The following is a 57,671-nucleotide window of genomic DNA, read 5'->3' as shown; positions in this document are numbered from 1 at the left end:
TAAAGACTGCACGAGCGTTTTCGGAAATCCAGATGGTACTGCCGTCTTTGCGGTAGACCTGCGATTCAAACTCCTCTACGGTGCCGTTGGTTTGCATCAGGCGGACAAACTCGTCGCGTCGATTGCTCTCTACATAAAGCTGCTGTCGAATGTCACTTAAATGCGTGATGAGGTCAGCGGGCGAGTCGTAGCCATGTAGCTTTGCCAGGGCTGGATTGGCGCTGAGATACCGTCCGTCTAGCGTGGTCTGAAAAATACCTTCGATCGCATTCTCAAAGATGCTGCGATATTTTGCTTCGGCTTGCTGCAAGGCTGTCTCTGCCTGCCGCCGTTCAGCAATCTCGGCTTGCAGGGCGGCATTTGCCAGTGCCAGTTCAGCAGTGCGTGCGGCTACGTCTGCTTCTAGCTGTTCGTGCGCGGTTTTGAGCGCTGCCTCTGTTTGTTTATGCTGGGTAAGGTCGCTACTTGTTTCCAGAATCGCCAGTGGACGACCGTTTTCATCGCGTTGTAGTACCCAATGGCTTGCTACAACGCTTGTGGTGCCGTTGCGATGGGTATGCATAATCTCGCCATCCCAACGTCCCTCTTGCAGCAACTGCGCCTTAATCTGCTTGAGCGATCGAGGAAATTGAGTTTGCAGGAGAGTGTGAACATTCTGCCCTAGCGCTTCGATGGTTGTCCAACCATAGCGCTCACGTGCGCCTCGGTTCCAGAACGAAATCGCGCCATTCAGGCTAAACGTCATCATCGCGTCGTTGGTTAGATCCAACAACTGCATCTGTGCGTGTAGCGTTTCTGCCTGCATTTCTAGCAGTGCTTGTGCCTGTTTGCGTTCCGTAATGTCGATCGCGATCCCCACAAACCCGCTCGGCTGTCCGTCAGCACCATGCAGTAAAGCATTAATGACTTCTGCCCAAAACTGGCTCCCATCTTGGCGCTGCAACAACAGCTCACCTCGCCACGGGATTGCCTTTGTTGTGCGCGTCAGCAGTTTACGGGCGACTTTTTGACCGTTTTTGCCAACGAGCAAGGTGTAAATGTTTTGCCCGCTAACCGTAGCGGCTTGCCACTGGAACAGTACTTCAGCATACCGATTCCAGTAAATAATGTGCCCCTTGCGATCGGTTGCAATCACCACATGGCAAACCTGATCAAGCAGCGATGCCTGAAACAGAACTTGTTGTGAATGCTCATGGTTTTGGCGCTGTGATGATTCCAGTCGCGTTTCGAGTTGCTGCTGGTAGGTTTCGAGGTCGCAAAGAGACTGTTGCAACGCTTCAAAAGTGGCATCATCTCGACAGTATTTACGCAGACTCTTAAAGCGTTCTGCTTTCATACACGGTATTGCAATATGTTCATCTAACCGTAGCAAAATACTTAGACTCTTTTGTAACATTAATTAGCTTCTGCCATCGAGCCAGAGCTTGATGCAAAAGCGCTTTAGGATCTCCTAGCGACCCCGCCGATCTTTGGTAATGGACAGAAGATAAACAGGCTGTAGAAATAGAGTGCCCTCTGCTCTAACGTTTGCTTCATGCAGACACACCGTTCGTCTCGGAAATTGTTTGTTAGGAAAAAAGTACTTTTTAACGCTCGACCAAAGACGTTGCCGTTGCCTTATTCTTCTGTGCTAAACGTAGGAACATTGCGGTTCCGTCGCGTTGAATCTTTGTTGCTATAGTGCTCTCATCTACAACACATCTGCAACAACGGTTGTCCAGAATGCCTCAAGTCTCACTGTCTACGCTGGTTGCTCAGGTTCGCTCTGGCGAGTCGCTGGTCAGTTTCCCGACGGATACTGTGCCTGCACTTGGCGTCCGCCCCGATCGCGCCGATCTGGTGTTTGCTGCTAAGCAGCGCAACCTCGATAAGCCATTGATTCTGATGGCAGCTACGATCGCTGAACTGTGGTTGTATGTCACTGGTAGTCCTGCAGAACGTCAGCACTGGCAGCAAATTGCCGAGCAGTACTTGCCAGGAGCCTTAACGCTGGTGTTGCCCGCTAGCGATCGCGTTCCGCCAACCATGAACCCAACGCAACCAACGACGATCGGCGTGAGAGTGCCTCATCATCCTGTTGCGATCGCCATTCTTGCTCAAACGGGTGCCCTCGCCACCACTAGCGCTAATCGCTCTGGTCAACCCGCGTTGCAAACAATGGCTGAAATTGCTGTTGCCTTTCCGCAGGTGTTCACCCTTCTGCCCTCAGAAGAGGAGGCTTTGGTGCCAACCGATCGCGCTCCCCAGCCCTCTGGTGTAGCTTCAACGGTCATCCGCTGGACGGGCAAAGATTGGGAAATTTTGCGACAGGGCGCAGTGCGATTGGAGCGTGAGGGCTAAGGACTGAAGGCTAAAGGCTAAAGGCGATTCAAAACTCAAAACTCCTCTCACCCTGTCACCTGTGCGTTTCCCCTCACTTTTTACCTAAATTGAGGCACTCTAAAGTACAGGAGTGTGCTTTGCTGAGACGATACTCTGCATTCACTTTCACTGTAAAGTCATGGACTGGACGGCTCTGATATGGCTGGGATTGGGTTTAGGGATGGGTTTAAGTATCCGTTGGCGATCGCCGCGATTGTCAGTGGTTGAATCGGCTGCGCTTCCTGACTGCCCAATGGAGCCAGACCAGCCAGAGTTGCAATCGCTGCAAGTGGCTTATCAGTTAGCGACCGAAATAAGTCAGTTTAAGGGTGGCTTTCTGGCGCGTATCTCCCACGAGTTGCGATCACCGCTCAATGGCCTGATTGGCATGCAGCAACTTATTCTAGAAGACTTGTGCGATGACCCTGAAGAGGAGCGGGCATTTATCGCACAGGCAAATCAGTCAGCGCTGAAAATGATCAAAGTTTTAGACACCGTGCTGGATGTTGCAAGGCTAGAGCATGGCAGGCTGAACATGGAAATACAGCCGCTCCAGCTAGCAGAACTGCTGCAAACAATACACGACCTAACGTATCTTCAGGCAGTCGATCGCAGTCTCCAACTCCAGGTGATACTGCCTGAGGCGGATCTGTACGTTCTTGCCGATCCCCATCGCTTGCAGCGGGTGTTGCTGCATCTGGTTGATGGGACGCTCGCCCAAATGCAAGAAGGCAGCGTTCAGATCTCTGTTTCTGTAGCGCCAGATTCTATATCATCCGATTCTATGTCGTCAGAAATGGGATACGCCCACATTTGGATTGATAGCGATCTGCCACCTGCGCTTAGTGAACCCATTGATCTACTACAAACTCCTGCTGACACCACAACGCCTGTCCCTTCACCAGGGCTAAATTTGCTCACTAGCCAAATGCTAGTTTCGCTGATGCAGGGAACGCTGACAGTGTTAGCGTTGCCTACAGGTGCTGAAACGCCTGCTCACGAGGTAGCACCTCAACGCCTGCGGATGCAGTGTTCGCTCCCTCTGGTAGAGGCTGATGAAGAGTGAAGAGGTGGGGGCAGAAGGCAGGAGGCAGAAGGCAGGAGGCAGAAGGCAGGAGGCAGAACTAATAAGCAAAACTTCCTCTGCTTCCTCTGCTCCCCCAGCCTCCCTACTCCTCACTCCCTCTACATTTTCCGATAAACGGTTTCAGCAACGCGCTTAAGACGACGTAGCTGTGCTTGCATATCGTCACGAGTCCAGGTGGCGGCGAAGGTATTGAACCCGAAGCGGATGAGTGGATTGGGGATCGCAAATTCAAAGCGGTTGAGGAGGCGAGTGCCTTGCAGTTCGGGGTTACATTCCCAGCGATCGCGTCCTTTAAAGAAGCCGTTGAACTCCCACACAATCAAGCCGGGTTCGCGTTGTACGACCACGCTGTTGAGTGCAGGCTGCACAACGGGGACTTGGATCACAAAGCGACTACGCCCACCCAGTTCGGTTGACCATTCATCGATCGGTTCGCAGCGCAAAGCAGGATTAAGCCACTGATGCATTAAAGCGCGATCGGTCAGGCATCGTTCTACGGTGGTGGCGCTGGCATCAATTTGAATGGAATGTTCAAAGACCTGCGGCTCAGGCATATTTTTTCTCTTCGAGGCTTTCATACTCATCAAGCTTATTCATCAAGACAGATGAAATAAACAGGCATATCGTGAAAGACTGCCTCTAACTTAAGTGATAGTTCTAGCTTCACTGCGTTATTTGTTACCACTGGATCTTTGATTGCTTTCAGTTTGATTAGCCCTTGCGCTACAACTGCGATCGCAAATTAGCCTTCAGATGTTAACGATTATGGGGTATACATCTAGTCAGTTACCTTAACCCAAAGGTTATCTTTGTACGTTTTCTGCCGAATTTGAGAGTGATGTAGGCAACCATGAACGAAATTTTGCAGCAACTTGGGTATGTATCCGGGATACAGACGCTAATATTTTCAGGTGCTTTAGTGGCGCAGACCCCGTCGGCTGCACCCGTAGAAACAAATCCTGTTACCCCCTTTTTAGCAGGACTTGGCTTGGGGTCGTTAGGTCCCACCTTGCTAAATCTGCTTGGGGCGATTCTTATTCTTGTCGTCGGTTTGCTCGTTGCTTTGATTCTAAGCAAGGTAGTCGGTGGTCTGCTTAAGAAAACCGATATAGACAACCGGATTGCGGCTTCAATCATGGGGCAGCGCCCTGGCAGTGAACCGTTTCCCATTGAGAAAGTGCTTGCCAGCGTTGTTTTTTGGATCGTTGCGGTTGTAGCAGCCGTCGCCTTTTTAGATGCGCTGAATCTAACAACGGTCTCTCAACCGCTGAATAACTTCCTGAATCAGATTTTTTCCTATCTACCGAAGCTTGGTTCGGCTGCCATTTTGGTGGCGATCGCCTGGTTACTGGCAACGCTAGCAAAAACGCTGGTGACTCGGGTTGCACAGGGCTTTGGGTTGGACGAGCGGCTTTCGCAAACAGCTCCGCCACCGCCGCCTGCAACGCCAGCGCCAACATATGGAGCGCCAAACTACGGAGAGCCAGCGTACGGCACGACAGCTCCTGCGCCTACAGAAACGCAGTTCTCGCTGAGTGAAACGCTGGGCACTGCCCTTTATTGGCTCATTTTTCTCTTCTTTCTACCGCTAATTTTGGGCGTATTGGATTTGCAAGGTCCACTTCAGCCTGTCCAAAACTTGCTGAATGAGATCTTGGCAGCGCTGCCAAAAATCTTGAAAGCAGTGCTGATTGGTGTGGTCGGCTGGGTCATTGCCCGTATTGTGCGCGGTATTGTCACAAACCTGCTGACGGCAGCAGGAGCCGATCGCCTGGGTGCACGCTTTGGCTTGAGCCGTAGCAGTGGCGGACAATCGCTTTCCTGGATTATCGGCACGATCGTCTATGTGCTGATTCTCATTCCAACGGCGACAGCAGCACTGGATGCGCTCCAGATTCCCTCGATTTCTGGTCCAGCGACAGCCATGCTGAACCAAATTCTCAATGCGCTGCCTCAGATCTTTACGGCGGTGCTGATTCTGGTTGCAGCCTACGTGATTGGCAAGTTTGTAGCGGAGTTAGTCACGAACATTTTGACCGGCATTGGGTTTAACAACGTTTTTAACTGGTTAGGTCTTCAATCAACGCCTTCTACTCCTGGCTTCCGTTCTTCGGCACCTAGCCCCTCGCTGGGAGACCCGACAACGCTCCAAGACCCAACGTCCCCACGCTTACCCACAACCACACGCACACCGTCAGAAATTGTTGGTGTCGTTGTGCTAGTTGGCATTGTGCTGTTTGCAGCGGTGGCAGCGATCGACGTGTTGAACTTCCCCGGCTTGAAAACCATCGTGGTGGGACTACTCGCCGTGTTTGGTCAAATTCTTGCAGGGCTAATTGTGTTTGCGATCGGGCTTTACCTGGCAAACCTAGCGTTCAGCATTATCAGTAGCTCCAATACACCCCAGTCAAGAATTTTGGGGCAAACGGCACGGGTAGCGATCATTGCGCTGGTTTCGGCAATGGCGCTTCAGCAGATGGGCATTGCACCTAACATTGTCAATCTTGCGTTTGGGTTGCTGTTGGGAGCGGTGGCAGTAGCGATCGCGATCGCCTTCGGTTTAGGTGGTCGTGATGCGGCTGGCGAACAAGTGCGAGAGTGGCTCGCCTCGTTTAAGCAAAACCGTTAACGTTGCGCGAACGCACGCTCTAGATCCCCAACTTCTTTAAGAAGTCGGGGATCTAATATTTATGCTCCCCGAATTTCCTCAAGCCTTGTTTTTACCGCCTGAATGTCTTGCCACATCAGCCATTTTGGTTGCCCCCTTTCGCGCGATTGGTTACGCAATAGGTACGCTGGGTGAAAAATCGGCATATACAGGCGATCGTCCTGTTCAATCCATTGCCCTCGCACCTTAGTAATACCTTGCTTGATGCCCAGCAGCCCCTTCAACGCTGTAGCACCGGTTAGCAAAATAATCTTTGGATTGACAAGGCGGATCTGTTCCATTAAGTAGCCTTTGCACGCTTCCGCTTCATCCGTTGTCGGCGTACGATTTTCTGGTGGACGGCACTTCACCACATTGCAAATAAATACATCCTGTTCAGCACTGAGGTTAACCGATGCCAGAATCTTGTCAAGCAACTGCCCTGATTTGCCAACAAACGGCTTGCCCTGCTCGTCCTCGTTTTGCCCTGGTCCTTCGCCCACAATCATAATGGGAGCCTGCATACTGCCTCGCGACACAACGGCATTGGTGCGGCTCTGCCCTAACGCACAACGAAAGCAGCGATTGCAATGCGCCTGCATCTGCTCCATCGTCTCATAGGTGCCAGCAGGAATGGGTACTCTGGCAGCCGTAGGAATTTGCTCTGGGTCAAAGTCTGGGGGCGGCGGAGCGCTGCTACTGGTAGGAAGGTTAAACAGGCTGATCTGGTCTTCAGTTGCCATGAATCTGCAAAAAAAAAGCGTAGAGCGGTGGGTAGATGCTCGTTAGGAGTCTGATTCCCCTTGACAGGGGTCGTTTTCCTGAGTCCTCTAAATTCTAGGGTAATCGCTTAGGGTTCGACCAGGCTGAGGAGAATTTGGGATCAGGAGAGAAGAAGGGTAAAGAGGTGAAGGGGTGGAAAGGTAAAGAGAAGAAGGGTGAAGGTAGACAATTAAATGAGTGGGGTTGTAACTGAGAGCAATCAATAACCTCGATGGCGGTGAGAACCCTTTGTTCCTTCACTTCTTCACCCCTTGTCTCAATAGCAGTAAGAACCCTTTGTTCTTTAAGGGGTATTGCATTCGCCTGAGTCTTGCTAGGTGCCTTGCAGATATGCAGCGGCTTCTGCCATCGTCACTTGAGGAAAGGCTTTGTAGAAGCGGCTGACGCTGTAAAAGGGATGAGGCGTTGCCAGGATAATGACACGATCGCCGTAAGTATGTAAGAACGGCATGAGTTCAGCAGGTGCTACAGGCGCACAGATCCAAAGTTGGGCAGGCTGTTGTGCTCGCACGGCTTCGATCGCGGCTGCCATTGTCATACCTGTCGCAATACCATCGTCTACTAAAAGGGCAATCGCGCCGTGTGCGCTGAATCGAGGGCTATTGGGCGAAAGTTCCTCTAGCTGCGCGTGGGCATGGGCATGAGCCTCCTGTAACGCCACGTCGTCCTGGTGTGCTGACGTTAGCGATCCGATCGTTTCTTGCTGGTTCTTTAGCGTGTCGCTGTAATTGGGTACGGCTGCATTGCTATGGCGTTGGGTATCCCAAACAACGTAGCCATCGGCTGTTACAGCGCCGATCGCTAGTTCGGGATTATCAGGACGGGTAATTTTTTTCGCCACAATTACATCTAGCGGGCAACCTAACCGTTGCGCGATCGGTTGCGCGATCGGCAGCCCCCCCTTTGGCAGTGCATAAACGACAAACTTTGCTGTCAGTTCAAGCTGTGTTACTTCCTGTAAAACAGCCTGCGCCAGTTTTTCGCCTGCTTCATGGCGATCGGCAAAGCGCAGAGCCGAGCTAGCGTTTTGAAATGGTAGAAGTGACATCACACCCCCTTCAATCCATTGCAGAATCTACTTTTATGATGACTGATTTTCCCTAGACGGCTATGTCAACACTGTTTTTGTTCAAACGTTAGCGCGGTGTTTCTGCACCCAGTTTCCTTTAACACGGGTTGAAGCAGAGGACGCTTCTGCCAATCGTCCTTAGTAAAATGGTAGGAGTCCAGTAGTAGTCCAGTCTCCGGAATCGCCTCCAAGCACAGCGTATTTGCTTACTATCACAAACATGGCGAGTTCTCCTAACCGCGACACATAAAGCCAATAGTCTGTGTTTCCTGTTTCTTTGGCACCTCTACTCCTATGTGGCAACAACCTCAAGCACGTCGCTGGCTTCCCTCTCTGACATTGGTATTTTTAGCTGCGTGTTCGCAGGCTCCGCCTCCTATGCAGTTGTCCGAAGTGCCCAGCCCGATCGCGACCCCATCTGAAAGCTTCCCTACGCCATCACCGCTACCGTCTGCTACTTCTCCAGTTCGCTCACTGCCTGAGACAGAACCTGTGGGTCAAGCGCCTGCGATCGACCCTGCGCCTGTTAGCGAACCAGTCAACGAGCCAGCCGTTAAACCGCAAGCGCCGATCGCGACTCAGCCAGCAGCCAAGCCTCGGCTAGCAGTCGTACCCACTTTTCAGGCAACCCCTCGCATGGCGGGTTTTTCGACGGATGGCAACTATTTCATCTATCTAGAAAGCTCACGGGATACGGGTGCTGGCATCCCCAAAGCCGCGCTACAGCTTGTGAATGTTGCCTCTAACCGCTGTGTGGAAAATGGCTGCATCGAAACACGTTATGGCGAAGAAGAGGCAGCAACAGAGATCGTCGAAGCCGAAACCGCGTTGTTGAAGCAAACCTGGAAAGTACGGCAAGACTTAAACCTTACGCCACCCGTCGCAGGGGTGGATTTGCCGATTCTGTCACGCGCACGTGCCGCTGATGGCACCGAAACTGTGACGGTGAAACCCACTGATACTAGCCCACGGCTACAACTGCGGCTGCGCCAAACCAGTGCCCAGGACAAAGCCGCGATGCAGCTTGAGGTAAGCTACGACGGACAGCAGCGATCGCTCGATTCCCTTAGCAATTTCCGCACCAATATCATGGACTATGCCATTCGTAAGGTGACACTCTCACCCGATGGCAAACGAGTGGCTGTGCTCATTACCACAACAAAACCGACCTTTGAAGGCACCCTGGGAACAACTCTCATCCAGGGTTTTGCGCTTTAGCAGTAAGAGGTGAGGAGGAAAGGATAAGGGCTAAAGGATGAAATCTAAAAAATTAGCCTTTAGCCTTATCTCTTCTGCATCAATCAGACCTTGATTGATCCTGCTTCACAGTTGCGTAGCCACGATCGAATTGCGTCTGCTGTAACACTCTGGCTGCTTTCGCGGGGAGGCGTGACGGGTTGGCGATCAACAGGATAACCGCCAATTTGGGAGAACAACAGTGCTAGCCGCCAGCCGCCATTAGTGCGTGCTAAAAACAGCCAGTGAAACTGCTGAAACTCTGCGACACCCTTGCCTACATACTGCCGCTCCAGCACAGTGAAGAAAATTTGATGCAGGTTGTCATCAGGCAGGCTCTGGTCTTCGCTGGCATTGGTCGGTAACGGCGTAAAATCTGGCTGGCTGGCAATAATTGCATAGGTTGGTGCGGTTTTTCGCGGCACTAACCGAACCGTGGAGCGGTTAATGTAGCCGGGTAAATCCCGCAGCATTGCAGTTGTTAGTGGTTCCAGCGTGGCGGGACACGTGAATTTCTGGGCGAGGTAGGGAGTAGGGAGTGGAGAGTGGGGAGTGGGGAGTGGGGTGCGATCGCTCATTGTTGCTCCTGCTGGTGCTGCCAAAAGTGCAGCGCTGCCAAGCCCGATCGCGATCGTCCTGAACGTTCGATTCTGCTTCACTACTGTTACCCAATCGACAGCCACCTACACCTTACACTCCATTACCTTGAGGCTCTATCCCTTCTCTACTACCGTTGCCAGTTCCTCACAGATGCGCTCGAACGCTGCCACGGGATCTGCTGCTGCTGTAATGGGTCGACCAATCACCAGATAATCTGCACCAGCTTTTAAGGCTGCGGCTGGTGTAACGGTGCGCCGCTGATCTTTTGCCTCTGCCCATGTGGGTCGCACACCAGGGCAGATCAGCAGAAAATCATTGCCGCAGATCTGTCGTAGTGACGCAGCTTCTTGTGGTGAGCAGACGGCTCCTGCCAACCCATTCTCCTGTGCTAGGAGTGCCATGTGCAGCACATACTCTGGTAGTTCCAGAGGCACCTTAAGGTCAAAGGCAAGCGATCGCGCTGACAAACTGGTCAGCAGCGTAATTGCCAACAGCTTCGGGGGATCGATCCCTGTCTCTGCTGCGCCTGCCTCTGCTGCCATCTGAGCGGCTTGCAATGCCTCTTTGCCATTGGTCGCGTGTAGCGTTACCAAATCGACCCCATGACGCGCTGCTGCACGGCAGGCACCTGCCACGGTGTTAGGAATATCGTGAAACTTTAGATCGAGAAAGATCCGTTTCTGCCGCGCTTTCAGTGCCGTTAAAATATTGGGTCCGCTGCTGACAAAGAGTTCTAAGCCAACTTTCCAAAAGGTAACTTGCGGTAACTGTTCAACCAGCGCGATCGCCTCACGCTCACTCGACACATCCAGCGGTACAATCACGCGCTCTGCAACAGACACAGTGGCTCAACTCATTCAACGAGTCCAGTTTACAGCTAGCGGTCAGCGATCAGCAGTCAGAGATCAACGGTTAGGGACGCAAGAGAAACACTGATTACTGTTCTAAGGTACGTCGTTGCTTAAAGAACTCTACGAAGCGGCTCATCTTTCTCACCGTTGCTGAGAGGAGCATTTACTTTTCTTCATATAATGGAAGAGGGAACTGTTATTCTCACAAAACTGCTTCGTTGAGACTTGCTCTATGACCTCCCGTATTGACCAGGACACTTTGAAAGATACTCCGCCTTTAGATGCTGCACCGTCCTGGCAAATCAAGCTGCTCTACGATGGCGAGTGTCCGCTATGCCTGCGAGAAGTTAACTTTCTACAGAAGCGAGATGCCGGTCGTGGGCTAGTTGCCTTTGTGGATATTGCTGACGATCGCTACAATCCAGCCGCGCATGGCGGCGTTGACTTTGAAACTGCTATGGGACGCATCCATGCTGTCTTGCCCGATGGCGCAGTGATTCAGAATGTCGAAGTGTTTCGCCGCGTCTATGAGGTGCTGGGCATGGGTTGGGTCTATGCCGCAACGAAACTACCGCTGATTGGGGCGATCGTCGATTTTGCATATGGTGTTTGGGCGGATTGGCGATTGCCGTTGACCGGACGCGCTAATCTGGCGACTGTTGTAGCGGCACGTCAGCAGCGTCTTGCATGTAACTCGCCCGATCGTTGCCGCCTCTAAACCCAATTTGCTTCAAAAAGATTCCTGGTTGCTCCGAAAATACTGGGGATCGATCACAGATTTGGCACAGATAAGTGTACTGTGACTTGTGAAGCAGCACTGTCTACCGATCTAGCGACTAAAATCTTCACCCGGAGGGGCGCTCGTTCGTAGTGTAGATAACAGTCTGTGGCGAAAAAGGTAGGTTAGTTGTGAAGAAGCAGTGGCTAGTTGGGGTTGGGATCGCAGCTTTGGCACTTGTGCCAACAGCACCCGCACAGGCAGGGAAGATTGAGATGCAGGTGTATCGATCGATTGATCGCCAAGAGCCTCAAACGGTTCGTTGTCCTGAGAAAGTAACTTTGCTGGAACAGGCGCAGCCTTACCGCGAGGGCAGCTATGCGATCAACGGCAGTGCCAATCTGAGCCAGTTAGCTGATCGGTTTGCTATTGCCGCCGCTGATGACTTTAGCGTGACCTGGGTTGGCACTCTTAAGCCTGCCTACCAAAAGTGTAAAGCTACTGCCCGCATTGTAAAGAATGATGGCGAAGCGTATCTGACTCACTCTTACCTGCGTCTTAGATTCAATGGTGGCAAAGTGTATCTCATCCTCGACATGACGGGCATGAGTGATGCCAACCAGCTTACAACCGCTATCCTCCGCAAGGGCGTTCGTAACGGCAACCCCTTTTGGAGCTGGAGCGGCACCGATTAGTCACACTGCAACGATTTCAGTCACAGTTCGTCACGGTCGCTCGCAGTCATACCTCTATAGTCACCTTCCAGTAGTTACCTTTAAGCGCACCCGTTTTTTTAGTGCGAGCCGTCATGTTTTATTTGTCTCAGAAGCTCATTTGGTGCAGTTTGCTCGCTTTGACTAGCGGTGGTGTTGGGCTGGCAGTGACAGCGCAGTCGAATACGAAAGTGCCGCCTGTGTCAAATACTAAAGCGCCACCAGCAGGTGCGATCGCGATCGCAGCGCAGCCCGTCGCAGACGTTCCCTTTAAAGTGTGCGGCGAGGCGCAAACGTGGGCACGTCCGACCCAGGCAGATCAAACGAAGAAACTTCAGAGTTTGCCTCGTTACGAGGGTAACAGGGCTAGCCCACAGCTTAAGGCTCTGTCTCAGCGCTTTTGGCAGCAAGAGATCTTCTCGTTTACACAATATGGTCTAAGCCTGCGGATGGAACCCATCTACTTGTCAGGGCTGTGGACGGTGGAAGAAACGCTCTGGAAGTGCTATGACTCGACGGATGTCACTCAGATTAACACTGGCAAAATAGCGGAAGTATGGGTGCTATCCCATCGCGTTACTCGTGTGCAATGGACGGGTAAGCAATACGTGATGGTTGTGCAGCCTGCTCAATCAGGAGTGCAGTTCATCCAGTTTCCGCGTCGTGAGTCGCAATCAACCCTACCGCTCAAGGTTATTACCGAGAAGGGCACCAAGCTTAATGTCGTTGCTGGCAACTAACTGCAAGGCTTAAGACTGATTAAAAAGCACGCTTACATTTAGTGTCTAAGGCTTAACCGCTAGTTCATCCTTAAAGTTTCTGTTTAGGGCAACGTAGTTGAAAAATCAATGTGAGTTCAATGGTGTCGAGCGTTAGCTTGAAGCGATCGCAATATAGGTATCTCTAAACTCATTCCATCAACCAGCTAAATAACCTTTCTACCGTAAGGTTAAAGTCAGTAGCAAAGGTTGGCACTGGTAAGCGTGCCCCCGGTTCATCATAAACAGTAGTCGGTTGATCCGGTCGGTAAACAAACACAGATTGCTCATCTGGATCAATCAGCCATCCCATCTGAGTGCCATGCTTGAGGCAATGCAGAATATTCTTGGTTACTTTAGTCTGGCTCTGATCAGGTGAAAGAATTTCGATCGTCCAATCGGGCGCAAGGGGAAAAACGTTGGCGACTCCACCACTTTCCTTGCGTGGAATTCTATCCCACAGAAATACAGCAAGATCTGGTACGGTGGAGCGTCCACCAAAAGTACAGCGTAATTCTATAAAAGCCCGTGCGATATGGTTGGGCTTGACGACCAGGTTAATTGCAGGTGCTAATTCAGTCTGAATTGCACTGTGCTCCCCTTGTGGCATTGGTTTCTGGATGATAAGCCCATCAAGGTACTCGCTAGCGGGTTCAGTCTCCGGCAACTGTAAAAACTCTTCTAGCGTCAGGTTTTTAGTAGGAGTTTGTACCATTTTAAGACTCCCCTAAGAGGAGTACGTTAGCGCTACTCTACTTTTTATTTTACAAATGTCTTGGGTTGCTGTCGTAATTAAACACTGCGCTGGTACAGACTTAGAGTTTATTGATATGGCAGTCGAAGAGAACGTTAGGACAGACTAAACCTTGAAACTTCCTTTGAGCAAGGATTTCGATTCATCCTACCGCAGAGTGGAAGCAAACTACATCTTTTATCCTTCATCCTTTTGCTATGAGAGTGCGAGTTGCTGACCGTTGCAAAACTTTGTCGGTAGACTACCATACCGAATTTTGATTACTCTGGATGAAGACGAGCAACGGCTCGGCACCGTCTTCGATATACTGCAACCATCGACTGCCAGCTAAGGATGATTCTCGATGAAGCGCCAACACCCAGAAGTTCTCGCTTTCTTGTCCCAAAGTGGGATCACGCTCTCGGTCTTGTTGCTCTCGCTGGGTGCCACGGTGCAACCTGTGCGATCGTCCCCCTCTGAACGATCTCTGAGTCAAACACTGCCACTGGCGCAGCTACAAACAGACACACCGTCAGCACCATCGCAGAGTAGCAGCGATCGTTCCCTGGCGCGCATGACAACCCTGTTCAATGTGTTGCTGGGCATTTTGATTGTGCTGTTGGCAGCGACGATCGCGGCGCTATGGTTGTTGCGTCGTGCGGTAATTCAAGAGATTGCTACCCGTGCCAAAGAGCAGCTAGAGGGTTTGCAAGAACTTGAAAGCCAGATCACCAAAACCAGGGAGAATGCGAAGACCATTCTGGAGGAAGTCGAAACGATCGCAGATGATGTTGCCGAGGAAGCCGAGCAGTTTCAGCAAGACGTAGCGAAGGAGCGTGATACACTGTCGAGCTTGATCGTTGACTTGGCGCAGTCTAAAACCAAAATGCTGGCTGATCTGGCAACGCAGCTTGTCACATCTAAGCAAGCACTAGAGGACTTGGGCATCACTCTTGCAGCACAGCTTACGAGTTTGCAGTCAGACATTGAGCAGCAGCAGACTACCGCACTCGAACAACTGGCAGCGTCAGAACAGGAGTTTGCCGCCCACCTTGCCAAACTTCAGGCAGCGGCTGTTGCCCAGCAAACGCTTATGATTGGGCACCTAGAGCAGCTCAAAACAGATGTGAAGCCGCATCTAGACGCAGTACAGTCTGATGTGCAGCAGCAAAAAGAGTACACACTGCAAGCCTTAGCGGCATCAGAACGAGCATTTGCCGAGCAATTGGCTGAGTTGCAGTTGACCGTCAAGCAACAGCGCGATCGCAGCCTCGAAGGGCTAGAAACGCTGACGGCTGACTTTGCACCGCAATTGTCTCAACTGCAAGCAGAGGCACAAGAGCGACAGCAGGCGATTCTGCAAAAGCTAACAGGAGCCGAACGCGACTTTGGGAATCAATTGCTTGATCTGCAACTGTCTGCAAGGCAGCAGCGCGATCGCATTCTAGAACAGTTAGAACAAGAAAAAGCTGGTTTTTCGCCACGGTTGGAGCAACTTCAGTCTGAGGCTCAACAACGGCAAAGTGGCGTCTTGGAACGATTGGAGGTTTCGGAACGCGAGTTTGCTACCCAGTTAGTCGAGCTGCAGGCGATTGCTAATCAACAAAAAGATCGCATTCTCGAAAACCTGGAGCAGCTTCAAGCTGATGTGACACCGCAACTGTCTAATTTTCGTCTGGATGTGCAAGAGAGGCAGGAGCAAGTGCTTCAGCGATTGGAAGCATCGGAACGGGAATTTACGGCGCAACTGGTTGATTTGCAAGCGATCGCCCAGCAGCAAAAAGATCGCATTCTCGAACATCTAGAACAACTGCAAGCTGACTTTTCGCCGCAGCTTTCAGCCTTAACGACCGATGTTGAACAACAGCGCGATCGCCTCATGCAAAAGCTGGAAGCGGTTGATCGAGAATTCACAGAGACCCTAACAACGCTGCAAACGGACGCTCAGAATCAAAAGCAAACGATCTTGAGTGATTTAGAACAGATTAAGACTGAACTCGCACCCCAAATTGCAGGTTTTCAGTTAGATGCTCAACAGCAAACGCAACAAAAACGCGATCGTATTCTGGCAGAACTTGAAACGTTAGAAGCCGAATTTACGGCTCAAATTTCTGAACTTAAAGCAACCGTTTCAGAACAAAAAGATGACGGGTTGCAAACGATCGAAACATTGCAGTCTGAACTCACAACCCAACTTACGGCACTCCAGACAGAAGCTCAAACTCAGAAAGATGATATCCTCAAGCAGCTAGCAGAAGCCTCACCCGTTTCTGAAGAAGCGGTTGCTACGCTGCAACAAAAACTGCAAGACTTGGTAGGACAACTTGAACTATTGAAAGCAAACCGTCCTGAGCTTTTTATTGATGTGAATAAGTACATCAGTCAAGGGCACGAACTCTTTGCTGAAGGAAATCATGAAGCCGCTATTTTGCGCTATGACAAAGTTGTGGAACTCCAGCCAGACAATGCCGATATCTGGTATCAACGGGGGCTAGTGCTGCAAAAAATCCAGCGCCACGAACCTGCGATTGAATCGTTTGATCACATGCTCAAACTCAAGCCTAAAGAAGATAAAGCCTGGTTTAGCCGAGGCATTAGCCTAGCGCGGCTCAAGCGCTATGAACACGCGATCGCTTCCTACGACAGTGCATTAGATAATAAGCCTGACTATCACGAAGCTCTGGTAAACAAAGGGGTGGCATTGGGCATTTTACGACGGCATGAAGATGCCTTTAATGTATTCGATCGTGCCGTGCAGTTTAAACCAGATGATGCTGTTGCGTGGATGAATCGTGGACTAGCATTGGAAACGTTGGGACGGTATAAAGATGCGATCGCGTCGTTTGATGAGGTCATTCACTTCAATCCCGATTCATACAAAGCGCTGGATAAACGCGGTTATGCCCTGGCTCAACTAGGTCGCCATAAAGATGCGATTGCTAGTTTCAACAAGGCACTTGATTTGAAACCAGACTATGCCAGCGCTTACTACAACCGTGCCGTTAGCCATGCGTTTCTTGGTGAAGCTGATTTTGCGTTAGAAAGCCTGGAAAAAGCGATCGAATTTAATCGCAGCTACCGCAAGGAGGCAAGGGAAGATGTTGCGTTCGATGAACTCTTGAACGACGATTGGTTCCAGAAATTAGTTGGTAGTTAGAAAGCAAGCGTTTTAGCAATTGATGCAAGGATACGATCGATTGAATGACTGTCTACTAGCTAGGCTGACTCACGGTTTCGTCAAAGGGTAAACCATAGGCTAGAAGATACACCATTGTAGACTGGTCAATTTTTGCCGTGCTTTTGACAAAGATGCTTTGGGGGTGTTGGCAAAGGATTGTATTGCTGGCACTGCTGGCAGCAGCGCTCGCCATTAACGCTACTGCCTAGCTGCAAGCTCGCAGTATGACGCAGTTGGTCGTCAGTGAACACTCAGAATCTCTAGTGACCAGTCATAGCAAACGTATTGAGCGCCGACTATCACAAGCTTTGAGCGCTTGAGGCTCTGATTCATCCGTAAATTGATTGATTTCTCGCTTTTTAGTTACTGAAATCAAGAAACACAAACACAAAATCAATAAACCTGAACCCGAAATCAAGAAATGCTTACTTGAATTAAGTAAAACTTATGCAAATTCAAGAAACGTGAACCTAAAATCAATGAATGCTTATGCAAATTCAACGAATGCAAACCCAAAATCAATAAATGCTTGTCGAAAATCAAGAAACGGGTACACGTTGCAAGATTTTTAACTCGCGATCGCTTAAATTCATTGCCGAAGCGACTAGCAGGCTTGCAAACATAAAATGAATACGAGCTTTAGTAAATGTATCTCTTTAATAAAAGTAATCTAAGCTACTAAATTTTCTCTCTCAAAACTAATCTCTAGATAGGTCTAGTCTTAATCGCCTAAATTGATTGTTTTGACCATAAGGATTTGTCTAAGGACCCTAACTAGAATAGATAGACGAATGAAGCACATCTAATCATTGCTTAGATAGGCTTCAGTTTTGGTTGCAGTGTTAAAAGTTATCTGTTCAAGTTCACCAATTTATTAAACTTTCTATACATAAAAGTTTATTTAACAGTGCCTTGAATATAATGCAAGCGAAGATTTTCTGGCTAGGCTTCAACTAATGATGAATCTTTTAGGAAAGACGATTGATTTGAAAATTTCTTTCGTCCCAGTGTGGGGTACGTTATGCTCCACTCTAACAATTCTCTGCTCGGCTGTTCCTGTTATAGCTTTGCCCCTTCAGGAAGGAATGTATCGCATTGGCTCCAGATACATTCAAATTGCAGCTAGTGGCGATCGCGTCTGCTATCAAGGATTCTCGGCAACAGCCAGCACCACTGCTTCGATCTCGCCCCATACCTTACCTGATTTTTTTGTTGTTAATTTCAAGACTGCGGACACAAAAGAAACGCTTGTTTTGCACCAACCAACGCTCGGAAATTTGCTTTATGGTACGTTACATAATCTTAATTCCTGGGAAGTTGATAATAAATTTTCCGAGTCAAAAAGTGATTCTATGCAGCGGTGTCTAAAGAGCCAAACTGCTTTCTTAGAGGAGAGTAAATCATCGCGATAATCCCGGTCTCAGATAGTTTTTGAATTAAGTAGCAAGTAGAATATTCGCGATCGTGCTTAGATTTACGCTCAGTCTGTACGATCGTGCATCTAAACAAGAACGGCGATCGTAGCCATCGTTGCTCAGTAGGGCAATTGCTGATGCTCTGTCTCAGTTAGCTTCTGAGGCAGCTAGACACTGGAGATAAACAGACACAGTAGTTTTTGCAAACTCAGCAACGATAAGATGGAGCTTGATGCTTATCAGGTTCGTTGGTTCAATGCTCTCCCTTTCTCCTACCCTCAAAGCACGGCTTGCCACACCACTGAAGATTGGACACTTTGAGGTCAACAGTCGCGTATTGCAGTCGCCGTTGTCGGGCGTTACCGACCTAGTGTTTCGACGATTGGTGCGTCGTCATGCGCCAGAGTCGATGATGTATACCGAGATGGTTAACGCAACAGGGCTGCATTATGTAAAAGAGCTGCCCATCATCATGGAGGTCGATCCCAACGAACGCCCGATTAGCATTCAGTTGTTTGATTGTCGTCCCGACTTTCTTGCCGAAGCGGCACAAATGGCAGTTGCAGAAGGAGCTGACACTGTAGACATCAACATGGGTTGTCCGGTGAACAAGATTACCAAAAATGGTGGTGGTTCCTCGCTCTTGCGCGATCCAGAAACGGCAGAGGCGATCGTTCGTTCCGTTACCAAAGCCGTTGATGTGCCTGTCACCGTCAAAACCCGCATTGGTTGGACAGATAAAGAAATCACGATCCTGGATTTTGCCAAACGAATGGAAGCTGCAGGCGCACAGATGATTACTGTTCACGGACGCACGCGATCGCAGGGCTACAACGGCAATGCTAAGTGGGAATGGATTGCCAAAGTGAAGGAAATTTTGTCGATTCCTGTAATCGCAAACGGTGACATTTTCTCGGTGGAAGCCGCAGTAAACTGCCTGGAGCAAACGGGTGCCGATGGCGTGATGTGTTCGCGCGGAACGATGGGCTACCCGTTTCTAGTAGGCGAAGTCGATCAGTTTTTGAAGACTGGCATCCTGAAGCCAACGCCAACGCCTGTAGAACGCCTCCAGTGTGCCCGTGAGCATCTATATATGCTGTGGGAATATAAGGGCGATCGCGGGGTACGTCAGGCACGCAAACACATGACCTGGTACTCCAAAGGCTTTGCTGGAGCGGCTGACCTACGGGGACAGTTGAGCACGATCGAGAACGTGCAGCAAGGCTTGGATCTCATTGATCGAGCGATCGAACGGTTAGCGGAGGATGTCGAGGTGGAACAAGCGGAACTGGCGATCGCCTAGTCTTTTGTCAGTTCTCCACTCAACACACCATAAATTGCCCAAATTGCTGTCGCCCGCAGGTAGTGGCAGGCGCGAAACGTACCACTGGCAGTAATTGCCTCGGGTGTGCGGAACTGCAAGCCATTGTCATAAATTTGATGCACCACCGCTTCGGTAATTTGCATCGCTTCATCCGTCATGTCCATCTGCGCGAGAAACGCTGCTAGCCCAAAGTTGATGCCCGTCCAGACTTCTAGAGGATGGGTCGCGTTGGGGGTTTCGGGAGCACCATTGGGACGAACACCATTAGCAGCACCGATCGATTGGGGAATGGGGAGTGGGGAGTGGGGCGTGGGGGAAGAATTTTGAGTTTCTCCCTCTGCTTCCCCTGCTTCCTCCGCCCTTACACCTCTCTCCTCAGCCGCTCTTGCTTCCTGCACAGATGTAAATGTTTGGGCACTCAGCGCACCAGATGCAAGATATTCGTTGAACTTGACGAAGCAGGCATCGTAGACCTTTTGCAATGCCGTTCTGGCGCATTCGTCTGGCACCACATCCGGTAGACCTAGCAGCCGAGCGTAAAACTGACCGCAGAGTTGGTCTGCCATGACGACATCAGAGCCGCTGTTGCTATCAATGCGGTAATACTGACCGTTCCAGAGCTTTTCTTGATAGACGGAGCGGGATTGGTCGAGCCAGGATTGGCATTGAGGGATGAAGGATGAAGGATGAAGGCTAAAGGATGAAGGATGAACCTCCCCCTGCTCCCTCTGCCCTTCTGCCTCCTGCCCTCTGCCTTCTACCTCCTCCAAGATTTGCCCGATCGCGATCGTTGCCTCCAACGCCGCAATCCACAGCCCACCACAGTAAGCGCTCACGCCTTGCAGCTTCCAGTCATCAAAGGTTTGATCGGGTGCACCAGAGTTTTCAGGAATGCCATCACCGTCTAAGTCGAAGGTTTTGAGGTAGGTGAGAGTTTGGACGATCGCCTCCCAGCATTCGGCGAGAAACTCCACATCGGTTGCGCCTGTGAGTAAGTAATCGCGGTAAACTTGCAGGACAAAATCGCTGGGCAGGTCTTTCCAGAGGTTGCAGTCCTGATAGCTGGTGTAATTGGTTTTCTCCCAGACATGTTCGTTGGGTGCGCCCAAATCATGGGGGGTTGCGCCTGGAATTTTGCGGATTGCTGCTGGGCTTTCAGAGCCGATCGTCGTGTAGTAGCCAATGACTCGCGTGCGATCGTCGCTGGCAGGAATGGCTCTCGCAAACGCACGGATCACCGCTTTTTCGAGCTTGGGGAACAGCATCAACAGCGCAAAGGAGCCGTAGAGTCGTACATCCAGGCTTTCGTACCAGCGATAGTCGATGCATTCCAGTACAGCAAATTGACCAACGGGATCGCGCTCATCGGCAGCACTCCACAGCGTCCCGCCATCGGTCAGGTTATATAGCTCGTTGAACAGCGCTAGTTTGAACCAGTCGGGCAGATCACCTCGCTCTAAAATCGGCTGTTGCCATGCCTGAATTTTTTCGTGCCAGGTTTGATGATGCTTGAGAGCAGTCCGAGCGATCGCCCACGCATTCTGTCCACTGCGTCCAAAGAAATCGGTGTAGCGCCGAAAATACTCAATGCCCTGAGCAAACTCCGTTACTGGAAGATCCCACGTCAGCACAAAGGGAATGTGGCGCGTTTGCCCCGGTTGTAGAGTAAAGCGAACGGCGATCGCTGCTCCAATTTGTTCTTTCTCCCCCGCACAATCATCTTTATCGATATCAGGTAGAGAGCCATTTTGGCTAAAGGTTTGCCAGAGGTCAGAACCATCTCCAGCAGGGTTCCAACGTGTGTGATAGAAAACTTCGCAGAGGTTGGGGTTGAGATGAGTAGCAATTGCCCACTGACCATCGCCCTCTGAAAGTTGAAGGCTAGAGTCTAAGGGATAAGTTTCTACGTTTTTATCCTTTAGACTTTCGCCTTTATCCTTTCCCATCACTACCCCGAGCCGCTGCTCATCACCCGTCAGCCGATTGAAGTTTCCTGCACTGTCTCCCAAACGTGGCTGATAGTCATAAAACGGACTACCATCGTCCCGCAACTGTACTTCTGGCGACTTCAGCGCATTGGTAAACCAGCCCACCATGTTTTGCCAGGTCAGCATAATGCTCAAGGTGATGGGTTTATCAGTGGGATTATGCGCCCGCCACTGAAACACTGCCACCGGATAGCTGCTTTCCTGGTAGCTATGCGCCCAAATTGGCGAAAACTGCTCACACGTTAGCTCTGCCTGAAAGACATTCTCGTAAACAAACCAACTGCGTGGGTAGAGGGCATGGTAAGTGCCAGTATGAGGTGGGAGTTTTGAGTTTTGAGTAGCGCTTCGCGCCGCGTTGCTAGAAAGTTTTGAGTTTTGATCTTCCCCTACACCCCTTGCCTCTCCTGCTTCCTCTGCCTTCTGCCTTCTGCCTTCTGCTTCCCCACTCGCTGGATACCATTGCCATGCTCCTAATGTTCCATCCTCCGGCGGCTCTGTGCAAAGGGCATACGCCTGAGTGTGATCGCCCACTTGCTCGAAAACGCTAAATTGGCAGGCTGGCATCGGCTTGAAGATATGCTCACCACCGTCGATGTGCCAGAGGTTGAAGTCGCCACGGTGCGATCGCCCAATGCAGCCTGCACCAAAACCACCTAGCGGCATTCCATGCCAGGGACCATCATCCAGATTGCTGATATAGCGGACGGTATACGGCTTTTCCCAACCTAAGCCAATGGGACGGCTCCAGGCACAGGCAGGAATTTCGACGGACGATCGCGGTTTTTGCATTTCCTGATTTTAAGGCGCGATGGGAGAGTGCGATCGCCTTTTGTAAGTTGGTTACTGATACACCTCACTCGGATGAGCAATGAATAGCACCGTAAGGCGTTGCTGTGTCTCATCAACTCGATACACTACGCGCCAATCACCAATCCGGTAGTACAACCAACCAACTAAGGAGCCTTTGAGTCGCTTCATGTTCGGATGACTGTAGGGATTTTCTTGCAGTTGATCAAAGCAGCTTAAGCCAACATTTATTTAAAGAGTCGCAGGCTTCGACGGGGATGGTTTGCTGTTTGTACTACGGGCTTTTGCTTTACCAGCAGTGGCAGCACCGAGAGCAGCGTCAGCATACCCAGCGCTAGAAAGAAGGGCACACGATCACCCCCGCTCAATGCCTCTTTACCAGCTACCCCCAACCAGGTATGAGCGATCGTTAGGGGAATAATGCCAAAGAAGGTGCTGATTGCATAAGTCTTGAGATCAACAGGCGTTAAGCCAAACAGAAAGTTGACGAGGCTAAAGGGCGACAAGGGCGAGAAACGCACTGCCAGAATAAAATTGACGGGTCGGTGGGCGATCGCGCGGTTAAGCCGCTGCAACAATGGCTTTTGACCAAAGCGACGCATTGCCCAATCGTGGACAAAGAAGCGCGCCAGCAAAAAGGCACCGATGGCTCCTAGCGTGGCACCAATTAAGGACCACAGCGTGCCCCAAAACAGCCCAAATACAGCACCCCCCGCGATCGTTGAGAGATTGCCAGGGAAGCCGAGGGTAGTAATGATTGCAAACCCCACTACAAAGAAGAACGCCGCATTAGCACCCAGGTGGTTAAGTTCCGCCACCAAAGCCGCTTGATTAGACAGAAAAGCAATTGGAATGTAAAGGCATACTGCTCCGATGACGGCAGCAAGGGCGATCCATAAAGCAGTTTTGTACGATCGGATCGGCATTGGCTTTTGCATAGGAGTGATCTAATTTATCGCCTAATTAGGTGCGCTGCGTAAGGCATGACGTAAAAATACTGCACTTTGCTCCAGACGAAGAGAATCTTTAAGTAGTTCTAAGCATTGCCGAGAGAGGCTAAGCGCGATCGTCTGCTGGATCTCGATCAGTGTGCTTTTAGCTACCTGTGACCGTTGTACGATTGTTGCCCCAGCCTCTGGCATACCGTGCTTTCTATAAAACCTAGCTATTAGGGATTTTGTAGACTGATAGTGCAATGTAAGCGGATGGCAATCCAAATTTCAATACTGAGCGTATACGGTGATGCAAGCGTTAAGGCTGGCAAATTGCGATCATCCTTTGTTGATGTCACGTACGTAATCGCACTTGCTGCCTATGTAGATCCTCTATGTACTCTAAGTAATGTGTCACACTGAAAGAACGACTACTGCTGTCAAGCAATTGCAATAGTTTGTAACTCTTCCTTTGTGTTTCCCATCCTAACTACCATGGAACTCGTTAAACCTAAGCTTTTGCCAACGTTGCTCTGTCTTACTGTTGTGGGTTTATTTGCAGCAACGCTCCCCTATCCCACGTTAGTCAATGATTTAACCGTCTTGGGTGTAGACGGCTCCCCACAACAATGACTTTATGCTTGTGCTCCTGCTAAGGCTAGAGGGCATGAGCAAGCTCACTCGCTAGGCTAAGAAACGTAGATCTCTAAACGAAGCGAGATGAAAAATCCCCTCTGGACATTATTCCTGCTCGTAGCGCTACTGATGGTCGTCATTGCACCATTCTCAGCACTGGCGATGCTAATGCTTTTCATGGTTGCTTCTGTTTTTGTCTGGGCGTTCTGGACATTTATCCAAACCTTGTTTTCTAACGATGCAACGTGAGGTGATGAATGTTACGCCGTGTAGGGTTAATGGTTGCGATCGCACTGCTGACGTTACTGCTCTGGCAGGGACGCACTGCTGCTCAGTCGGCAGCAAATCTGCAAGCCGATATTTTCCAGTTGCGATCGCAGCTTAGTCAACTTCGTGCACAGGTAAATCAACTGAGTCGGCAGAATCCTTCCAGCGTCCGTGGTGCACCGCCTAGCCGAACTCCACGCAGTCCAACTGATCCCACTGATCCCCAAATTATTGATCGTCTGGCAACGCTGGCGATCGAAGCTAAGGATCGGCTCAGTGCGCTAGAGAACCGTGTCTCTAAACTAGAACAGACAACACGGGGAACCCGTTAAGCTTGTGCTGTAAAAGGAAATTGGTATTGCCTTGAAAAGCTGACTGCTGATAGCTAATCGCTGACTGCTACCTTGCTCCCCGTGCTGATTCGCGCCACAATAAAGGAATGTAACGAAGCCTCAGTCTCTTTATGACGTTTCTTTAAGATGACGCTTGAGCAATTAGACACGATCGCGCCTTCTAGCACCTCTCACCGAACAGTCACCCCTTCAACTGAGTCACAAGCATCAATTCCTAGTGCATCCCCTGCTCCTGTCACTACGTTGGATGAGGATGCTAAGAAACGGATTGATTACGATGTTGTGATTGTGGGCGGCGGTTTGGTCGGTCTGACGCTAGCCTGTGCGTTGCAAGAGTCTGGTTTGCAAATTGCGCTGCTGGAGGCAAAAGCCGAATCTGCTGCGATCGCCAGAGGGCAGGCTTATCACATTAACCTTCTGTCCAGCCGTATTTTCGACGGCATTGGTGTCTGGGATCAGATGCGTGCTGACGTGAACCCGATCGACCAGATTCAACTTTCTGATGCCGCCAATTCCATAGTTGTACAGTGCTTGCCAAAGGATCTGGGTACGGAGGTCTTAGGGTATGTGGCAGAGCATCGTGTACTGCTAGAGGCGCTACAAAAGGCTGCAAATGCTAGCTCTAATGTGACATATCTCTGCCCTGCCACACTCGTTAAGACGATCGTGCAGGATGATGGTGTGACGCTAGACGTGATGCAGGACGGCACAACCCAGCAATGGCGGACTCGTCTGCTAGTTGCGGCAGATGGCACACGATCACCCCTACGGCAGCAGGCAGGCATTCGCACTCATGGCTGGCAGTACTGGCAGGCGTGCATCGTTGCCTTTATCAAGCCTGAGCAGCCGCACAACAATATTGCTTACGAGCGTTTCCAGCTAGATGGTCCCTTTGCCATTCTGCCCTTGCCTAACAATCTCTGTCGCATCGTCTGGACGACTCCTAAAGCTGAAGCTGCCGCGATCGCGGCATTGGATGATGATGCCTTTCTTGCAGCGTTGCAACAGCGCTATGGCGATCAAATGGGTTCTCTGTCACTTGTGGGCGATCGCTATGTGTTTCCCGTTCAGCTTATGCAGAGCGATCGCTACGTGCTGCCCCGGTTAGCGTTAATTGGTGATGCGGCTCATTGCTGTCATCCCGTTGGTGGGCAGGGCGTGAACCTTGGCATTCGTGATGCCGCAGCACTGGCGCAAATTATCCAGGCAGCGCATCAGCAGGGCAAAGATATTGGTGCAGCGCAGGTATTAAAAACCTACGAACGTTGGCGCAAGTTAGAAAACGTAGTGATTTTGGGCTTTACGGATATTCTCAATCGCGTTTTTTCAAACAATATTCTGCCGCTTGTTGTACTGCGTGGCTTGGGTTTGCGGCTTTTGCGTACTAGTCAGTCAGCTAGACGCATTGCTCTGGCACTTATGACTGGATTAATGGGTCGGGTTCCAGCGCTAGCTCAACGTGCGAAGACGTAACCACATAGGATAGGGTTTGGACTTTCCTGTAAGCATTCAGCCGGACGGTGTAGGGTGTAGGGTGTAGCAGAAACTAGCGCTGACCCTATGCGAACCATTGCCGAAATTAATGACAAAATCAGCCAGCAGCGTGCCGTTGTGTGGACGGTGGAGGAGCTAAAAGCACGTGTCGCTGAGGTAGGTGTCACTCAGGCGGCGAAGGCGGTGGATGTCATTACCACTGGCACCTTTGAGCCGATGGAGTCGTCTGGGGCAATGATCAACCTGGGACACACTGATCCGCCAATCAAAATTCGTCAATGCTGGTTGGACAGTGTGCCTGCCTATTCGGGCTTTGGTGCGGTCGATCTTTACCTGGGCGCAACGCAGGTGGGGGAGGCGATCGATGGCGAAGAAATCCGCGAGAAGGGCGGCGGCTATGTGATTGAGGACTTAATTGCAGGGAAGCCAGTACACCTGCGGGCGCTCGGACAGGTGACAGACTGCTACCCGCGTGGCTCATTTGAAACCACCATTACACGAGAGACCATTAATCAGTTTTATCTCTTCAATCCACGCAATCTCTATCAAAACTTTATCGTAGGGGTGAATGGGGGCGATCGCCCCCTAGCGACCTATCTTGGACCACTTCAGCCTCGTCTGGGTAATGCCGTTTATTCAAACCCTGGTGCGCTCGCGCCGTTGCTAAACGATCCCGATCTTCAACTTGTAGGCATTGGCACACGCATTTTTTTAGGTGGCGGCATTGGCTATGTTGCTTGGGAAGGCACTCAACATTTTCCGTTGCAGCGACGGCTACCTAACCGCACACCGATCGGACCTGCTGCGACGCTGGCGCTGATTGGTGATGCCAAACAAATGGATGCCCGCTGGGTACGGGGTTGCTATTTCAAGAATTATGGTCCATCGCTGATGCTGGGTGTGGGTGTACCGTTTCCTGTTTTGCAAGAAGAAGTGGTCGCGCATTGTGCCGTTCAGGATCAAGACCTGGTGGCACCTGTGGTTGATTTCTCAATTCCACGACGAGTCCGCCCCACGTTTGGGCTGGTTAGCTATGCCCAACTCAAGTCAGGACGGCTGACGATCGACGGCAAAAACGTACGGGTCGCGCCGCTTGCCAGCCTGTTCCGCTCCCGCCAGGTCGCGATGGAGTTAAAGCAGTGGATTGAAGCCGGAACCTTTACGCTGACAGAGTTTGTCGCGCCGATACCAGCCGACCAAACATTTCGACCACAGGATGCCTGGGGTTCACAAATTGCGATCGACTAAGTTGGTTCTATTAGCCTTCGCTGGCTGGTTCAGCACGCTTGACTGGTTTTGGCAATGGCTCCCGACGCGGTGCGCCAGCCGGTGCAGCACTTTTGGCGCCGACAGGGCGTGTTTTGCGTTGTGGCGGACGACGATCGCCTGCACGTTTGAATCCGGCACTGGCAGTCTTTTTCTTCGGTGGCACCAACCCGATCGGAGTGCCACTTGTGACCACTAGAGCAGCACCACGCCGTTCGACCTGAAGATCCCAAAAATAACCAAGTGCTTTAGGGCTGCTTAAAACACCGTCTAAGCGTAGTTTGAAGGCTTTTTCACGATCGGCTGTCTTGCGGGGAGCTTGCTGGATTTTCACCACAATCTGCTGCTCTTCAGCAGAGTAAAACACTACTTCACCCCGAATCGAGAAGTAGTTTTCGTCAAACCCTGAGTCTTCAGGGGTACTGCTAGCGGGTGCTGCTTGAGGCGAGGTTTCTAGCTCAGACGCATCTTCACCCTCTTTATTTAGCTTCTCTGGTTCCCAAACGCCGACAATTTGTACGTGTAAGTCCTGCCGCATTTCACGAGTGCGGGGATAAACGACCCAGAGATGCTGTTGTTCTAAATCTAGATGGTTTCGCACCAGGCTCATCACACGTCCCAGTAGCACCGCTTCCACTTCTGTGCCATCACTCGTCAGCATTGCACCACGAGTAAACTGCTCGTCAGTCGGAGTGTACCGACCCCGCACTAGCCCGATCGCACGATATTGCTTCGGTTCGCTAGGTGGTGGAATAGGCTGCTGTCGAATCAAGGCATCTCCAGCAAGCGCTTCGGGCGCTGCCGCAGGGCTACTCTCAACTACTGGTGGCACCTCAGGCTTGGATGGCACAGCCGTAACCTCTACAGGCTTTTGAGCAACGGGTGGTGTTGCTGGTGGCTGTGGACGGCTCACGGGACGCATTAACGGTCGCTTGGGTACTAACGGCGATGTGTCAGATGCAGCCGTGGCAGATGCCTCATCAGACCCTGAGGTAGAGGTGCGATCAATGCTGGCTTCGTTAGACCTAGAGGCAGCCGCTGATGTCGGATCAGCAGCAGAGGGCTGTTCTGGAGTGGGAGTAGTTTCGTCAGGCAAGGGAGGCTTGGAGGATTGGGGGAAACGGTCAGGCGAAGGACTCATAGGCTTTAACTCAGTCTGAGCGCTCCATGGCATCGGTCAGCATATTGTACTGAATGCATCGAAGCGGTGGACTAATCCGAAAGGTTTGGGCAATGTTTACAAAAAAAGCATCGAATGGACAGTTCTTTCGGTTCTTTCTAAAGAGTGCTCAAGTCAAACGCTTCCAGGACGGACGCGTTGGACATAGAGAACTCAGTCTTAACATGGGCGATCGACTAGCAGCAAGATGAATAGATTTCATCATACTCAAAAGTAAGGCGTTGCAATCTATCTAAAGATGCTGAAACCTCTAACAGAAGGGGGTTACAACCAACCGTCTGCAGTACCTGACAATATCAATACAACGGTCTTCACTTGTCGTTACATCAGGGTCCTATAGGAAGCAGCGTGACCTTTGGTGATCGCTGCGGCATTCTAAAACGTGCCAGTTATTTCTAACTGTTCAGTAATGACTGAACTTAATGTGTTAGCTTGTGGCTATGAGTGCAGCATCCTTGCCAAACACTGACCCAAGCCTGATGAAACCTGAGCCACTGCTTGAACCTCTGCCGTTTGAGTTTCCGCCCTTTGAGCAGCAGCAGTTCATTGAAACGGTTGGGCTTTCGTTTGAGCTAGTCGGTTTGCCACGCATGGCAGGGCGCATTCTAGGCTGGTTGCTCATTTCTAACCCGCCACACCAATCGCCGGGTGAATTAGCCACTGTTTTGCAAGCGAGCAAAGGCTCAATTAGCACCATGACACGTCTACTTACGCAACTGGGGTTAATTGAACGCACCAGTCTGCCTGGCAAGCGGCGAGATTATTTTCGCATTAAGCCCAATGCCTGGGCTGAGTTGACGAAGCAACGCATCACGCAGATCAAAACGTTTCGTCAAATTGCTGAACAGGGGTTGAAGTTGATTGATGACAGCGCACCGCCATTGCGCCAACGTCTTGAAGAAATGCACGCGGTTCATGCCTTTCTAGAGCAAGAACTGCCGCTCATGATGGAGCGATGGGAGCAGCAGCATACGTCTCAGGTGATGCCAACAGCAACAGATAGCCCTACCCAGGTTGGTTAGCGCCCGAACTTTATGTGCCCCGCTGCTTCAATAGACAACGGCTTTATTTTTGATTCTCTCATTGCTCTGTTCACGCTCTATCTACAGATTCTCTTTCCCTATGCAACTTCCTCTTGTTGGTAAAGCCAAAAGCACTCCCTGGCTAATAGGACTGGTAGTAGCGGGTGTTGTTGGCGTTTCTGCGGTAGCTGTGCCACTGGCACGCAATGCCGCTCCTAAGCAGTCCATCAGCCAACTGACTGTACCTGTACAAGCAAAAGATATTACGGCGCGCATTACTGCCAGCGGTGAAGTGCAGGCAGTGAAAGAACTGAACTTGAACCCGAAAACGGCGGGGCGGCTAGAAGCGTTGCTGGTGCAGCGGGGCGATCGCGTTAGAAAAGGGCAGGTTATAGCACGAATGGAAACAAGAGAACTACAAGCCGATCGTGCTCAGGCGCAGGCAGAACTTGCCAAAGCACAAGCAAATCTCTCCTTGTTACGTGCAGGTAGCCGCCCCGAAGCGATCAGCCAGGCAGAAGCAAGCGCTACCCAGGCAAGGGCGCAAATTGCCGCTGCCCAAACACGGCTAGATCTGGCTTTGCAGCGATCGCAGCGCAACCAGGCACTTTCAGCCGAAGGCGCGATTAGTCGTGATCGACTTGATGAAGTGCTGAACGAAGAACGGAGCGCCAGAGCAAATGTGGAGCAGGCTCAAGCGGGCTACAACAACCTCGTGCAGCAACTTAATCAGCAACGAAACGGTTCTCGCATTCAAGAAGTTCAGCAAGCAGCAGCGCAAGTGGCAGCCGCTCAGGCGAGTCTCGATCGGATTGGTGTTCAGCTAGAGGATGCGGTGATTGTGGCTCCGTTTGATGGTGTCATCACACAGACGGGCGCAGAAGTGGGTGCGTTTGTTGCACCGACTAGCTTTGCCTCTAGCACGTCTTCAGCGACCTACGTCGCCAACCTTGCCAGTGACCTGGAGATCAAAGCTAAGGTGCCTGAAGTGGACATTGCTCAGATTCGGCTGGGGCAAACGGTTGAAATTCGGGCAGGGGCATATCCTGACCAATCGTTTAAGGGCACTGTACAGCGGATTTCTCCCAAAGCTGAAGAAGACGCTTCGCAACGAGGTGTTGTGACGTTTGCTGTCTGGGTCGGGCTAAATTCTGGTAAAGACTTACTGCGATCGGGCATGAAGGATATTGACCTTACCTTCTTTGGCAAGCCTATCCCGCAAGCACTAATTGTACCTACCGTGGCGATCGTCACAGATAAAGGACAAACAGGTGTACTTGTCCCTGATGCCCAAAACAAGCCCAGGTTCCAATTGGTGACAGTTGGTTCCACGATCGGTAACGAAACCCAAATCCTTAGCGGCATTCAGGCTGGCAATCAGGTTTTTGTCGAACTACCCGAAGGTCAGAAGCTGGAAAACATTACGAAGGGTGTGAACCAGAAGAATTAGGGCGCGGGGAGGCAGGTGAGCAGGGGAAGCAGAGGAAGTTTTGCTTATTAGTTCTGCCTTCTGCCCTCTGCCTTCTGCCTTCTACCCCCTCCCTCTTTCCTCCTCACTCCTCTCTCCTCACCCCTTCATTCGTTCTTCCAATGGACTTACTCGAAAGCGGCAAAATGGCAGTCAAAACGCTGACTGCAAATAAGTTACGTAGTACGTTGACGATGCTGGGCATCATTATTGGCAATGCGTCGGTGATTGCGATGGTCGGCATTGGGCAGGGTGCCCAAAAGCTGGCATCAGAACAGTTTGAATCGCTGGGACCCAACGTCTTGTTTGTTACACCGGGTAGCGGCGAAGCCAGGAATCGAAGCTATGATATGCCGCGCACGTTGGTTTGGGAGGATGCAAAGGCGATCGCGGCTCAAGTACCTTCTGTGGCAGAAGTGGCTGCTCAACGCCAGAGCCAGTTGCCAGTGGTCTATCGTAATCTCAACAGCAATTCCTTGGTCGTGGGTACGACACCAGAGTTTCTGGTAGTGCGGAGCTTTGACATGGCAAAAGGACGCTTTTTGACGCAGCAAGATGTGGATGGTAGCAAGCAGGTCGTGGCGCTAGGAGCTGATATGGCTACTCGTTTCTTTGGCAACAAAGACCCGATCGGACAGCAGCTTCGCATTGGCGGCATCAGTTTTCAGGTAATTGGTGTGTTGCAGGCAAAAGGTGCGTTTTTGGGCAGCAACCAGGATGATGCGGCATACATACCGCTGACTACTCAAGCAAGCCGCCTGACGGGACGCAATTCCCCCTATGGCTTGGACTTAAGTTTTATCTCGCTCTCTGCCAAAGATAAAGCCAGCGTGGGAGCAGCCGAATTTCAGGTGTCAAACTTACTGCGGCTGCGGCACAAAATTACTGATCAAGATGACTTTACGGTGCAAACGCAAAAGGACGTGCTGCGTATTGTAGGCACCATTACAGGCGGGCTAACGGCAATGCTGGCAGCGATCGCAGGTATTTCTCTACTGGTCGGCGGCATTGGCATTATGAATATTATGCTTGTCTCTGTCACGGAGCGTACCCAAGAAATTGGCTTACGCAAGGCGATCGGTGCCTCGCAGCAAGACATCCTGATTCAGTTCATTATTGAAGCAGTACTGCTCTCGGCGGCTGGTGGTTTACTAGGCACCACGATCGGCGTCGGCGGTATTCTCGCCGTTGGTGCCGTTACTCCCCTCAAAGCAAGCGTTTCACCCGTTGCGATCGCCCTTGCAGTCGGTGTCTCCGGCGGTATCGGCTTATTCTTTGGTGTCGTTCCTGCCCGCCAAGCCGCGAAACTCGACCCGATCGTCGCGTTGAGAAGCACTTGATAGAAGGCAAAAGGCAAAAGGCAGAAGGCGGAAGGCTAAAGGCTAAAGAGCGGGATTAGGAGTTAAGAGCCATAAATCCGGTTTCTTAGAGCATCAGGTTGCAACGTTGAATTCAGCCGAAACGTCGATAAAGCCAGAAGCCAGAGCTAACTCCAACTACTCTTTCATCCTTCATACTTTATCCTTTCTCCCTCTGCTTCCCCTGCATCCTTACTACCCCTTCACCCCTCTCCCCCTACCTTTCTGACCCTCCTACCCCTTCACTCCTCTCCCCCTCCCCATGCCTACTTCCACCATCATTCGCCTCGAAGACATTTACAAAATCTACGGTTCTGGCGAAACAGAAGTGCAGGCGCTTGCGGGCGTTGATCTAGTTGTCGAACAGGGCGAATACTGCGCCATTATGGGGGCATCTGGTTCAGGTAAGTCCACCATGATGAACGTGATTGGTTGCCTCGATCGACCGACACGTGGGCGCTACTATCTCGATGGTGAAGACGTTGCCCAACTAGACGATACGGCTCTGGCTCATGTGCGGAATCGTAAGCTGGGGTTTGTGTTTCAACAGTTTCATCTGTTGCCGCAGCTATCGGCGATCGAAAACGTCATGCTGCCGATGGTGTATGCCAGTGTAGCCGAGCGTGAACGCCGCGATCGTGCTGTCGAAGCACTGACCCGCGTTGGGTTGGCAAACCGCATGAACAACAAACCGTTTGAGCTATCAGGTGGTCAACAGCAACGGGTCGCGATTGCACGGGCGATCGTCAACCGTCCTGTGCTACTGCTGGCAGATGAACCAACAGGTGCTTTAGACTCGCACACTACTGTAGAAATTCTCAATATCTTTACTGAGCTAAACGCTAGTGGTATGACCGTTGTGATGGTGACACACGAAGCAGATGTAGCGCGCCGAACGAATCGAGTGATTTGGTTTAAAGATGGTGGTGTTGTGCATCCACACCTTGCCCCACAGGAAATCAGCCAACTGCTGGCAGCCTGAGTGCTGGTTCGGAGCAACGAAGCAACAGCAACAAGGCACAGTGTAAAAGAACACTTTAACTAATATCTGAATAGTTGCTCATATGTTATGGTGATCGGTATACCAAACAAGGTGGAAACTATGGCTACTGTGACCCAAATGAAATGTGCTTGCGACAACTGCCTGTGCGTTGTTTCCGTTGCTGATGCAGTGATGAAAGATGACAAAGCCTACTGTGGCGAAGCGTGTGCCAATGGTCATCCTGCTGGGCAAGGTTGTGGTCATACAGGTTGCACCTGCGATGCTTAAGGCTTCGTATTGAGAATCAACCAAAGAGTGAAAGGTAAGGCTGTAACGCCTTGTTTCAACTACTGTACGTCACATTTTTTCTGCCACGGGAACTAGGAAGAAACGGCTTGTAATAGTAATCGCTCTGGTTTAAGTAGATGTTGCTGCCGTAGCCATTGAGGTGAAGAGTGGGTGTGTCATCGCTTCTCACCTCAATTGTTCTACTTCCTGGTTAACTCTCAGGCTTGGCTCTAGGTGCCGCTTACCGTTTGACCCAGTGGAATTGTGACAATAAACTGGGAACCCTGATTTGGGTTAGATTTGCATTTCAATGTGCCTTGATGTTTTTCAGTCACGATTTGATAGCTAATTGATAAGCCCATGCCTGTTCCCTTGCCAACTGGCTTGGTCGTGTAGAAAGGATCAAATAAGCGACGTTGCGCTGCCTCAGGAATACCGAAGCCATTATCCGCGATCGCGATCTGTACTTGGTTATCATTCAGCAACTTGGTCTGGATCGTAATGGTGGGGGTGTAGGTTTCAGGATGCTCAAGACAATGCTCTAACCACTCGTCTACGGCATCGATCGCATTACTCAAGATGTTCATAAATACCTGGTTTAATTGTCCGGGATAGCATTCAATGCCAGGTAAGTTCCCATATTCCTTGACGACGTTAATGCTGGGTCGATCGCTTTTCGCTTTGAGCCGACTTTGCAAAATCATTAATGTACTATCAATGCCGTCATGCAAATTAACTTCTTTCATTTCCGCTTCATCCATGCGGGAGAAGTTTCGCAGCGACAAAACAATTTTTTGAATGCGATCAGCGCCCACTCGCATTGAACTCAAGAGCTTGGGGAGATCGTCAATTAGAAAGTTCAGGTCAACTGCTTCTAATTCTGCTTGAACGGCAGGATGAGGCTGAGGATGGTACTGCTGGTACAGTTCCATAAGACGCAACAAATCCTGAGTATATTCATCAGCATGAACTAGATTGCCATAGATAAAATTAACGGGATTGTTGATTTCGTGAGCAACGCCTGCAACTAATTGCCCCAAGCTAGACATCTTTTCACTCTGGATCAGTTGCGTCTGGGTTTGCTGCAGTGCTTGCAACGTTTGAGACACATCATCAGCTTGTTGTTTCAGAATTTGTTGAGAGGCTTGTAGTTCTGCTGTACGTTGCTCGACTCTGACTTCCAACTGCTCGTTCAATTGTTGTAGTGCTTCTTTCGTCTCTTTAAACGCAGTAATGTCGTTGCGAATTGCCACATACTGATAGGGTTCTCCTGGCTTGCTCAGAAACGGCACGATGGTGGTGTCTACCCAGTAATAAGACCCATCCTTAGCGCGATTTTTAACCTCACCTTGCCAGACTTGCCCCTTTGTAATAGTTCTCCACATTTCCATAAAAAACTCTTTGGGATGATAGCCAGAATTAATTACTTGATGCGTTTTTCCAATTAGTTCCCAGGGAGCATACTTTGAAATTTGGCAGAACTTATTGTTAATGTAAGTAATTACGCCCGCTGGGTCAGTGATCGCTACGATGGAAGACTGGTCAAGGGCAAATTTGACATCTGCGAGATCTTTGAGCGATCGCTGCAATGTTTCTTCTGTATGTTCTAGCTCTGCCACTCGCCTGCGTAAAGCAACTACTTCGTCATAAAACAGTTCACAACCTTCAGGGATCAGTGTGGAAGGGTAGCTAGCCATAGCTTTAAACGTAGGTTCAACCGGTAATGGTTTACTATTCCCTGTGAAAAGTTGCCCCCTTCAGCAATTTACGCTTCGATACAGTGAGTTAGATTGATACAGCTTGCTTGACATTTGTATACTTAAAACGCTGAAAGTACATACTTAAAACGCTGAAAGAGTTGCTTTTGTCCCCTATCTTCTTACCCACAAGAGTCTGGAGGTGCGAGTCCTTTAACTACCGTGAGTTGATGACGTAAAACTCGCCTTAAAGGCTCGCTTAAGTTGCTGCAAGCATTTGGCAAGTGTTGTCCTGCATGAAGTGCTGAATGATGTAGTTGAATGAGACCGCAAGAATCTGATAGCGGGCTGCCTGCCCCATGAGTAACATCATGGTTAAAGGTTGTTTGCGCCTTTTGTAGCGTAAGGTCAGTTAATGTTGAGGAACTTACATTATGCGACCCACGATCGCTGAACCATTTTCGACTGAGGCACTGCGCTGGGATGCAGTCTTGATGCGCGATCAGCAGGCGGAGGGCGCGTTTCTCTATGCGGTAACAACAACGGGTGTGTATTGCCGCCCGGCCTGTGCGTCACGGCTGCCGAAGCGTGAGCATGTCCGCTTTTTTCAAACCTGTTCTGAGGCAGAGGAAGCAGGTTTTCGTCCGTGCAAGCGGTGCCAGCCAAACGCTACATCACCTCACGAGGCACAAGTAAAATTGGTGACCCATCTCTGTAACCTGATTGAAACGTCCGAAACATCACTGTCATTAAGCGAGTTGGCGATAGTTGCGGGACTCAGCCCCTATTACCTGCAACGGTTGTTCAAAGCGATCGTGGGCGTAACACCCAAAGCGTATGCGATCGCTCAACGTCAACAGTGCCTACGTGATGACTTGCAAAAAGGTCGCTCTGTGACTCAAGCTATTTACGACGCTGGGTTTAGTTCGAGCAGTCAGGTTTATGGGGGAGCAACCAGTATGCTAGGCATGGCACCCAGCCAATACAAAGCAGGGGCAACAGACGTGGCGATTCGGTTTGCGATCGAGCGATCGTCTTTGGGTTTGGTTTTGATTGCAGCAACCGACCGAGGCATTTGCGCGATCAACTTTGGCGACACACCAGAAATCTTGACAGAACAGTTGCAGGCTCGCTTTCCCAAGGCACAATTACAAGCATCTGATCCGGCTTTTTCTCACTGGGTTACACAGGTGCTTGCCTTGATTGAAACCCCTGATCGCGGACTTGATCTGCCGCTAGATATTCAGGGCACCGCGTTTCAACAGCGCGTATGGCAAGCGTTGCAGGCAATTCCATCTGGCACAACCATGAGTTATACCGAAGTCGCTAAGCAAATTGAGCATCCCACAGCCGTTCGAGCCGTTGCGGCTGCCTGTGCTGCGAATACGCTTGCAGTTGTTGTCCCCTGCCATCGGGTGGTTCGCAGCAATGGTGCGTTGAGCGGGTATCGCTGGGGCATTGAGCGCAAACGGGCATTGCTAGAACGAGAAGCTTTGGAATAACAACAATCAATTTAAAGCAGGGCATTGAGCTTGTAGGGCTAATGGACAGGAGCTAACCGTTGCCGTTGCTGAAGTATGTCGGGTGCTTTGTGTAAGGTGTAAGAGTGGTCTTTAACCGTATTGCTATGGCAGATTCTATGCAGCCAGACACACAGCCAGAGCGCTTAGAAGCAAGCACCGATGCCATTCTGCCCGTAACGTATGCCGATGTTGCAGCCGCAGCCGATCGCCTCAAGGGGCAGGCGCATCGCACCCCGGTCATGACTTCAACGACAATCGATCGTCAAACCGGTAGTCAAGTCTTTTTTAAGTGTGAGAACTTTCAGCGCATTGGAGCCTTTAAGTTTCGAGGGGCATACAACGCGATGGTGCAGTTGCCAGAAGAGCAGCGTCGGCGCGGGGTGCTAGCGTTTTCATCAGGGAACCATGCTCAGGCGATCGCGCTATCGGGTCAACTGCTTGACATCCCTACGACGATCGTTATGCCAGAGGATGCGCCCACCGTCAAACTGGCAGCAACACGCGGCTATAGTGCCGAAGTTGTCACTTACAATCGCTCGACTGAATCGCGGGAAGCGTTGGGTCAGCAATTAGCAGGCGATCGAGGACTTACGCTGATTCCGCCCTTCGACCATCCTTATGTGATTGCGGGACAGGGCACTGCCGCAAAGGAACTCATTGAAGAAGTGGGAGCGCTGGATTTGTTGCTGGTTTGCTGTGGCGGTGGTGGTTTGTTATCGGGTTGCGCGATCGCCGCTCATGCCCTATCACCCTCGTGTCGTGTCATTGGCGTGGAGCCGAAACGGGCTGATGATGCCACACGATCGTTCTATGCCAAAACGCTACAAACGGTGGAAAACCCAGACACGATCGCTGATGGTGCCCGCACTGCGTCTCTTGGGCTGCTCACCTTTCCACTGGTCTTGCATTACGTTCACGATATGGTGACGGTTTCCGAAGCCGCCATTCTCCGTTCCATGTTCTTTTTGTGGGAACGCCTGAAGCTCGTCGTTGAGCCCACGGGAGCCTTGGCGACTGCCGCCTTGCTAGAGGGAATTGTTAACGTGCCCGGTGCCCGCATCGGGGTCGTCATTAGCGGTGGCAACGTTGATCTGAAGCAAGCAGGCAAACTGTTTACCAAAGTCACGAAACCGCCTAAAGCTCAGCCTCGCGTACCGTGGGCAACCGAACTGAGCTAGAAGACGTAAGAGAAGGGGCAGTGGTGTTTCAAAAGGATCGTTTAACAGCTTGTTTACAGAGCTGCTACAAGTCCCGTCCCTACTTTTCTAGCAAGAGTTAATAAGTGAAGAAGCCGCTAAGTAGGAGGACTAAATTAAGCACCACTGAGAAACCGGGTTTCGGCTGCGCTCAACCCGCTGACACATAGGACTGGGAGTATTGGGACTTCGGCGTGAGCTTTCGACCGGAGCGCCCTTCGGCGTGAGCGCTTAGGCCCAGACGTTGAGCTTAACCGAAACATCGAACGCGAAGTCGAAATGCCGTTTATAAAGAATTACGCCCAGCTACTTAATAGGGGACGATCGCCTGCTTTGAGTGCTTAATGAAAGCCCCTGTTGCAGCATTTAATGCCGCAAACAGGAAGCGGTCAAGCGGTCAGCCGTTGATTGCACCACTGCTATATGCGCTAGATGAACAGATCAGATAAACAGAAGCATGAAGCTACTTTGAGATTTTTCTCCATTGCTAGTAGTGGCAATCGAGATATGCAACTATTTCCTCATGAGGTGATTAATAGTCAGTTGTCTACAACGTAGACAAGCTGGCGACGGCAAACAATGAAGTTCCTGAAGATTAAGGATGGCTAAGGTTATGCAACCACGTTTAGAAATAGGTAGCCTACTGCTGGTTTCAACACTGCTGGTTGCAGCATTGCCCTGTCAAGCACAGGTAACGAGCGCGATCGACGGTACACAGACGATCGTTCGTCAGACTGACAACACCTTTAACATTACGGGTGGCACCACCGCTGGTAACAATCTATTTCACAGTTTCCAGCAGTTTGGACTCACGCAAGGACAGGTGGCTAGCTTCCTTGCCAATCCTGCCATTCAAAACGTTCTGGGGCGAGTGACAGGTGGTGAAGCCTCGGTGATCAACGGGCTGCTTCAGGTAACGGGTAGCAACGCCAATCTGTACCTGATAAACCCAGCAGGCATTGTGTTTGGTGCCAATGCACGTTTGGATGTGGCAGGGTCATTCACCGCTACCACCGCAAACGGTATTGGCTTTGGCGATCGCTGGTTCAATGCCGTAGGTGCGAACAATTATGCAACGTTGATTGGCAATCCCAGCAGCTTTGCATTTACCATGACGCAGCCCGGAGCGATCGTCAATGCAGGTAATTTAGCAGTCGGCACAGGGCAAAGCCTGACGCTGCTAGGCGGTATTGTCATTAATACCGGAACGCTGACGGCACCTGAAGGGGAGGTAACGATCGCGGCGATTCCGGGCGAGAAACTGGTTCGCCTCACTCCAACTGGCAGCTTACTCAGCCTTGACTTGCCCACTGCCACCAAAGCCGCCATCAATCCCCAACCATTTAATCCCTTGACCTTGCCCGAACTCTTGACAGGCGGCAATTTAAGCGGTGCTACAGGAGTCACGGTTGAAAATGGCATCGTCACGCTGACAGGTTCAGGAACCATTATACCGACCAATGCAGGAGTGGCGATCGTCTCTGGTCAAGTGTCTACCAGGGGCACTGTAGGCGGCAACGTTAATGTTTTCGGTCAGAAAGTGGGCTTAGTCGGGGCAACGATCGATGCATCTGGCACAAATGGTGGGGGCACCGTTCTAATTGGTGGTGATTATAAAGGACAAGGCACCCTTCCCAAGGCACAACAAACCTACATCAGCCCAGATTCGATTATTCAAGCTGATGCGCTGCAAACGGGAAATGGGGGACGAGCGATCGTTTGGTCAGATCAGCGTACAGAATTCTATGGCACGATTCGGGTGCAGGGTGGTGCTCAAGCAGGGGATGGTGGCTTTGTCGAAGTATCAGGCAAGAGCAACTTAGTGTATCAAGGCACTGTTGATACAAGTAGCCCAAGTGGAAAATCTGGCTCTCTGTTACTTGACCCAGCAAATATTCTCATTAAAAACGGTACGGGTGACGGTGATGATAATGGCGTGACCACAGGTACCTTTGGTAATAATCTTTTGGGTGATAACGGTCAGGTTCAAGCAGATGACGCTGTGCCAACGGTAATTTATGAATCTGAGCTTGAAGGAATGACTTCTATTGCCGATATTGTTTTGGAGGCAACAAACAACATTACGATCGAGCCGTTGACTGATAAGGCGCTAACAATTCCTGGCGATGATTCCAGTTCGATTACATTCAAAGCAGACTCCGATCAGGATGGTGTCGGTAATTTTGTCATGGATCAAGGCGATAGCCTTCTTGTTAATGGAAGAAAGCTGACGATTTCTGGAGCTAATGTCATTGCAGGCAACATCGATACTATGGACGGTTTTAATGCAAGACTGGATGCAACCGTGAGGATCAGCAGTTCAGGTAATATTCAAGCAGGGGACATCAAAGCGACAGATTCAACAAAGTTATATACCAGCGGTGGCAACATTAAAGTGGCAACGATTACAACTACTGTCAGGTCAGGGAGTACAACGGTTGAAATTGATATTAGTACTCCTGGTTTATTTCAGGCTACTGGTAGTCGCTTATTTGCTCAGCCTTTGACTGTGGTCGATATTGATATTGAAGAAAACAAAGATATTAAACAGTTTTTGCAGACTAGCGGCATCTTAAATACAGATGGCTCCATCAATATTGACAAAAACATCGTTAGAGATGAAGCGAATCAGCCTAAGTACGAAGACAGTGAAGGCAACCCCATTGGTATCGTTAGCGTTGACCCAACCTCTGGTAGGCGCACGATCGTTGAAGATAATACTGGGCTGACTGCCAGCATTCTTGCTCGTGATGGAGGTGCAGGCAGCCAAATTACAATTCGACATGGCGGTAAGCCAGTAACTAACAACAGTGGCTTTGTCGCTATTGAAACTGCTCCTGGTAGCAATGGAACAGCACAATTTATTGTTGGTCCTCAACAACAGCGCCTTAACCAGTTTGAGGTGACAGACCTTTCTGCAACTGGATTTGTCCCAAATAGTCCAAGCGGCATTTTTTACACAGGTTCCGCAGTTAAGTTTCAATCGTATCTGCCTTTAACGTTGGGCTCTAACCAGTTCCCTAGTAATGTCAGTGGTACAGCAGGCACGATCGCTACTGATGCGGCTCAAAACTCAAATGGTGGTCGATCGTTCCCAGGAATTCCCTTTGTGCCTTTAGTCCAAGCTCCAACCGTTGCAACTGGAAGTAATTCACTGGGCAACCCTCCACCTGTTCCTCCTACCGAGGGCAACCCCCCACCCGTTCCTCCTACCGAGGGCAGCCCTCCACCCGTTGATCCTCTGACAGGTTTGCGGCAACGGTTCCAAGCTGGAGAGGATGGGCAGGTCGCTCAGCGGCAATTAAACAACCAGAAGCAGGATGCGAGTTGTGAACTGCCCAACACGATCGCCGCTGCACCCAATACAACATCCTCCGTTTCCGAAACTCGATCGCCCAGAGTCACCACTGCCTCTACCACTGCCAGCAATCCCTGTGCTTCAGCCGCCCAAGATGATGCACAGATTCTCAAGATTCTGGGAGAGTGAGAGCGCGCCCTGAGTACTGATCGCCAGCATTGGTTAGAGAGACGGCATGAAGCGACAATGGCTTGAATTAGGGGCAATTCCTTTACTGGTTGCGATCGCTCTACCGCTGGGGGTGAGTGCTCAGAGTGCGTCAACCGCTGCCAAACTGGAGCATTCTAAGAACATAGATGCTAGTGCTGTCGATCGCCTGATGCAACAGGGCAACCAGGCATACCAGGTAGGGCAACTTGAAGCAGCGGTAAAATTATGGCAGCAGGCACGTACAGCCTATCAGCCACTCCAGAACCGCGTAGGAGAAGCGATCGCGCTGGCAAATTTAGGTGCAGTGTATGTTGCCTTGGAGCGTTATCGGGACGCGATCGCGGCGTTAGAAGCCTTTTTGCCTTTGGCTCACTCATTGGGCAACCGTCAAGGTGAAGCTCAGGCGCTTGGCAACCTGGGCATTGCGTACAAAGAACTCGGCAACTACAACCAGGCACTGCGATCGCACCGACAAGCTGGCAAGCTGATGCGGTTACTCGGCGATCGTGCAGGTTTGGGGCAAGTCCTGGTCAATCTGGGCAATGTTTTTGAAGCACTGGGTGATTATGAAAATGCGACGATCGCCTATGAGCAAAGTTTAAACCTGGCTCAGCAGCGGGGCGATCGAGCGGGAGAAGGCGTTGCTCAAGGCAATTTGGGTGGCGTGTATGCCAATCTCGGTCAGCATGACAAGGCGATCATCGCGCAGACAAACAGTTTGGCGCTTGCAAAAGCTACGGGTAATCGCGAAGGGCAAGCGAGTACGCTGATCAATTTGGGCACTGCTTATCATGTTCGCAATGACTACAAGCGAGCGATCAGTTACTACAACGAAAGTTTGACGATCTCGCAGCGGATCAACAGTCGCAAACGAACCGCAGAAGCCTTGAGTAGTTTGGGGCTGGCATACGAAGATTTAAAGGATTATCCCAAAGCAATTAATTATTACGAGCAAAGCGTGGCGATCGCGCAACAGCTTAATGACCCGCAGCTTGAAGGGTTGACACTCAACAACCTGGGTCATGCTCTCTTTGGTGCTGGTAAATTGGCAGAAGCCGAACAGCGCTTGCGGTCAGCTATCCAGTTGCTTGATGCTCTCCGCCCTGGACTCAATGACACGTACAAAGCCTCCATTTTTGACACCCAAATCTACACCTATAACCTGCTTCAGCAAATTCTACTGGCTGCCCAAAAGCCCGAAGCAGCACTAGAAATCACTGAGCATGGACGAGCACGGGCGTTTGTAGAATTGCTCGCGCAGCGGCTACCAGGGGGAGGCAGCGAGAGTGCAAAGGGTGCAGATGCAGGAGATGAAAGCGAGCCGAACGGTCAGGAGCCGAACCAGCTACCAGGAGCTAACAACGCTGCACTAGCAGTGCAGCCGATTACGATCGCTGCGATTAAAGCTGTAGCGCGCCAGCAAAACGCCACCTTAGTGGAGTATGCGATCGTGCCAGATGATGACTTCAAGGTGCAGGGAAAGCAGCGTGCTAGAGAAGCTGAACTCCTGATCTGGGTTGTGCAGCCAACGGGTGAGGTCGCTGTTCGGCGTGTTGACCTCAAACCACTGTGGCAAAATGGAGTCACGCTAGTGGATGCTGTTCGCCTTGCCCGCTGTCTGACACCACAACCGCTCTGTCGCGACCTGGCACAAAAAGTTCGTGGTCTGGAAAGCGTCGAACCGCTTCAGTCTACGCCAACCTCGTCCTCGTCGATCGCACGTACGGATCAGCGTCGTCAACAGCCAGGGCTACGGAAACTGCATCAGCTTCTCATTGAGCCGATCGCCGATCTTTTGCCTCGTAACCCCAGTGCCCGCCTTGTCTTCATCCCTCAAGAAGCTCTCTTTCTGGTTCCTTTTGTCGCACTTCAGGATGCGAACGGCAACTACTTGATTGAAAACCATACAATCCTTACTGCGCCAGCCATTCAAGTGTTAGAGCTGACCCGCAAGCAACGGGAGAGTCAGGGAAACGAGAGGGGACAATTCTTGCTATCCTCAACACCTAGCCAACGCTCGACACCCGGTACTCTGGTCGTCGGTAATCCCACCATGCCATCGGTTTCTGCTGCACCAGGAGAACCGCCAGAGCCACTGCCGCCCTTACCAGAGTCAGAAAAGGAAGCGATCGCGATCGCTCAACTACTAGGCACTCAAGTGCTTACAGGCAACCAAGCAACCAAAGTCAGCATCCTCAAAAAACTCCCAGCAGCACGGTTAATACACTTTGCCACACATGGACTCTTGGAGTACGGTAGCCAAAGTGCCTCCCTGGAGGGTCTAGGAGTACCAGGCGCGATCGCCCTTGCACCATCCAACAATGATGATGGTTTACTCACAACCAGTGAAGTCCTTAACCTGCGCTTAACAGCTGAACTGGTCACGCTGAGCGCCTGTGATACCGGACAGGGAAGAATTACTGGCGACGGGGTGATTGGGTTATCGCGTGCCTTTGTTGCGGCGGGTGTTCCCAGCGTGATTGTTTCCCTGTGGGCAGTACCCGATGCCGCAACCGCTAAACTAATGACCACCTTCTACCAAACGCTGCAACAGCAACCCGACAAAGCTCAGGCGCTACGACAGGCAATGCTCATCACTATGAAAGACTATCCTGACCCAGTTGACTGGGCTGCTTTTACACTCATCGGCGAAGCAGGGTGAATAGGAGTGGTCAAACGCGCCTGACTAGAGTGATTTTCTAGGACAGCCACGATCGCTGCTAAACCGATTGCCTCCTTTAGCCTCCTGCCATTCGCTCCTCCACAGCTCGAGGCGATCACGCGTGACAGTACTACCGAGGCAGCAGTCCGCTTGCGAGCAGAAAATATTGCCGCTGAGGTAGTCTCACTTCCCACAAGGTACAGGGAGGACGATGCTATTTAGATTAAGGTTAGAGGAACTTAAACCCCGTTGTTGTTTTCGCTTGGCAACTCAACCTTCGCTTTTCTTGCCCGCTGCATAAACTGTAGGAATAGAGCAAGCAAAGCGGTAGCCACGCGATCGATCGCACCACTGGAGCACAATCCTTATGTCCCGCCGAAAGTCCCCTCTCTCCGACCTTCAACAACCAGCACGGCAGGTAGCCGCCCAGCCCTGGGTTGAACCACTAGCACGATGCGGTTATGCCGCCAAAGGCATTGTCTACTTGATCGTTGGATTCTTGGCAGCACAGGCAGCCTTTACAACTGGGGGTAAAACAACCGATACGAGCGGAGCCTTAGAAACTATCCTCGACCAGCCTTTTGGGAAATTTCTACTGGCTTTAGTGGCGATCGGGTTGATAGGTTATGCGCTCTGGCGCGTTGTCCAAACCGTTTTTGATCCGGAACACGCTGGTGAGCCAATGAAGGCAAAGCAGCTTGTGCAGCGTCTTGGCTACGCTTTTAGCGCAACCGCTTATATCGGGTTGGCGTTGACGGCAGTAAAGCTCATCACGGGCAATGGCAAGGGCAATAGTAATGCAACTCAGGATTGGACAGCCCGCTTGATCGCTCAACCCTGGGGGCAAGGGTTAGTCTGTTTGGCAGGGCTAGTGGTGATTGGGGTAGGGCTTTCGTACCTTTATCAAGCCTATAAAGCTGATTTTCAACGTCATTTTCAACGCCATCAGATGAGTGAGACCGAGCGCAAGTGGGCGAAATGGCTGGGGCAATTTGGGATTGCGGCGCGCGGCATTGTGTTTGGCATCATTGGGAGCTTTCTCGTTCTTGCTGCCTTGCATGACGATGCCACCGAAGCGATCGGGTTAGGCGGTGCCTTAGCGGCGTTAGCACAGCAACCCTATGGTGCCTGGTTGTTAGGCATCGTTGCTCTAGGGTTGATCGCTTACAGCTTTTACTCGTTGATTGAAGCGCGCTATCGGCGCATTGCCCAACCTCAATAAGCCCTACCACCGTCATCTCATAGATGGGCAATTAAGCTTAAGGTGCATAAAATGAACAGCTAAAACAGGGCAGGCTAAAAAGCTCAACGATGCAAAATTGACAACCCAAAACTATAAGAAACTGCTTTAAGGTGCCAATCTTGTTGGCTATGAGCGATCGCTTTCAGTCTGTCCAACTGCTCTAACAGTGGTTAATATGACTTGGTAAGGTCAAACAAAACGTGCAACCTTGACCTGACTCACTTTCTACCCAAATGTGTCCACCATGCTGCTGCACAATGGTGCGGCAAATTGCTAGCCCTAAGCCTGTGCCACCTTTTTGTTGAGCATCTGCCGCTTCTACCTGCTGAAAACGTTCAAAGACTGCCTCAAGCTTGTCAGCGGGAATGCCTCGCCCCTCATCTTTGACACGAATGAGAAGGTAAGGTGCTGGGTTGTGACCCACTTCAGATAAGTGCGGCGATCGTTCTGCACCTTGGCTCTTCAGTTCGATCGTCCTGCCATGCTCTAGTGCTTCGGCCCGGAACTCAGCGTTGAGCCAGATGCTGCCGCCTGGGTGGGAGAATTTGATGGCGTTACTCAGCAAATTGATCAGCACTTGAAGTAGGCGATCGGAATCAACCCAAACATTTGCACTGACGGAATGCACCGCTAAAACTACAGACTGCTCATCCGCCATTGTTTGCATGACTGCCGCTGCCTGCTCTAAGAGAGCCGCAATCTGGCAGCACTGTTGGGATAAACTAACCGTCCCTGACTCAATGCGCTCTAGGTCAAGGAGGTCGTTAGTCAAACGCATCAAGCGGTTCGTGTTTTTGGCGGCTATATCAAGCATCCGCTGTCCGTTAGCTGGCAGAGTGCCCAGCTTCCCAGTTTGCAGCAGTTTTAAAGCACCTTGAATCGATGTAAGAGGTGTGCGAAGTTCATGACTGACTAGCGCAACCAGTTCACTTTTCATTTGTTCAATAAGACGACGCTCTGTAATGTCATTCAGAATCAGCAACAGACCATCTAAGGGCTGCATTTGACCTGCGGTTTCTCCAGTCAGCGGTTGATAAAACAGTGGCTCTAACTTTAGTTCTAACCAGTGCTCACCGCGATGTAACTCATGTACGCTCAGCGGTTGCTGTGCTTTCAAGCTTTGTAGATCTGCCTTCCATTGAGCCTTAGAGAGCCACTGAGGCACCAAATGATCGTCAAGACGATCGCCCACATGGATCTGCAACAAAGTCGCTGCTACAGGATTGCAAAACCAAACAAGCCCATCTAAATCAGCAGCAAGCAAACCGCTAGAAAGACTGCGGGCGATCGCCGCTTGAGCCGCTTGCGATCGCCCCAGTTGTTCTGCTAAAGCTGCTAGTTGGCTTGCCTGCTGGACTAATACTGGTTGCTGCAAGTAGTTGGCTGGCGTCGGTTGCAGCGATCGCGTATTGTCAAGCACCACCTCTGGAGTGTAGGTCTGCCAAAGATGTTTGACCTGCCGTTGCAGCAAGGCACTCATTCTCAGTTGTTCACAAAGCAAGGTTGTGCCCAGTGTCCCGGTGAACAATGCCAACGGCAAGGCAACGGGCAACCAGTAGCCAGCCCAGAGCAACAGCACACTCAAGCCTACCCAGGTTACACTCAAGCCCAACCAACTACCGAACCGGAGCCTGAACCGCCAATGGCTTAAAAAGAAGCTCAAGCCCGGTCCCCCAAAGAGCAGGATGGGTAACAGCCAGTAGTCTGGAACACGGTGCAGCGGGTTTTGTCGTAGTAGGTTATGAACGACAGCGGCATGAAGGTAAATACCGCTTGTGGCTGGATTGCTATTAAATGGCGTATCTAATGGATCAAACCCTGTTGCTGTCAAGCCAACTAGAACAATTTTGTCCTTAAATGCTTGAGATGGAATCTGCCCTTTAAGCACCTTGATAAAGGAATAGGACGTTGCTTCTTCTACCGGACCGGGCCAGTTAATCCAAAACGGCTGCTTAAGGTCGGGTAAGTTCACTGGGGCTTGGACTAGCCCGTAGGACTGCACCGCTGCGATGCCTAGCGCTGTATGCTCACCAATCTGAAGATCAACCTGCTGGGTTAGATTACCTAAGTTCTCATGTTTGCGGATGTGCCCAACCGCGATCGCTGATTCCTGCAAGAGTGGGGTTGGCACTAATCGTACGCCAGTGTGATCCCACGCTTGAGCCACTACCACGCGCCCATGCTGCTGCATCGCACTCGCCAGTTGCGTATCTTCAGCACTCGGCTCAGACCACAACATATCAAAGGCAACCACACTTGCCTCTGCTTTGGTTAACGCCTTCAGCAGTTGAGCATAGCGTTGACGCGACCAGGGAAACCGACCCAGCGCCTTTAAACTGGCATTGTCGATCGTCACTACCACCACTCGCTCATCCCAGGCAGTTGGTCCCCGAAGGCGAAACAAGGCTTGATAGGAAAGCTGCTCTAGGGGATACCAGGCGCTCAACTTAAACAGCAGTGCGACGACAAGAGCCGTAGCGGTACCGGGAAGTAGCCGCCAGCCTAACTTACCAGGTTGCCAGGTCATACACCTGCTTTTTGCCTAACGGCGTTGTTACGACTGCCTGCACCCGTGCTTGGGAGGCAATGGGTAAGGTCAGGTCAAACCGACCATTGCGATCAGTAACTTGTGGCTGCCCTGCGATCGTCAACCCATTCACAAAGTCGATTTGACCGATGAGACGCGCCCAGCGCACATTGCCTTTAATTTCCTTGCGAATCTCAATTTTTAAGCTGGTATCGTTTCGCAAGGGCACCGCAGGAGACGGTGGTTCGCCTGCAACCACTAAATTCTGGAACCCTCCATTCACCGCGATCGCTTTCCCTAGTGCATTACTGACGACACTGCCGCTCAACGTCGCCAGCCCAGTTTTGCCATCGGGCTGAATACTCACGCCGAACTCAGTGCCTCGTACACCGCTCACACCGGCTGGAGTTTGAATCTCTAGGCGAGAGCCAGGATTAGTAAAGGGTCGCACCTTCAAGCGCACTTGCCCACCCGTCACCTGGAGCCGCGTGATGCGTCCGTTTCCAGGAGCCACTTGCAATGTTTGAATGCGTAGGCTGGTCTGTTCCGAAACGCTAATGGTGCCAATACCTGTATCGGCAGCTAACACCACCTTTGCTTTGCTCCCAGTCTTAATTCCATCGCCAACTGCCTGTAGCCGCAGACCGACCCGCGCTGGTTGAGAGGATTGTCCTCGATATAGAGTAACTGGACCAGCCATCTGCTGAATTTCTAGCCATCGGTCTACTCTAACAGGCACGGTATTGGAGCCGCTGTTATCCGCGGCTGCAAACATAAACACCACCAGGAAGGGAAGGGTCGTTAGCAGAAAACATTTAGTTGAAATCGTCTTAGATTGAGAGCGATTTTCACTCGTTGACTTACGCATCAGTCCCTTCTATCCAATACTGTAGGCGATTCAGCCTCATTTAACGTACCCAGTTTCATATATGAATGATCGATCTTTAAGGTTGTACTAAGTAGCTAGGCGTAATTATCCATAAGACGCATTGAGCGAAGTCGAAATGCTCTCAGTCCTGGGTGTTGGTGGGTTGAGCGCTGTCGAAACCCAATCTCTCAGTGGTGCTTAATTTAGCCTTCCTACTTACCAGTGAAGCAAAACAACAAAATCTGCTTTAGAGAACTTTTTCAGCGGGTGACAGCCTACTCAGCCCTGTGCAAGCACAACTAAGCCAGCCTTAAGTTACCAGAAATGGTTGGTCGATCGCCTAAACTACCTGTGCCAGGGAACGTTTTTTTACATTCCCATACTTAGAGCGCATCTGGTGCGGTTTGGTAGCCACAAGCTTTGTAACAGGCACTGTACGACTGCCTGGTTGGGTTCTTTGCACAGGCTTCGGTAGCGTCTGAGGTACACGGAGGCAAATCCAAAGCCCATACCCCCGATGCGACCAGGTAATAACAACTTGGATGCCTCGCTCTGCTAACGCCCAGCCCAACGAGTAAACTCTCTGACGCTGATCAAACGCGAAAGTGCGTACCTGACGAAATAATTCGTTTGAGCAACGCATGCCGCTTTGCAATTTGCCATCAGCCCAAAAATTAAAGAGTGAAACAAGTTTTTCGTTGATTAGCAAAGGTTCCATCGTTGTAGCTCATCCTAAGCATTAACTGATTCAAGGGGAATGCTGTTGGGTTGAGGGCAAACCAACAACTGCATTACTTTGAATCTAAAGCTAAAAGGTGAGGAACTTGGAAAGAGAGGCATTTCTCCTACATAAGGTGGTAATTATTCGGTTCTAAGCTCCGTCCTTAGAGTTCGCTGATAGCTATCTAAACGGCATCAGCCTGGGGTGATAAGCTTTGCTTGATAAAGGCACCAGCAGCTTCACTATCAAGCGGTTTTGAGAAGAAAAAGCCTTGAGCGTAATCACATCTAAGCGCCTTGAGCTGCATTAGTTGTTTGGATGTTTCTACACCCTCAGCAATCACATTAATACCGAGGTTCCAGGCAAGCTGAATGATTGTACGGACAATTTCCAGTTGCTCCAGATCAACATCGACGCGGTTAACAAACGATCGATCAATCTTCAACGTGTCAATGGGGAAGCGGTGTAGATAAGCCAGCGAAGAATAGCCAGTGCCAAAATCATCGATATAGAGCTGAACACCTAGAGCTTTGATCTGTTGCAACATCCTGGCAGCAGTTTCAGGATTCGCCATAATGGCGCTTTCGGTGATTTCTAACCTGAGGCTACGTGGATCTAGTCCGGTTTCTGCAAGGCTTTGTTGCACCTGTTCAACCAAATCAGGTTGCGAGAATTGCTGGGCTGAAAGGTTCACGCTAACGGTTAGGGGTGGTTCCATCGGGGTTTGTGCTTGCCAAAGGCAGAGCTGCCGACACGCTTCGCGCAACACCCATTGACCAATCGGGTTAATTAAACCAGTTTCTTCAGCCAAAGCAATAAATTTCAATGGTGATACCAGTCCGTTTTCTGGATGCTGCCAGCGTATCAATGCCTCAAAGCCAGTGATTTGTTGAGTCGCAATGGAGACGATCGGCTGATAGTAAAGTTTAAATTCCTGGCGCTCTAGAGCAAGTCGGAGATCTGTTTCGAGGCGTAAACGAGAGGTTGCTTCCAGTCGCACGCCAACATCAAAAATTTCACAACGGGCTTTACCCAGTGCTTTGGCTTGGTACATGGCTGTATCAGCATCATGCAGGAGATGTTCGGCACGATCGTAGACTGTTTGATTCCAGGCAATGCCTATGCTAGCTGTCACAAAAACTTCCTGATTATTCAGGTTAAACGGGGCAGTGAGCGCTTGCTGGATATCGTCTGCTGCCGCCACTGCTAGGTCCATAGCAGCAACATCTCGCAGTAAAATCGCAAACTTGTCTGCTTGCAAGCGAGCGATCGCGCCTGTTGCTGGGAGAGCAGCAGCTAAACGATCGGCAATCTTCATCAGCAATTGGTCTCCCATGTCATAGCCCAAACTGTCGTTGATCACCTGAAACCGATCCAGATCAACCAGAAGCACGGCAATGAGCGGTGGCGTTTGTGGCTGGTTTACGGTTGAGAGTGGTGCAAAAGACTGGTTGAGCCAACTGAGAAACAATGCTTGGGTGGGTAAGCCAGTCAGACTGTCGTAGTAAGCTTGACGTCGCCAAAGGCTTAAAGGTAAAAGCCTCTGTATATTTGGATCAGGGGCATTCTCTACTGCTGGCGGAACTGTCAAACTGTTGGCTACCTCTGGTTCACGCTCTAATACCTCAACGAGATGCATTAAGCGGTCAGTATTGCTTAATGCAATCTCTAACATGCGTTGCCCTCGCTCGGGCAAAGTGCCTAGCATCCCGGTCATCAACAAACCGAGTGCTGCCCGAATGGAGGTAAGCGGAGTGCGGAGTTCATAGCTCACCAAAGCGGCGATATCATCGCTACTTGGCCTTGGAGCAACGGGAGGTCCGCAGGCTGCACTATGAGGGGGGAAACTTGTACTCTGTTCTTGCATCTTGCAATTTGGCTAAAGAACCATTCACTTCAAACGATGCTGAAAGGTAGGAGCAGGGACAACGCATCGTTCAACCGTGAATTTACCCCTGCAAGGTGAAGAACTTGAGAAGATTCTAACGTTAGCTGGTCATAGATGCGTTGGGTGATCATAGATACCAGCAAGGGATCATACATTCCAAGCAAGTGCTTCTGCAACCTGGTCAGCTAAGGTAACAGGATCAAATGGTTTAGTTAATACAGCCATAACACCTAAGTCAGCAAAGTAGCGCTGGTCAGAGGCTTGGGCTTTAGCCGTTAGTAGAATAACTGGAATTTGAGCTGTTGTGGGATTGGCTTGCAGTTTTTGAAAAGTAGCAGGACCATCCATATCAGGCAGCATCACATCAAGCAAGATTGCGTCTGGCTGTTCTGCTTCAGCCATTGTAATGCCTTCGTGGCTAGAGGCGGCTGTGAAAACGTTCCACCCTCCCATAATTTCTAAGCTGGTTTGGGCGACCTCTCGAATATCATCTTCGTCATCAATAATCAAAACTCGTTTAACTGTCACGACTCATCACCTCGCTAATAATTTGTAATACTTTATAGTCAATGAAAAACTGCTTTTGCTTACGGTGTGTCAAAAGCGCTAGCGTTTAACTTCAACTTCAGTTTGCCCCTGAAGTAAGGTGGTCGATCGCGGCATTGCGATGTCTATTGGCAACGTTACGTAGAACGTACTCCCTTCACCCAATACACTCTCTGCCCAAATCTGCCCACCGTGTTGCTCGACTATGCTCCGGCAGATTGTCAGACCTAAGCCCGTACCACCTCTCTGACGAGCATCCGACGCATCAACCTGTTGAAAACGCTCGAAGATTACCTCTAGTTTGTCGGTTGGGATACCGCGTCCCTGGTCTTTAACGGTAAGCAGTAGGGTGCCGGGTGTTAGGCTCTGGGTGTGCTGGGTCTGGGTGTGTTGAGGGTTGAGGGCTAGGTTACTTGTGCTCGGATGGCTCGGCTGAACCGTCACAGCAAGGTTTGGAGCGCCCACCCCTGGCTCTGACTTTTCGCTTGTCTCTTGAGTTAAGGCAGCCGTTAGCCAAACTGTTGTACCAGGTGGGGAGAATTTGATGGCGTTACTAAGTAGATTTGTGAGAACCTGTACCAGGCGATCGCGATCGGCATGCAGTTGAGTGGATGCCGAGGCAATAGAGACGGCAATATTTGCTTTTTCAGCGCTTAATTGCATCTCACTAACGACTTGTTGCATTAGATCAGTAACATCAAAGGTTTGCTTGGTAAGCAGAGATTGACTAGAGCCTAGCCGCTCCAGATCAAGGATGTTGTTAATGAGGACACCGAGGCGATCGGCGCTATTGAAAGCAATCTCTAGCATCCGTTGTCCTTTAGCAGAGAGGCTACCGATTTGTCCGGTTTGCAGCAGGCTAAGTGAGCCTTTAAGCGACGTTAAGGGTGTTCTCAATTCATGGCTCACGACCGAAATAAATTCATCCTTCATACGTTCCATGGCGCGGCGATCGCTAATATCGCGGGCAATAATCGAAGCCCCAGTTCTGTTGCCTGCTGCATCCCGAACGGGAGAGATCGTCAACGCGACATCAATCCACTTGCCATCTTTGCGGCTATGTTGCGTTTCGCAATAGTTTAAGTACTGCGCTGGATTTTCATCAGCAATCATTTCTAGCCATTCCTTTGAGTGAGTTGCGACGGCTAGAAGCACGATCGCTGATTGCCCTCTGGTTTCTTCAGCCGAGTAGCCATAGATTTTCGTAGCACCGGCATTCCAGCTTGTAATTTTGCCGTCTAGCGCTACACCGATGATGGCATCACAAGAGGATTCGACGATCGCCGCTAGTTGAAACAGTGCTTCTTCTGCTTGTTTGCGATCGCTGATATCACGAACCATGACCAGCACTTCATCCTCCCCGCTTACTACAATGCGAGCTTCTTCAGTACAGGCTTTGTCATCTCGGAGTAGCTGAAATTCATAGACTTGCGTCTCACCAGTTTGTAATGCTTTCTGCGTGTAATGGATGCGTTGCTGCGCGATGTCGGGTGGCATGACCTCGTGAATGTTTCTGCCCCGCATCTCATTATGTGGTTTTAATACTGTGAAACTTTTAGCAGGAATAAAATCTAGATACGTGCCATCTTTCGTCATCCGAATCATTAAATCTGGAATGGCTTCAACCAGCGCACGATTGGTTGCCTCACTTTTGCGAAGGGCGTTTTCTGCCTGCTTGCGTTCAGTAATATCAATCCCTGTGCCTATGACGTACTCGACGGCACCATTATCGTCCAACAGCGCTGTATTCGACCAGGCAATGAGCCGCTGTTCACCCGCCTTCGTCATCCAAGCGTTTTCATGGGCATTGGGAAACTGCCCTGCTTTTAAATCTGCAAAAACTGCTTTCACAGGCTCCACATCTTGCGGCAGCAAAAGAATATCCCAAAAAAGTCTGTGTCTGATTTCGGCGAAGGCATGACCGGTCGTCTGCTCACAGTTTCGGTTGAACCGTACAATGCGACCTTTAGCATCAAGAACAAGCACTAACGCACCGACTGTATCCAAAACAGCAGCGGTAAAATCACGCTCTTGCTCCAGCGTCTCCTCTGCGTGGTAACGTTTTTGGAGTTCAGCGTAGCCTAGGTAGAAAAGCAAAGAGAGAATGACAAAACCCAAGCACGTGGCAGCAAGAAACCGAACGGTTGAATCAGAATGCAACGCTTGCGACCGGGGCTGCTGCTGGAAGTCGATCGCGCTCTGATAAAATATTGCACTGAGTGCCATTAACGCGGCTGTAATACCTGCAAAGCTAATAACACTGCTAGCGAAGCCAATGCGTTTTCGTACTGTTTGTTTTGACTCAACCGCCGATCGTTCTAAAGCGTCAAGATTGCGGCGTAACTCAAGTTGCTTCACTACTTGGCGTGCCAGGATCTCCAATCCTTCAATTTGCTCTGGGCTAAGTGTGCGTGGCACGCGATCGATCACACAAAGTGTTCCCAGTGCATGACCTTCTAAGGTAATTAAGGGCACACCTGCATAAAAGCGGACATGAGGCTCAGCCGTAACCAGGAGATTAGCGGTGAATCGTTCGTCCGTAGCAGCATCGGGAACAATCAAAATCTCTCGTTGTAAAATAGCATGGGCACAAAACGCTATTTCACGTGGCGTTTCATTAACTTCTATGCCTACTTTTGACTTAAACCATTGCCGATCAGCGTCAACTAAACTCACCATCGCTATGGGAACGCCACAAATATGAGCAGCGAGACGAGTGATATCATCGAATGCAGACTCAGCAGGTGTATTAAGAATATGGCACTGATGCAATGCTGCTAGTCTTGCTAACTCATTGGTTGGTAGGGGAGCCTGGGTCATGGACGTTTTGCTAGACCTTGGTGATATTGCTATAAGAGCTAGAAGGCTACTTTGGGCGGTTTGAATGAAGCTAGCATATGCAATCGGCTGCGAAGTTCCAGACGACCTACAAGCTTTTTGTCTGCCAGTGTTGGTGGTTCAAGGCAGACCTAACTTGTTTAAATCTAAACTCAAACTGTGAGGAACTTGGGAAGGCCAATAACAATTCAAAAGGGAATGCCGCAGGCAGAAGAGTCTTGATTTGTAGCGTGTCAAAAGGGAATTGGTATTACAGCAGTTCTCACTGGAGTGAACATAATTTTGAGCGAACGATCAGCGGTTGACGAAAAATAGCTAACTGATCGCTGACTGCTAACGAAGGATTGCGGCTGATTCGTTTAAACGTGCCATCGCTGCTTATTGCCTTATCTTAAGGGCTGTTGCTCTCATGCCGTAGCCTACGAGTGCGCTTCAAGCGATTGCAAATGCGGGCAACTAACTCTGGAGCCACGATCGGTTTGCCTACATAATCATCGGCTCCAGCCTCAAAGATTTGATGGAGCGTAGCAGCATCCGTTTTGGCGGTAAGAAACAGCACGGGTACCCAACCCCAACGAGTATTGTTACGAAGTGTGCTGCATAGTTTGATGCCGTCAATCTTAGGCATTTCAATGTCGAGGATGACGAGATCGGGTGCGACGGTGGGCAGCATTTCCCAAAAGCGCTGCGGCTCGTCCAGCGGGGTGACTTGAAAGCCCCAGGGTTCTAGTACTGTTTGCAGTACCGTTAGGATTAAAGGATCATCATCGATCGCGAAAATGCTTGCCTCTGTTCCTTGACACGGCTCGCTGGGCGGCTGCATTTTTGCTGGCGTTGTAAGTGCCTCCACTGTCGTTTCGCTGCTCGGCTCTAGGGGCTGGGAAGGTACACTGTCTACCGATGCTCGTAAACGGGCTATCAGTGCTAATAAATCGATTGACTGTGCTTTTTTTAGCGCTTCTTTAGCTTGCAAAAGCGTCTCGATTTGTCGTGCTAGCTGAGAACCCTCGTCAGCACCAAAGGTGCCTAAAGACCCTGCAAGCTTGTGAGCTTCTTGCAGTGCCTGATCGTGCAGTGCGCTGTCAAGCTGATTCATCTGTAGCGCCTGGGCTGCCTGTTCTAAAACAGCGATGCGATCGAGCACCTTGCCTTGAGCACGCTGCCAAATTTTTGCCACTGCAGCCTGAGTCTGTTGCTGCCGCTGGTCATTTGGTGCTGCTAAGGCTGGTGTTGAAGACTGGGCAGACGTTTGAGCATATGACTGATTTAGGCGATACCCTAAACCATAAACTGTCTCGACTAAATCGGCGGCTCCAACTGCTTTCAACCGCTGCCGTAGTCCCTTGATGTGGGTCTTCACAGTATCCTCCCCTGGTGGATCGTCATCCAACGACCAGAGCTGATCCAAAATCGCACTACGGCTGTAGACTCGCTGATTATTCCGCAAGAATAGTTCTAGCAACGCATATTCTTTGGGCGTGAGGCGTAACGGTGCGCGATCGTAGGTCACTTCGCAACTACTAGGGTCAAGACGCAATCTGCCCCACTCCAGCACCGAAGCGGTGACAACTGATCCCCGCCGCAGTAACGCCCGCATTCTTGCCGCTAGCTCTTGCAGGCAGAGCGGCTTCACCAGGTAATCATCAGCGCCTGCATCCAAACCCATCACTTTGTCGTTACTGGTGTCTCTAGCCGTCAGCAACAGTACGGGCACTTGTTTGCCCAGGGCACGCAACTGGCGGCAAAAACTAATGCCATCTAGTTTTGGCAGCATTACATCCAGCAAAATCAAGTCATACGTCAGACTTTCGGCTAGTGCCCATCCTGCTTGACCATCGGCAGCCGTATCAACGACATAATGTTGCTCAGTCAGAGTTGTTCTGAGTAATTCGGCAAGGTGCTCATCATCATCCACTAACAGAATTCTCATTGCAAACGTTGCTTGAGGTTTAGAAGGATCCTATAGCTGAATGCCGTTGCATGAACCCTGAGAGCGATCGTCCGCAACAATCATCACATAGGCAGCAACAAAGGCAGTTCATGAAACTGACCCTTAGTATCAGCGCACTTTTGTGAGGGCTGCAAGATGGGCTGCAACCTTCTAAAGGTGCCCAAACAGCCTCAAGCCGTAACGAAGAAAGGTGCCATCTTCACTGGTTGCCGAAGAACCTGGGTAGTTTGGGTGGTGTTTAGTTCTGGCATCCCTTTTTTAGGAACGGCTCGATTATGCCCAAAGGCAAATAACCTTGTCCGTCTTTCCGAGTTCCTCACCTTGTCCGTCTAATTTTGTAATCAAGCGCCTCAATACCCCATTTCAAGGCGTGTGATTGAAATCATGGCTACATCCACCCCCGCAATAACAAGCACTGTAACGGGTTTAACCAGGCAGCAACAGCAGCAGAGCATGGGTCAGTTGTCATCGCAGCACCAGCAGCAAGATTTCCGACAAGAAGGAACGAGTATGGCTAACGGTAAAACATCTCCAGATCACATTTCCATTACCGAATTCAATGCTTCAAAGCAGGTTCAATTTTTTGATGGCTTGAGGACTATTCGTTTTAGTGGGCAACTGTCGCTAAAGAGCCCCTTAGGAAGTGTCTGGACGTTTTACTTTTACCTAGGTCGTATTTTGTATGCTACTGGCGGAACCCATCCAGTGAGACGGTGGATGCGAAATCTAACCGCTTACTGCCCCCAACTTGATGTCGCTCAGTTCAAATCCATGAGCGATCTTGCTAGCCCTGCGATAGAAGCCATGAAGGTTTGTTGGGAGTACCAGGCGTTGTGCTCTTGGGTGGATCAACAAAAATTTACCCGTGAGCAAGCCTCGAAGGTGGTCTGGTCTATTGTTTCTGAAGTGCTATTTGATGTCACTCAGGCAAATGAAATCATCTATTTAGTTGAGTCGAGCAATTCTGTTTTTACGCCCTTAATCTTGTT

Annotated in this window: 47 protein-coding genes (2 of these 47 cut by a window edge); 26 read left to right on the top strand and 21 right to left on the bottom strand. The window is 50.6% G+C overall.

What is annotated here, in order from left to right; translation table 11 throughout:
- A protein-coding gene (locus H6F76_RS16170; protein WP_190509752.1) for a PAS domain S-box protein crosses the window boundary here: on the bottom strand, positions 1-1,336 show its start. The gene continues 3,068 nt to the left of window position 1, outside the view; only the first 1,336 of its 4,404 coding nucleotides appear in the window; it begins with the start codon at positions 1,334-1,336; its stop codon lies beyond the left edge, outside the window.
- Positions 1,337-1,722: 386 nt separating this feature from the next.
- On the opposite strand from H6F76_RS16170, the gene H6F76_RS16165 reads away from it, so the two are divergent.
- Positions 1,723-2,340 (top strand): L-threonylcarbamoyladenylate synthase, encoded by a 618-nt coding sequence (locus H6F76_RS16165; RefSeq protein ID WP_190509750.1) that lies wholly within the window; start codon positions 1,723-1,725, stop codon positions 2,338-2,340.
- Between the two features lie 160 nt (positions 2,341-2,500).
- Positions 2,501-3,427, top strand: coding sequence for a HAMP domain-containing sensor histidine kinase (locus tag H6F76_RS16160; RefSeq protein WP_190509748.1), 927 nt, complete (start codon positions 2,501-2,503; stop codon positions 3,425-3,427).
- A gap of 119 nt (positions 3,428-3,546) precedes the next feature.
- Here the strand turns inward: H6F76_RS16160 and H6F76_RS16155 are convergent, their stop codons facing one another.
- Positions 3,547-4,002, bottom strand: a complete 456-nt coding sequence (locus tag H6F76_RS16155; protein WP_190509746.1) for an SRPBCC family protein — start codon at positions 4,000-4,002, stop codon at positions 3,547-3,549.
- A gap of 296 nt (positions 4,003-4,298) precedes the next feature.
- Between H6F76_RS16155 and H6F76_RS16150 the strand changes: the two genes are divergently transcribed.
- A complete protein-coding gene (locus H6F76_RS16150; RefSeq protein WP_190509744.1) occupies positions 4,299-6,077 on the top strand; it encodes a mechanosensitive ion channel in 1,779 nt (592 codons plus the stop codon).
- Positions 6,078-6,136: 59 nt separating this feature from the next.
- On the opposite strand, the gene H6F76_RS16145 is transcribed toward H6F76_RS16150, so the two are convergent.
- Together H6F76_RS16145 and H6F76_RS16140 are read right to left on the bottom strand one after the other, a co-directional pair.
- Positions 6,137-6,838 carry a uracil-DNA glycosylase gene (locus tag H6F76_RS16145; protein WP_190509742.1) on the bottom strand — a complete coding sequence of 234 codons (702 nt, stop codon included), beginning with the start codon at positions 6,836-6,838 and terminating at the stop codon, positions 6,137-6,139.
- Positions 6,839-7,191: 353 nt separating this feature from the next.
- Positions 7,192-7,926, bottom strand: a complete 735-nt coding sequence (locus tag H6F76_RS16140) for a phosphoribosyltransferase domain-containing protein (RefSeq protein ID WP_190509740.1) — start codon at positions 7,924-7,926, stop codon at positions 7,192-7,194.
- Between the two features lie 315 nt (positions 7,927-8,241).
- Between H6F76_RS16140 and H6F76_RS16135 the strand changes: the two genes are divergently transcribed.
- Positions 8,242-9,165, top strand: coding sequence for a DUF2259 domain-containing protein (locus H6F76_RS16135; protein ID WP_190509738.1), 924 nt, complete (start codon positions 8,242-8,244; stop codon positions 9,163-9,165).
- Between the two features lie 83 nt (positions 9,166-9,248).
- On the opposite strand, the gene H6F76_RS16130 is transcribed toward H6F76_RS16135, so the two are convergent.
- Together H6F76_RS16130 and pyrF are read right to left on the bottom strand one after the other, a co-directional pair.
- A complete protein-coding gene (locus H6F76_RS16130) occupies positions 9,249-9,866 on the bottom strand; it encodes a hypothetical protein (protein WP_190509736.1) in 618 nt (205 codons plus the stop codon).
- 30 nt (positions 9,867-9,896) lie between these two features.
- Positions 9,897-10,625, bottom strand: a complete 729-nt coding sequence (pyrF, locus tag H6F76_RS16125) for an orotidine-5'-phosphate decarboxylase (protein WP_190509734.1) — start codon at positions 10,623-10,625, stop codon at positions 9,897-9,899.
- A 241-nt stretch (positions 10,626-10,866) separates the two neighbouring features.
- Here pyrF and H6F76_RS16120 point away from each other — a divergent pair, with 241 nt between their 5' ends.
- The 3 genes from H6F76_RS16120 (at position 10,867) to H6F76_RS16110 (ending at position 12,805) form a co-directional block, all read left to right on the top strand.
- On the top strand, positions 10,867-11,352 hold the full coding sequence (locus H6F76_RS16120; RefSeq protein ID WP_190509732.1) for a DUF393 domain-containing protein: 486 nt from the start codon (positions 10,867-10,869) through the stop codon (positions 11,350-11,352).
- A gap of 191 nt (positions 11,353-11,543) precedes the next feature.
- On the top strand, positions 11,544-12,047 hold the full coding sequence (locus tag H6F76_RS16115; protein ID WP_190509730.1) for a hypothetical protein: 504 nt from the start codon (positions 11,544-11,546) through the stop codon (positions 12,045-12,047).
- A 113-nt stretch (positions 12,048-12,160) separates the two neighbouring features.
- On the top strand, positions 12,161-12,805 hold the full coding sequence (locus H6F76_RS16110; RefSeq protein ID WP_190509728.1) for a hypothetical protein: 645 nt from the start codon (positions 12,161-12,163) through the stop codon (positions 12,803-12,805).
- A 169-nt stretch (positions 12,806-12,974) separates the two neighbouring features.
- Here H6F76_RS16110 and H6F76_RS16105 read toward each other — a convergent pair whose 3' ends face one another.
- The gene (locus H6F76_RS16105; protein WP_190509726.1) at positions 12,975-13,538 is read right to left on the bottom strand and encodes a Uma2 family endonuclease; all 564 of its coding nucleotides are present in this window, start codon (positions 13,536-13,538) and stop codon (positions 12,975-12,977) included.
- A gap of 382 nt (positions 13,539-13,920) precedes the next feature.
- On the opposite strand from H6F76_RS16105, the gene H6F76_RS16100 reads away from it, so the two are divergent.
- Positions 13,921-16,713, top strand: coding sequence for a tetratricopeptide repeat protein (locus H6F76_RS16100; RefSeq protein WP_190509724.1), 2,793 nt, complete (start codon positions 13,921-13,923; stop codon positions 16,711-16,713).
- Positions 16,714-16,768: 55 nt separating this feature from the next.
- On the opposite strand, the gene H6F76_RS16095 is transcribed toward H6F76_RS16100, so the two are convergent.
- Positions 16,769-16,927 carry a hypothetical protein gene (locus tag H6F76_RS16095; protein ID WP_190509722.1) on the bottom strand — a complete coding sequence of 53 codons (159 nt, stop codon included), beginning with the start codon at positions 16,925-16,927 and terminating at the stop codon, positions 16,769-16,771.
- Between the two features lie 763 nt (positions 16,928-17,690).
- Here H6F76_RS16095 and H6F76_RS16090 point away from each other — a divergent pair.
- Together H6F76_RS16090 and dusB are read left to right on the top strand one after the other, a co-directional pair.
- Complete coding sequence (locus H6F76_RS16090; protein WP_190509720.1) at positions 17,691-18,146, top strand: hypothetical protein; 456 nt, start codon at positions 17,691-17,693, stop codon at positions 18,144-18,146.
- 259 nt (positions 18,147-18,405) lie between these two features.
- Entirely contained in the window at positions 18,406-19,452 is a 1,047-nt protein-coding gene (dusB, locus tag H6F76_RS16085) for a tRNA dihydrouridine synthase DusB (RefSeq protein ID WP_190509718.1), read from the top strand.
- Here the strand turns inward: dusB and H6F76_RS16080 are convergent.
- The 4 genes from H6F76_RS16080 to H6F76_RS16065 are packed head-to-tail and all read right to left on the bottom strand — an operon-like array spanning position 19,449 to position 23,410.
- Complete coding sequence (locus H6F76_RS16080; protein WP_190509716.1) at positions 19,449-22,250, bottom strand: GH116 family glycosyl hydrolase; 2,802 nt, start codon at positions 22,248-22,250, stop codon at positions 19,449-19,451. The genes dusB and H6F76_RS16080 overlap by 4 nt on opposite strands.
- 51 nt (positions 22,251-22,301) lie before the next feature.
- The gene (locus H6F76_RS16075; RefSeq protein WP_277881240.1) at positions 22,302-22,469 is read right to left on the bottom strand and encodes a type II toxin-antitoxin system RelE/ParE family toxin; all 168 of its coding nucleotides are present in this window, start codon (positions 22,467-22,469) and stop codon (positions 22,302-22,304) included.
- A gap of 26 nt (positions 22,470-22,495) precedes the next feature.
- On the bottom strand, positions 22,496-23,194 hold the full coding sequence (locus H6F76_RS16070) for a TVP38/TMEM64 family protein (protein WP_190509713.1): 699 nt from the start codon (positions 23,192-23,194) through the stop codon (positions 22,496-22,498).
- A 33-nt stretch (positions 23,195-23,227) separates the two neighbouring features.
- The gene (locus H6F76_RS16065) at positions 23,228-23,410 is read right to left on the bottom strand and encodes a hypothetical protein (protein WP_190509711.1); all 183 of its coding nucleotides are present in this window, start codon (positions 23,408-23,410) and stop codon (positions 23,228-23,230) included.
- Positions 23,411-23,695: 285 nt separating this feature from the next.
- Between H6F76_RS16065 and H6F76_RS16060 the strand changes: the two genes are divergently transcribed.
- The 5 genes from H6F76_RS16060 to H6F76_RS16040 all read left to right on the top strand — a co-directional run bounded on the left by H6F76_RS16060 (position 23,696) and on the right by H6F76_RS16040 (position 27,198).
- The gene (locus H6F76_RS16060; protein ID WP_190446880.1) at positions 23,696-23,833 is read left to right on the top strand and encodes a hypothetical protein; all 138 of its coding nucleotides are present in this window, start codon (positions 23,696-23,698) and stop codon (positions 23,831-23,833) included.
- An 87-nt stretch (positions 23,834-23,920) separates the two neighbouring features.
- Positions 23,921-24,085: a hypothetical protein gene (locus H6F76_RS16055; protein ID WP_190446879.1), complete on the top strand. Its 165-nt coding sequence runs from the start codon at positions 23,921-23,923 to the stop codon at positions 24,083-24,085.
- A gap of 8 nt (positions 24,086-24,093) precedes the next feature.
- Complete coding sequence (locus tag H6F76_RS16050) at positions 24,094-24,435, top strand: hypothetical protein (protein ID WP_190509709.1); 342 nt, start codon at positions 24,094-24,096, stop codon at positions 24,433-24,435.
- 147 nt (positions 24,436-24,582) lie between these two features.
- Positions 24,583-25,929, top strand: coding sequence for an FAD-dependent hydroxylase (locus H6F76_RS16045; protein ID WP_190509707.1), 1,347 nt, complete (start codon positions 24,583-24,585; stop codon positions 25,927-25,929).
- 87 nt (positions 25,930-26,016) lie between these two features.
- Positions 26,017-27,198 carry a homocysteine biosynthesis protein gene (locus H6F76_RS16040; protein WP_190509705.1) on the top strand — a complete coding sequence of 394 codons (1,182 nt, stop codon included), beginning with the start codon at positions 26,017-26,019 and terminating at the stop codon, positions 27,196-27,198.
- A gap of 10 nt (positions 27,199-27,208) precedes the next feature.
- Here the strand turns inward: H6F76_RS16040 and H6F76_RS16035 are convergent, their stop codons facing one another.
- The gene (locus H6F76_RS16035) at positions 27,209-28,357 is read right to left on the bottom strand and encodes a hypothetical protein (RefSeq protein ID WP_242036697.1); all 1,149 of its coding nucleotides are present in this window, start codon (positions 28,355-28,357) and stop codon (positions 27,209-27,211) included.
- 479 nt (positions 28,358-28,836) lie between these two features.
- On the opposite strand from H6F76_RS16035, the gene H6F76_RS16025 reads away from it, so the two are divergent.
- The 5 genes from H6F76_RS16025 (at position 28,837) to H6F76_RS16005 (ending at position 33,514) form a co-directional block, all read left to right on the top strand.
- The gene (locus H6F76_RS16025; protein WP_190509700.1) at positions 28,837-29,418 is read left to right on the top strand and encodes a MarR family transcriptional regulator; all 582 of its coding nucleotides are present in this window, start codon (positions 28,837-28,839) and stop codon (positions 29,416-29,418) included.
- A gap of 100 nt (positions 29,419-29,518) precedes the next feature.
- A complete protein-coding gene (locus H6F76_RS16020) occupies positions 29,519-30,868 on the top strand; it encodes an efflux RND transporter periplasmic adaptor subunit (RefSeq protein WP_190509698.1) in 1,350 nt (449 codons plus the stop codon).
- Positions 30,869-31,008: 140 nt separating this feature from the next.
- The gene (locus H6F76_RS16015) at positions 31,009-32,226 is read left to right on the top strand and encodes an ABC transporter permease (RefSeq protein ID WP_190509696.1); all 1,218 of its coding nucleotides are present in this window, start codon (positions 31,009-31,011) and stop codon (positions 32,224-32,226) included.
- A gap of 280 nt (positions 32,227-32,506) precedes the next feature.
- The gene (locus tag H6F76_RS16010; protein WP_199305045.1) at positions 32,507-33,226 is read left to right on the top strand and encodes an ABC transporter ATP-binding protein; all 720 of its coding nucleotides are present in this window, start codon (positions 32,507-32,509) and stop codon (positions 33,224-33,226) included.
- Positions 33,227-33,346: 120 nt separating this feature from the next.
- Positions 33,347-33,514 (top strand): metallothionein, encoded by a 168-nt coding sequence (locus tag H6F76_RS16005; RefSeq protein WP_190446872.1) that lies wholly within the window; start codon positions 33,347-33,349, stop codon positions 33,512-33,514.
- A gap of 230 nt (positions 33,515-33,744) precedes the next feature.
- On the opposite strand, the gene H6F76_RS16000 is transcribed toward H6F76_RS16005, so the two are convergent.
- Positions 33,745-35,211, bottom strand: a complete 1,467-nt coding sequence (locus H6F76_RS16000) for an ATP-binding protein (protein ID WP_190509694.1) — start codon at positions 35,209-35,211, stop codon at positions 33,745-33,747.
- 434 nt (positions 35,212-35,645) lie between these two features.
- Between H6F76_RS16000 and ada the strand changes: the two genes are divergently transcribed.
- From ada to H6F76_RS15975, 5 genes are all read left to right on the top strand, one after another.
- A complete protein-coding gene (gene ada, locus H6F76_RS15995; protein WP_190509691.1) occupies positions 35,646-36,713 on the top strand; it encodes a bifunctional DNA-binding transcriptional regulator/O6-methylguanine-DNA methyltransferase Ada in 1,068 nt (355 codons plus the stop codon).
- Positions 36,714-36,850: 137 nt separating this feature from the next.
- Positions 36,851-37,912 (top strand): threo-3-hydroxy-L-aspartate ammonia-lyase, encoded by a 1,062-nt coding sequence (locus tag H6F76_RS15990; protein WP_190510061.1) that lies wholly within the window; start codon positions 36,851-36,853, stop codon positions 37,910-37,912.
- Between the two features lie 631 nt (positions 37,913-38,543).
- Positions 38,544-41,417 carry a filamentous hemagglutinin N-terminal domain-containing protein gene (locus H6F76_RS15985; protein WP_190509689.1) on the top strand — a complete coding sequence of 958 codons (2,874 nt, stop codon included), beginning with the start codon at positions 38,544-38,546 and terminating at the stop codon, positions 41,415-41,417.
- Between the two features lie 46 nt (positions 41,418-41,463).
- The gene (locus H6F76_RS15980) at positions 41,464-44,100 is read left to right on the top strand and encodes a CHAT domain-containing tetratricopeptide repeat protein (RefSeq protein WP_199322149.1); all 2,637 of its coding nucleotides are present in this window, start codon (positions 41,464-41,466) and stop codon (positions 44,098-44,100) included.
- A 367-nt stretch (positions 44,101-44,467) separates the two neighbouring features.
- The gene (locus H6F76_RS15975) at positions 44,468-45,322 is read left to right on the top strand and encodes a DUF1206 domain-containing protein (protein WP_190509687.1); all 855 of its coding nucleotides are present in this window, start codon (positions 44,468-44,470) and stop codon (positions 45,320-45,322) included.
- A gap of 181 nt (positions 45,323-45,503) precedes the next feature.
- Here the strand turns inward: H6F76_RS15975 and H6F76_RS15970 are convergent, their stop codons facing one another.
- From H6F76_RS15970 to H6F76_RS15940, 7 genes are all read right to left on the bottom strand, one after another.
- On the bottom strand, positions 45,504-47,870 hold the full coding sequence (locus tag H6F76_RS15970) for a CHASE2 domain-containing protein (RefSeq protein ID WP_190509685.1): 2,367 nt from the start codon (positions 47,868-47,870) through the stop codon (positions 45,504-45,506).
- Complete coding sequence (locus tag H6F76_RS15965) at positions 47,851-48,645, bottom strand: FecR family protein (protein ID WP_190509683.1); 795 nt, start codon at positions 48,643-48,645, stop codon at positions 47,851-47,853. Before H6F76_RS15965 ends, H6F76_RS15970 begins: the two co-directional genes overlap by 20 nt.
- Positions 48,646-49,078: 433 nt before the next feature.
- On the bottom strand, positions 49,079-49,456 hold the full coding sequence (locus H6F76_RS15960) for a hypothetical protein (protein ID WP_190446867.1): 378 nt from the start codon (positions 49,454-49,456) through the stop codon (positions 49,079-49,081).
- A gap of 187 nt (positions 49,457-49,643) precedes the next feature.
- A complete protein-coding gene (locus tag H6F76_RS15955) occupies positions 49,644-51,233 on the bottom strand; it encodes an EAL domain-containing protein (protein WP_347276049.1) in 1,590 nt (529 codons plus the stop codon).
- Positions 51,234-51,494: 261 nt separating this feature from the next.
- A complete protein-coding gene (locus H6F76_RS15950) occupies positions 51,495-51,875 on the bottom strand; it encodes a response regulator (protein WP_190446865.1) in 381 nt (126 codons plus the stop codon).
- A gap of 78 nt (positions 51,876-51,953) precedes the next feature.
- Positions 51,954-54,713 carry a PAS domain S-box protein gene (locus tag H6F76_RS15945; RefSeq protein ID WP_190509680.1) on the bottom strand — a complete coding sequence of 920 codons (2,760 nt, stop codon included), beginning with the start codon at positions 54,711-54,713 and terminating at the stop codon, positions 51,954-51,956.
- A 409-nt stretch (positions 54,714-55,122) separates the two neighbouring features.
- On the bottom strand, positions 55,123-56,661 hold the full coding sequence (locus H6F76_RS15940; protein WP_190509678.1) for a response regulator: 1,539 nt from the start codon (positions 56,659-56,661) through the stop codon (positions 55,123-55,125).
- Between the two features lie 531 nt (positions 56,662-57,192).
- On the opposite strand from H6F76_RS15940, the gene H6F76_RS15935 reads away from it, so the two are divergent.
- On the top strand, positions 57,193-57,671 hold the start of the coding sequence (locus tag H6F76_RS15935; protein ID WP_190510058.1) for a response regulator. 757 nt of this gene lie beyond the right edge of the window; the window shows 479 of its 1,236 coding nt (coding positions 1-479); it begins with the start codon at positions 57,193-57,195; its stop codon lies off the right edge, out of view.

The organism is Leptolyngbya sp. FACHB-321 (genome assembly GCF_014695975.1).
In the GTDB taxonomy this organism is placed as follows: domain Bacteria; phylum Cyanobacteriota; class Cyanobacteriia; order Leptolyngbyales; family Leptolyngbyaceae; genus Stenomitos.
Note: the sequence above shows the minus strand (reverse complement) of the source record. Positions and strands in the feature narration are given on the sequence as shown.

Excerpts from the sequence above, each read along its gene's own strand:
- H6F76_RS15940 (WP_190509678.1), bottom strand. The coding sequence starts at position 56,661 with ATGAGAATTCTGTTAGTGGATGATGATGAGCACCTTGCCGAATTACTC.
- H6F76_RS16015 (WP_190509696.1), top strand. The coding sequence starts at position 31,009 with ATGGACTTACTCGAAAGCGGCAAAATGGCAGTCAAAACGCTGACTGCA.
- H6F76_RS16055 (WP_190446879.1), top strand. The coding sequence starts at position 23,921 with ATGAAAAATCCCCTCTGGACATTATTCCTGCTCGTAGCGCTACTGATG.
- H6F76_RS15945 (WP_190509680.1), bottom strand. The coding sequence starts at position 54,713 with ATGACCCAGGCTCCCCTACCAACCAATGAGTTAGCAAGACTAGCAGCA.
- H6F76_RS16135 (WP_190509738.1), top strand. The coding sequence starts at position 8,242 with ATGTGGCAACAACCTCAAGCACGTCGCTGGCTTCCCTCTCTGACATTG.
- H6F76_RS16035 (WP_242036697.1), bottom strand. The coding sequence starts at position 28,357 with ATGAGTCCTTCGCCTGACCGTTTCCCCCAATCCTCCAAGCCTCCCTTG.
- H6F76_RS16095 (WP_190509722.1), bottom strand. The coding sequence starts at position 16,927 with ATGGCGAGCGCTGCTGCCAGCAGTGCCAGCAATACAATCCTTTGCCAA.
- H6F76_RS16090 (WP_190509720.1), top strand. The coding sequence starts at position 17,691 with ATGATGAATCTTTTAGGAAAGACGATTGATTTGAAAATTTCTTTCGTC.
- H6F76_RS15960 (WP_190446867.1), bottom strand. The coding sequence starts at position 49,456 with ATGGAACCTTTGCTAATCAACGAAAAACTTGTTTCACTCTTTAATTTT.
- H6F76_RS16155 (WP_190509746.1), bottom strand. The coding sequence starts at position 4,002 with ATGCCTGAGCCGCAGGTCTTTGAACATTCCATTCAAATTGATGCCAGC.
- H6F76_RS16045 (WP_190509707.1), top strand. The coding sequence starts at position 24,583 with ATGACGCTTGAGCAATTAGACACGATCGCGCCTTCTAGCACCTCTCAC.
- H6F76_RS16020 (WP_190509698.1), top strand. The coding sequence starts at position 29,519 with ATGCAACTTCCTCTTGTTGGTAAAGCCAAAAGCACTCCCTGGCTAATA.
- H6F76_RS16140 (WP_190509740.1), bottom strand. The coding sequence starts at position 7,926 with ATGTCACTTCTACCATTTCAAAACGCTAGCTCGGCTCTGCGCTTTGCC.
- ada (WP_190509691.1), top strand. The coding sequence starts at position 35,646 with ATGCGACCCACGATCGCTGAACCATTTTCGACTGAGGCACTGCGCTGG.
- H6F76_RS16070 (WP_190509713.1), bottom strand. The coding sequence starts at position 23,194 with ATGCCGATCCGATCGTACAAAACTGCTTTATGGATCGCCCTTGCTGCC.
- H6F76_RS16040 (WP_190509705.1), top strand. The coding sequence starts at position 26,017 with ATGCGAACCATTGCCGAAATTAATGACAAAATCAGCCAGCAGCGTGCC.
- H6F76_RS16110 (WP_190509728.1), top strand. The coding sequence starts at position 12,161 with ATGTTTTATTTGTCTCAGAAGCTCATTTGGTGCAGTTTGCTCGCTTTG.
- H6F76_RS16010 (WP_199305045.1), top strand. The coding sequence starts at position 32,507 with ATGCCTACTTCCACCATCATTCGCCTCGAAGACATTTACAAAATCTAC.
- H6F76_RS16080 (WP_190509716.1), bottom strand. The coding sequence starts at position 22,250 with ATGCAAAAACCGCGATCGTCCGTCGAAATTCCTGCCTGTGCCTGGAGC.
- H6F76_RS16065 (WP_190509711.1), bottom strand. The coding sequence starts at position 23,410 with ATGCCAGAGGCTGGGGCAACAATCGTACAACGGTCACAGGTAGCTAAA.
- dusB (WP_190509718.1), top strand. The coding sequence starts at position 18,406 with ATGCTCTCCCTTTCTCCTACCCTCAAAGCACGGCTTGCCACACCACTG.
- H6F76_RS16000 (WP_190509694.1), bottom strand. The coding sequence starts at position 35,211 with ATGGCTAGCTACCCTTCCACACTGATCCCTGAAGGTTGTGAACTGTTT.
- H6F76_RS16120 (WP_190509732.1), top strand. The coding sequence starts at position 10,867 with ATGACCTCCCGTATTGACCAGGACACTTTGAAAGATACTCCGCCTTTA.
- H6F76_RS15985 (WP_190509689.1), top strand. The coding sequence starts at position 38,544 with ATGCAACCACGTTTAGAAATAGGTAGCCTACTGCTGGTTTCAACACTG.
- H6F76_RS15975 (WP_190509687.1), top strand. The coding sequence starts at position 44,468 with ATGTCCCGCCGAAAGTCCCCTCTCTCCGACCTTCAACAACCAGCACGG.
- H6F76_RS16105 (WP_190509726.1), bottom strand. The coding sequence starts at position 13,538 with ATGGTACAAACTCCTACTAAAAACCTGACGCTAGAAGAGTTTTTACAG.
- H6F76_RS16150 (WP_190509744.1), top strand. The coding sequence starts at position 4,299 with ATGAACGAAATTTTGCAGCAACTTGGGTATGTATCCGGGATACAGACG.
- H6F76_RS15970 (WP_190509685.1), bottom strand. The coding sequence starts at position 47,870 with ATGACCTGGCAACCTGGTAAGTTAGGCTGGCGGCTACTTCCCGGTACC.
- H6F76_RS16145 (WP_190509742.1), bottom strand. The coding sequence starts at position 6,838 with ATGGCAACTGAAGACCAGATCAGCCTGTTTAACCTTCCTACCAGTAGC.
- H6F76_RS16100 (WP_190509724.1), top strand. The coding sequence starts at position 13,921 with ATGAAGCGCCAACACCCAGAAGTTCTCGCTTTCTTGTCCCAAAGTGGG.
- H6F76_RS16160 (WP_190509748.1), top strand. The coding sequence starts at position 2,501 with ATGGACTGGACGGCTCTGATATGGCTGGGATTGGGTTTAGGGATGGGT.
- H6F76_RS15965 (WP_190509683.1), bottom strand. The coding sequence starts at position 48,645 with ATGTTTGCAGCCGCGGATAACAGCGGCTCCAATACCGTGCCTGTTAGA.
- H6F76_RS16025 (WP_190509700.1), top strand. The coding sequence starts at position 28,837 with ATGAGTGCAGCATCCTTGCCAAACACTGACCCAAGCCTGATGAAACCT.
- H6F76_RS16050 (WP_190509709.1), top strand. The coding sequence starts at position 24,094 with ATGTTACGCCGTGTAGGGTTAATGGTTGCGATCGCACTGCTGACGTTA.
- H6F76_RS16165 (WP_190509750.1), top strand. The coding sequence starts at position 1,723 with ATGCCTCAAGTCTCACTGTCTACGCTGGTTGCTCAGGTTCGCTCTGGC.
- H6F76_RS15980 (WP_199322149.1), top strand. The coding sequence starts at position 41,464 with ATGAAGCGACAATGGCTTGAATTAGGGGCAATTCCTTTACTGGTTGCG.
- H6F76_RS16005 (WP_190446872.1), top strand. The coding sequence starts at position 33,347 with ATGGCTACTGTGACCCAAATGAAATGTGCTTGCGACAACTGCCTGTGC.
- H6F76_RS16060 (WP_190446880.1), top strand. The coding sequence starts at position 23,696 with ATGGAACTCGTTAAACCTAAGCTTTTGCCAACGTTGCTCTGTCTTACT.
- H6F76_RS15990 (WP_190510061.1), top strand. The coding sequence starts at position 36,851 with ATGCAGCCAGACACACAGCCAGAGCGCTTAGAAGCAAGCACCGATGCC.